Raw genomic sequence first — 57,365 nt, 5'->3', positions numbered from 1 at the left:
TCCAGTCCTTCGCCGACCTGATCAAGTTCGTGATCAAGGAGCCGGTGATCCCGGCGGGCGCCAATAAGGCGATCTACCTGCTGGCGCCGCTGGTCTTCGCGATGCTCGCCCTGTCGAGCTGGGCGGTGATCCCGCTCGCGGACGGCTGGGCGATCGCCGACATCAACGTCGGCATCACCTACATCTTCGCGATCTCGTCGCTCGGCGTGTACGGCGTCATCATGGGCGGCTGGGCGTCGAACTCGAAATACGCCTTCCTCGGCGCCCTGCGCTCGGCGGCCCAGATGATCTCGTACGAGGTCTCGCTCGGCTTCGTGATCATCTGCGTGCTGCTCTGCGCCGGCTCGCTCAACCTCTCGCGCATCGTGATGGCGCAGGACACCAGCCTCGGCCTGTTCGGCTGGTACTGGCTGTGGCTGTTCCCGATGTTCGTGGTGTTCTTCGTCTCGGCGCTGGCCGAGACCAACCGCCCGCCCTTCGACCTTCCGGAGGCGGAGTCGGAGCTCGTGGCCGGCTACATGGTCGAGTACTCCTCGACGCCGTACCTGCTGTTCATGCTCGGCGAGTACGTCGCCATCATGAGCATGTGCGCGCTCGGGACCATCCTGTTCATGGGCGGCTGGCTCTCGCCGATCCCGTTCGCGCCCTTCACCTGGGTGCCGGGCGTGATCTGGTTCACCCTGAAGGCGAGCTTCCTGTTCTTCCTGTTCGCGATGGTGAAGTCCATCGTGCCCCGCTACCGCTACGATCAGCTCATGCGCCTCGGCTGGAAGGTCTTCCTGCCGATCTCCCTGATCTCGGTCGTCGTCGTCGCCTTCGTGCTCAAGCTGACCGGCCTCGCGCCGGGCGCCTGAGCCCACCCTTCGCATCGGAGATCCGGGCATGAAGCTCGATCAGGTCGCCAAGAGCCTTCTCCTGAAGGAGTTCGTGTCCGGGATGATCCTCGGCATGCGCTACTTCTTCAAGCCGAAGGCCACGATCAACTACCCCTTCGAGATGGGCCATCGCGGTCCGCGCTTCCGGGGCGAGCACGCGCTGCGCCGCTACCCGAACGGCGAGGAGCGCTGCATCGCCTGCAAGCTCTGCGAGGCGATCTGCCCGGCCCAGGCGATCACCATCGAGGCGGGCCCCCGCCGCAACGACGGCACCCGCCGCACGACGCGCTACGACATCGACATGGTGAAGTGCATCTACTGCGGCATGTGCCAGGAGGCCTGCCCAGTGGACGCCATCGTCGAGGGACCGAATTTCGAGTTCTCGGTGGAGACCCGCGAGGAGCTTCTCTACGACAAGCAGAAGCTCCTGCTGAACGGTGACCGCTGGGAGCGCGAGATCGCCCGCAACATCGCGATGGACGCGCCGTATCGCTGAGGCACCGTCCCGGAGGCCGGTCGCCGGCTTCCGGAAGACGATGACACGACACCAAGGCTCTGGAGCATCGCACCGGTTCCCGGTTCCGGTGCGATGCTCTAGAGCCATGCCGGGGGCGCTGTTGTGCCCCCGTCGACCGGGTTCTATAGACGGGCCGCCCGCTGCGGACCGTCTCCACGCACGGCAGAAGGGGCCGCTCCGGCGGCCGATCCCGACCAGCGCATGACCGCAGCAGCCGCCTTCTTCTATCTGTTCGCGAGCATCACGGTCGCGTCGGGCTTCATGGTGATCGCCTCGCGCAATCCCGTCGCCTCGGTGCTGTTCCTGATCCTCGCCTTCGTGAACGCCGCCGGACTGTTCGTCCTGATGGGCGCCGAGTTCCTCGCGATGATCCTCGTGGTCGTCTACGTGGGCGCGGTCGCGGTGCTGTTCCTGTTCGTGGTGATGATGCTCGACGTCGATTTCGCCGAGCTGCGCCAGGGCTTTCAGCAGTATCTCCCGATCGGCGCCCTGATCGGCGCGATCTTCCTGGTCGAGATCCTGCTGGTCGTCGGCTCGTGGAGCATCGATCCCGGCCTCGTCCAGGCCCCGCTCGGCAACGTCGCCTCGGCCGAGAACCTGACCAACGCCCAGGCGCTCGGCCGTGTGATCTACACGGACTACGCCTACTTCTTCCAGCTCGCCGGCCTGATCCTGCTGGTCGCCATGATCGGCGCCATCGTGCTGACGCTGCGCGACCGGCCGGGCGTCAAGCGCCAGGACATCGCGGTCCAGAACGCCCGGACCCAGGCCATGGCGGTGGAGACCCGCAAGGTCCCGTCGCGCCAGGGTGTCGAGGTCTGATGTCTGCGCGGAGATTCGAACGATGATCGGCCTGAGCCACTACCTCACCGTCGCGGCGATCCTGTTCACGCTCGGCGTGCTCGGCATCTTCATCAACCGCAAGAACATCATCGTCATCCTGATGTCGATCGAGCTGATCCTGCTCTCGGTCAACATCAACCTCGTCGCCTTCTCGACGCAGCTGAACGACATCACCGGACAGGTCTTCGCCCTGTTCGTGCTGACCGTCGCGGCCGCCGAATCGGCGATCGGCCTCGCCATCCTGGTGGTGTTCTTCCGCAACCGCGGCTCGATCGCGGTGGAAGACGTCAGCATGATGAAGGGCTAGGGCCTTCCCCTTCGCGCGCCCCGAGTGACATCCGGACGCCGCCGCTTCGCGGCCGGCCCGGAGGACGGACTGCAAGAGAGCGATGTATCACGCGATCGTCTTCTTCCCGCTCATCGGCTTCCTGATCGCCGGCCTGTTCGGCCGGTACATCGGGGCGCGGGCCTGTGAGTACGTCACCACGTCCTTCCTCGCCTTCACGGCGCTGATCGCCTGGGGCGTGTTCCTCGACGGCGGCCCGGCCGAGCGGGTGCAGGTGGCGTCCTGGTTCGCGGCCGGCGACCTGCAGGTCGACTGGGCCTTCAAGGTCGACACCCTGACCCGGGTGATGCTGGTCGTCGTGACCACCGTCTCGACCCTCGTGCACCTCTACTCCGTGGGCTACATGGAGGAGGATCCGCACCGGCCGCGGTTCTTCGCCTACCTGTCGCTGTTCACCTTCGCCATGCTGATGCTGGTGACGGCCGACAACCTCGTGCAGATGTTCTTCGGCTGGGAGGGCGTGGGCCTCGCCTCCTACCTGCTGATCGGCTTCTGGTACGAGAAGCCCTCGGCCAACGCCGCCGCCATGAAGGCGTTCATCGTCAACCGCGTCGGCGATTTCGGCTTCTCGCTCGGCATCTTCCTGGTCTTCGTGCTGACCGGCTCGGTGGCGTTCGACGCGATCTTCGGCAAGGTCGACGCGATCAAGACGCTCAGCTTCCACTTCCTCGGCTACGACTGGAACGCGCTGACGCTCGCCTGCCTGCTGCTGTTCATGGGCGCCATGGGCAAGTCCGCGCAGTTCCTGCTGCACACGTGGCTGCCGGACGCCATGGAGGGCCCGACCCCGGTCTCGGCGCTGATCCACGCCGCCACCATGGTGACCGCCGGCGTGTTCATGGTCGCCCGCCTGTCGCCGCTCTTCGAGGAGGCGCCGAACGCGCTGATCGTCGTGACGGTGATCGGCGGCATCACGTCCCTCTTCGCGGCCACGATCGGCCTCGTGCAGAACGACATCAAGCGGGTCATCGCCTACTCGACCTGCTCGCAGCTCGGCTACATGTTCGTGGCGCTCGGCGTCGGCGCCTACGCGGCCGGCGTGTTCCACCTGTTCACCCACGCGTTCTTCAAGGCGCTGCTGTTCCTCGGGGCCGGCTCGGTCATCCACGCGATGCACCACGAGCAGGACATGCGGAACATGGGCGGCCTGCGCCGCTACATCCCCTACACCAGCGCCATGATGGCGATCGGCTCGCTCGCGCTGATCGGCTTCCCCTACACGGCCGGCTACTACTCGAAGGACGCGATCATCGAGGCCGCCTACGCCTCGACCCGGCCCGGCCACACGCTCGCCTTCCTGTGCACCGTCGTGGCGGCGTTCTTCACCTCGTTCTACTCCTGGCGCCTGTTCTTCATGACCTTCGAGGGTCCGGCCCGCTGGGGGGCGCACGCGGCGCACGACCACCACGACGCCCCCGTGGTCGCCCACGCGGCGATGGCCCACGAGGCCGACGGGGCGCCGGGCCACACCGAGGGCGTCGCCCACGACGATCACGGCCACGACGTCGAGCCGGCCCACAAGAGCGACCTCGTCGCTGACGACCATCACGGGCACGGCCACCACGGCGACCACACGCCCCACGAGAGCCCGCTGGTGATGACGGTCCCGCTGGCGGTGCTCGCCTTCGGCGCGCTGTTCGCCGGGATCATCTTCCACAACCGCTTCATCGGCGCCGGCATGGACGCGTTCTGGGGCCACGCCCTGGCGCACGGGCCGAACAACCACATCATGCACGAGATCCACGAGGTCCCGGCCCTGGTCTCGTACGCGCCGCTGATCATGCTGATCCTCGGCTTCGTCGTGGCCTACTGGATGTACATCCGCCGGCCGGAGCTGCCGGGTGCGCTCGCCGCGCAGCAGCCGTCGCTGTACCGGTTCCTGCTCAACAAGTGGTACTTCGACGAGATCTACGACCGGATCTTCGTCCGCCCGGCCAAGGATTTCGGCCTGTTCCTCTGGAAGCAGGGCGATGGCCGGATCATCGACGGCCTCGGGCCGAACGGGATCGCGGCGCGCGTCGTGGACGTGACCCGCGGGGTTGTGCGCCTCCAGACCGGCTACCTCTACCACTACGCCTTCGTCATGCTTATCGGCGTCGCCGGCCTGATCAGCTGGTACCTGATGTCCGGCCTGCCCAAGGGTGCTCACTGACATGCTCGGCCTCGGCATCCTCTCCGGCCTGCTGATCGTGCCGCTCTGCGGCGCGGCCTTCATCCTGACGCTGAACGGCGACGAGGAATCGGTCGCGCGCAACAGCCGCTGGGCCGCGCTCGCCACCACGGTGGTCACCTTCCTGCTCTCCCTGGTGGCCTGGAGCCGCTACGACACCGCCTCGTCGAGCTTCCAGCTGGTGGAGAGCCACGCGTGGCTCACCGAGACGATCCGGTTCAAGCTCGGCGTCGACGGCTTCTCGATGCCGCTGATCCTGCTGACCACGTTCCTGATGCCGTTCTGCATCGGCGCCTCGTGGCACTCGATCCACTTCCGGGTGAAGGAGTACTTCGTCGCCTTCCTCGTCCTCGAGACGACGATGATCGGCGTGTTCGCCTCCCTCGACCTGGTGCTGTTCTACCTGTTCTTCGAGGCCGGCCTGATCCCGATGTTCCTGATCATCGGCATCTGGGGCGGCGCGCGCCGGGTCTACGCGAGCTTCAAGTTCTTCCTCTACACCCTGCTCGGCTCGGTGCTGATGCTGCTCGCCGTCATGGCGATGTACTGGCAGGCCGGCACCACCGACATCCCGACCCTGCTGCAGTACCGGTTCCCGGTGCAGATGCAGACCTGGCTGTGGCTCGCCTTCTTCGCCTCCTTCGCGGTGAAGATGCCGATGTGGCCGGTCCATACCTGGCTGCCCGACGCCCACGTGGAGGCGCCCACGGCCGGCTCGGTGATCCTGGCGGGCATCCTCCTGAAGATGGGCGGCTACGGGTTCATCCGGATCTCGCTGCCGATGCTGCCGGTGGCGAGCCACGACTTCGCGCCCCTGGTCTTCGCGCTGTCGGTGATCGCGATCATCTTCACGTCGCTCACCGCGATGATGCAGACCGACATCAAGAAGCTGATCGCCTACTCGTCGGTGGCCCATATGGGCTTCGTGACGCTGGGCCTGTTCACCCTGAACGAGCAGGGCATCCAGGGCGCGCTGTTCCTGATGATCTCCCACGGCATCGTGTCGGGAGCGCTCTTCCTCTGCGTCGGCGTCGTCTACGACCGGATGCACACCCGCGAGATCTCGGCCTATGGCGGCCTCGTGAAGCGGATGCCGCTCTACGCCGTGGCCATGATGGTGTTCACGATGGCCAATGTCGGCCTGCCGGGCACCTCGGGCTTCGTCGGCGAGTTCCTGGCGATGCTCGGCGCCTTCAAGGCGAACCCGAACGTCGCGTTCTTCTCGACCTTCGGCATCATCCTGTCGGCGGCCTACGCCCTGTGGCTCTACGCCCGGGTGATCTACGGGAAGCTGGAGAAGCCGAACCTCCAGGGGATCCTCGACCTCGATCTGCGCGAGAAGATCATCCTGGCGCCGCTGGTCGTCCTGACGATCTACTACGGCGTGCACCCGGCCCCCGTGCTCGACGTGTTCGCCCCCTCGACCGACGCGCTGATGGCGAGCATCAAGACCGCGCTCTCGAACACCCAGACGGCCGCCGCGGCGCTGCCGATCCCGCGCTGAGGCGGACACCATGACCACCGTCCACTCCGTCCTGCCCTCGCTGGCGCCGCTCCTGCCCGAGCTGATCCTCGGCATCGGCGTCATGGTCCTGATCCTCTACGGCGCGTGGCGCGGCGACCGCTCCGCCGAGATCGTGAGCATCGGCGCCCTGGTCCTGCTCCTCGTCGCCCTGTCGGTGGTCATCTCCCAGCCGGTCCACGGCCGGGTCACGACCCTGTCGGGCGCGTTCGTCTCCGACTCCTTCGCCAAGGTGATGAAGTCGCTGGTGCTGCTCGGATCCTCGGCGACGATCCTGCTGGCGCACGACTTCTTCAAGCGCGAGCGCATCGACCGGTTCGAGTTCCCGGTGCTGATCGTGCTCTGCACCATCGGCATGATGGTCATGGTCTCGGCCAACGACCTGATCGCGCTCTACCTGGGCCTGGAGCTGCAGTCGCTCGCCGCCTACGTGATCGCGGCCTTCCACCGCGACGACGTGAAGTCCACCGAGGCCGGCCTCAAGTACTTCGTGCTCGGCGCGCTCTCCTCCGGCATGCTGCTGTACGGCGCCTCGCTGGTCTACGGCTTCACCGGCACGGTCTCGTTCCCCGGCATCGTCTCGGCGCTCAACGAGAATGCCGGCTTCGGCATCGTGCTCGGCATCGTGTTCCTGGCGGCCGGCGTGTGCTTCAAGCTGGCGGCCGTGCCGTTCCACATGTGGACGCCCGACGTCTACGAGGGCTCGCCGACCCCGGTGACGGCCTTCTTCGCCTCGGCGCCCAAGATGGCCGCCGTGGCGATGACCGTGCGGGTGTTCATCGGCGCGATGCCGGACGTGACGGCGATCTGGCAGCAGATCTTCATCTTCGTCTCGATCGCGTCGATGGCGCTCGGATCCTTCGCGGCGATCGGCCAGACCTCGATCAAGCGCCTGATGGCCTACTCGTCGATCGCCAACATCGGCTACGCGCTGATCGGCCTGGCCTGCGGCTCGGAGGAGGGGATCAGCGGGCTCGTCACCTACATGATCATCTACCTCGCGATGACGCTCGGCACCTTCGCGATCATCCTGTCGCTCCGGCGCCGGGACGTGATGTTCGAGAAGATCGAGGACCTGTCGGGCCTGTCGCGGACCCATCCGTGGCTCGCCTTCTGCCTCGCCGCGATGATGTTCTCGCTGGCCGGCATCCCGCCGCTCGCCGGGTTCTTCGCGAAGTTCTACGTCTTCGCCGCCGCCATCAAGGCGGGCCTCGTGACGCTCGCGGTGATCGGCGTGGTGACCAGCGTGGTCGGCGCCTACTACTACCTGCGCGTCGTGCGGATCATGTACTTCGACGAGCCGAAGGAGCCGTACGAGGCGATGGCCCCGGGCCTGCGCGTCGTGCTCGCCCTGTCGAGCGTCGTGGTCGTGCTGTTCTTCCTGCTGCCCGGGCCGCTGGTCGGCGCCGCCGGACGGGCCGCGAAGTCGCTGTTCTAGGACGGCCTTGAGCTACCGACTCGGGCCCTCGGCGCGCGCCGAGGGCCACCGCCTGCACGTCCACGACACCCTCGGCTCCACCAACACGGAGGCCATGGCGCGCGCGCGCGCGGGCGAGACCGGCCCGCTCTGGGTCGTGACTCACCGCCAGGAGGCGGGTCGCGGCCGCCGCGGCAACAGCTGGGCCTCGCACCCCGGGAACCTCGCGGCGAGCGTGCTCTGGCCGGTCGCCGGGGTCGCGCCCGACCACCTCGCCGAGTTGGGCTTCGTGGCCGGCCTCGCCCTGATCGAGGCGCTGGAGGCGGCCTGCGGCACCCTGCCGGATACCGGATCCGGCGCCGGGGCCCGATCTCTCCGTCTCAAATGGCCGAACGACGTGCTGCTCGGCGGGGCGAAGCTCGCCGGCCTGCTCCTGGAGGCGGAGACGCTGCCGGGCGGCCGGCGCGCCGCCGTCATCGGCTTCGGCGTGAACGTCGCGGCCGCCCCGGAGGGCCTCGGGGCCGCGAGCTTGGCTGCTGCGGGTTACGCGCGCGGCGCCGAGGCGCTACTGGAACACCTCTCGGACCGGATGGCCGCGCGGGCGCGCGCCTGGGACCGGGGACGGAATTTCGCTGACCTGCGCGCGGCCTGGCTCGCGCGGGCCGCGGGTCTCGGATCGGAGATCGCGGTGCACAGCGGCGGGCACACCCTGCGGGGCGTGTTCGAGACGATCGACGAGGGGGGGCGGCTCGTGATCCTCGCCCCCGACGGGAACCGGCATACCGTGACGGCGGGCGAGGTGCATTTCGGATCGGCCGCGACGGCGGCCTGAGTTTGGACGACGACAGATGGTTAAGGGACAGGAGGAGCTGGTCTTCCTGCCGCTCGGCGGCGTGGGCGAGATCGGGATGAATGCGGCGCTCTACGGGTTCGGCCCGGAGAAGGGCCGGAAGTGGATCATGGTCGATTGCGGCATGGGCTTCGCCGGCGAGGAGCAGATGCCGGGCGTCGACCTGATGTTCCCCGACCTCTCCTTCATCGAGGAGCGGCGCAAGGACCTGCTGGGGATCTTCATCACCCACGCGCACGAGGACCATATCGGGGCGATCTCGGAACTGTGGCCCCGGCTCAAGGTGCCGGTCTACGCGACCCGCTTCGCCAAGAACCTGCTGGAGACCCGGCGCCTCTCCGAGCCCGGCGCCCCGAAGGTCGAGCTGCGGGAGGTGAAGCCCGGCCGGCGGGTGACCGTCGGGCCGTTCGAGCTCGAGTACGTGCCGGTCTCGCACTCCATCCCGGAGTCGAACGCGATCGCCATCCGCACGGCGGCGGGCCTCGTCCTGCACACCGGCGACTGGAAGATCGATCCGACCCCGGTGGCCGGCTCGGTGACGTCCCCGGAGGCGTTCACGGCGCTCGGGGACGAGGGCGTCCTCGCCATCGTCTGCGACTCGACCAACGTCGTGCGCGAGGGCTTCTCGCCGAGCGAGAAGACCGTCGCCGAGACGCTGAAGACGCTGATCGCGGACGCGCCGCACCGGGTCGCGGTGACGACCTTCGCGTCGAACGTGGCGCGCATCCGCGCGGTCGCCGAGGCGGCGGCCGCCTGCGGTCGCGAGGTCATCGCGGTCGGCCGGGCCATGGACCGGGTGATCGATGTCGCCCGCGAGTGCGGCTACCTCGACGGGCTGCCCGAGTTCCGCCGCGCGGATTCGTGGAAGAGCCTGCCGCGGGAGCGCGTCGTGGCCCTGCTCACCGGGTCCCAGGGCGAGCCGCGGGCGGCGCTCGCCCGCGTCTCCCGCCGCGACCACCCGGATATCAGCCTCACCGCCGGTGACCAGGTGATCTTCTCCTCGCGGGCCATTCCCGGCAACGAGCGCGATGTCGGGTCGATCATCAACGACCTGATCGAGCAGGGCGTCGAGGTGATCACCGACCGCACCGACCTCGTCCACGTCTCCGGCCACCCGCGCCGGGACGAGATGGTCGAGATGTACCGGTGGACCCGCCCGGGCACCGCGATCCCGGTCCACGGCGAGGCCCTGCACCTCGACGAGCACGCCCGCTTCGCCCGGGCACAGGGCGTGCAGAACGTGGTCAAGGCCCGCAACGGCAGCCTGATCCGCCTGAGCCCCGGCAAGCCCGAGGTGATCGACCACGTGAAGGCCGGCCGCCTGTTCAAGGACGGCGACGTCCTGATCGACGAGAAGGACCGGGCGATCCCGGAGCGGCGCAAGCTGATGCAGGCCGGCCTGGTCTCGGTGGCCATCGCCATCGACGAGGACGGCGTCGTGCTCGGCGAGCCGGCAGTGGACATCATCGGCCTGCCGAACCGCGGCCGGTCCGGCGAGCCGCTGATCGAGACCGTGGTGGACGCGGTCTCCCGCACCCTGTCGGGGATGTCGCGGGGCAAGCTCAAGGACTCGGAGAGCGTCGAGAAGACGGTTGACCGGGCGGTGCGCACCGCGGTCAACGAGGTGTGGGGCAAGAAGCCGGCCTGCCACGTGCAGGTGGTGGAGGTCTGAGGCTGGCTGCCGATAGCGAGGCGCTGTAATCTACAGCGCCTCGAGACAGCTGAAGTCTTTGATCGTCGGCCGGGGAAGACACAGGTTCCCTCTCGCGCGCGGGAGGGGGCCAGGGTGAGGGGACAGGTTCTGCCGGAGAGGGCGCATCCCTCACCCCGACCCTCTCCCGCACGGGAGCGGGGGCGGGTCGCGTCCGGGTGCACGGGCGGAGCCTGCCCCGCGAACGAACGAAGCTCCCGGACAGGGAGCCAGCACGCTGGGGAGGAATCAACATGATCGGTCGTCTCAACCACGTGGCCATCGCCGTGCAGGATCTCGAAGCCGCCTGCGCGGTCTACCGCGACACGCTGGGTGCGACGATCACCGCGCCCCTGCCGCAGCCCGAGCACGGCGTCACCGTCGTGTTCGTCGAGCTGCCGAACAGCAAGATCGAGCTGATGTCCCCCCTGGGCGAGGGCTCGCCGATCGAGGCCTTCGTGGCCCGCAACCCGGGCGGCGGCATCCACCACGTCTGCTACGAGGTCGACGACATCCTGGCCGCCCGCGACAAGCTCAAGGCGCAGGGCGCCCGGGTGCTCGGCACCGGCGAGCCGCGGATCGGCGCCCACGGCAAGCCGGTCCTGTTCCTCCACCCCAAGGATTTCCTGGGCACCCTGGTCGAGCTGGAGCAGGTGTGAGCCGGATGATGAACGCGCTGGCCCGCTCGACGCCGGTGACGCTGGCGGCGATCACCGTCCTGATCGCCGCCTTCGTGGCGGCGGCGGTGAGCCTGTTCAAGCTGACGGTGGGCGGCGCGATCGCCCTCTACTTCGTGGTCTGGTGGACGCTGCTCTTCGCCGTGCTGCCCCTGCGCAACCAGCCGGAGACGCGGCCCAGCCACGTGGTGCCGGGCCAGGATCCCGGCGCGCCGGCGGCACCGCGACTGCGCGAGAAGGCCATCTGGACGACGCTGGTCGCGGGCGCCGCCTTCCTGATCGCCCTCGCGGTGTTCCCGCTGACCGGGCTGTAGGGCGGCCCGGAGCGGCGATCCGGAAGGCGGCACCGTCGGCGAGTCCCCGCCCCGGGAAACCGGATGGGCGAAGCCCCGACGGGTGGGCCGGGAGGGCTGCGCCGACCGGACCCAAGAATAAAAAAAGCAAGGCCCGAGGCCTTGCTTTCAAGCTTCAGTGGCTCGACCTTGAAATATCCCTCGCATTGGCTGCGGGGTGGTCGCTTTTCCTCCCGAGACTCGGACCTTGCGCCACCTCTTCCGGGCGTCGCAAACATCGCCGGACGCTTATAGGAACAACAATTCGTGTTGTCACCGGGTCTGCGAGAAAAATCTGCGCTTTCTTGCCGGCAAATGGGCATACCGCTTTCCGCCTAGGCAGCGGCCTCACCGCGGCCGGACCGCCGCCTCCGGTTCGCCGCGATTACGCCCCGCCGTGGTCGCGCAGTGCTTGTAATTTGCGTCTCCGGCGTGTTGTGTGCCGGCGCGCCGCGGCTCCTCCCGGCCGCTCCTCTTCCAAGACTCTGAAGACATGCGTCTCTCCCGCTACTTCATGCCGACCTTGCGCGAGACGCCCAAGGAAGCCGAGATCGTCTCGCACCGGCTGATGCTGCGCGCCGGCCTGGTCCGCCAGGAAGCCGCCGGCATCTACGCCTGGCTGCCGCTGGGCCTGCGGGTGCTGGAGCGCGTCTGCGCGGTGATCCGGCGGGAACAGGACCGGTCCGGCGCCGTCGAGATCCTGATGCCGACGGTTCAGTCCGCCGAGCTGTGGCGGGAATCCGGCCGCTACGACGCCTACGGCAAGGAGATGCTGCGCCTGAAGGACCGGCACGACCGCGAGATGCTCTACGGCCCCACCGCCGAGGAGATGGTCACCGAGATCTTCCGGGCGAGCGTGCGCTCCTACAAGGACCTGCCCAAGAACCTCTACCAGATCTCGTGGAAGTTCCGCGACGAGGTGCGGCCGCGCTTCGGCACGATGCGCTCCCGCGAGTTCCTGATGAAGGACGCCTACTCGTTCGACTTCGACCAGGCCGGCGCGCGCCACGCCTACAACCGGATGTTCGTGGCGTACCTGCGGACCTTCGCGGGCCTCGGCCTGAAGGCGATCCCGATGCGCGCCGATACCGGCCCGATCGGCGGCGACCTCTCCCACGAGTTCATCATCCTGGCCAAGACCGGCGAGAGCGAGGTCTTCTGCGACAGGGCCTATCTCGACTTCGACATCCCGCCGGCGACCGTCGATTTCGACGACGTCGCCGCTCTCCAGGGCATCGTCGATGCCTGGACCTCGCACTACGCGGCCACCGAGGAGATGCACGAGCCCGCGGCCTTCGCGGAGGTCCCGGAGGACAACCGCATGGCCGCCCGCGGCATCGAGGTCGGGCACATCTTCTACTTCGGCACCAAGTATTCCGAGCCGATGGGCGCCAAGGTCGCCGGCCCGGACGGGATCGAGCGGCCGGTCCACATGGGCTCCTACGGCATCGGGCCGAGCCGCCTGGTCGCCGCCATCGTCGAGGCCAGCCACGACGAGGCCGGGATCATCTGGCCGGACGCGGTCGCGCCGTTCGACGTCGCGCTGATCAACCTCAAGGTCGGGGACTCCGCCACGGACGCCGCCTGCGCGCAGATCCAGTCCGATCTCGAGGCCGCCGGCCTGTCGGTGCTCTACGACGACCGCGACGAGCGCCCCGGCGCGAAGTTCGCCACCGCCGACCTGATCGGCCTGCCCTGGCAGGTGATCGTCGGGCCCAAGGGTCTGGCGGAGGGCAAGGTCGAGCTGAAGCGGCGTGCCGGTGGCGAGCGCGAGAGCCTCGCGACCGTCGATCTGCTGGCACGCATCCGGCGCGTCTGAGGCGTGCCGATGGCGGCCTCAGCGGCGCTGGACCGGGCCCGGACCTTCGCGGCCTCGTTCACGGCCTCGTTCCGCCAGGGCACCGCGCCCTTCGCGCCGTTCGAGTGGATCCTCGCCGGCCGCTACCTGCGCGCCCGGCGCCGGGGCGGCGGCGTCTCGGTGGTGGCGTTCTTCTCGGTGCTGGGCATCGCGCTCGGCGTCGCCACGCTGATCATCGTCCTGTCGGTGATGAACGGCTTCCGGGCGGAGCTGCTGTCGAAGATCGTCGGCATCAACGGCCACCTGTTCGCCACGCCCATCGACCGGCCGTTCAACGACTGGACCGACCTGTCGGAGCGCCTGTCGAAGGTGGCGGGCGTGCGCGCGGCGGTGCCGCTGGTCGAGGGCCAGGCCTTCGCCTCGTCGCAGTACGGCGGCTCGGGGGTGATCATCCGCGGCGTGCGGGCGGCCGACCTCGACGCACTGGCGGCCGTGTCCTCGGCGATCCGCGGCGGCACCCTCGAGGGCTTCGACGACGGCACCGGCGTGCTGATCGGCCGGCGGCTCGCCGACACGCTGGGCCTGCAGGCCGGCGACACGATCACGCTGGTCACGCCCAAGGGCTCGTCGACGCCGTTCGGGACGGCGCCGCGCACCAAGAGCTACACCGTCAAGGCGGTGTTCGAGGTCGGCATGACCGAGTTCGACCAGACCTTCGTGTTCATGCCGCTGACCGAGGCCCAGGCGTTCTTCAACAAGGACGGCGACGTCAGCATGATCGAGATCTACGTCGACGATCCCGACCACGTCGGCGACATGCGCGAGCCCCTGGAGATGGCGGCCGAGCGCCCGATCCTGCTCACCGACTGGCGCCAGCGCAACCGGACCTTCTTCGGGGCCCTGGAGGTCGAGCGGAACGTCATGTTCCTGATCCTCAGCCTGATCGTGGTGGTGGCGACGCTCAACATCGTCTCCGGCCTGATCCTGCTGGTGCGCGACAAGTCGAGCGACATCGCGATCCTGCGCACCATGGGGGCGACGCCCGGCACGATCATGCGGGTGTTCCTGATCAACGGCGCGCTGATCGGCGTCGTCGGGACGCTCAGCGGGCTCGGGCTCGGCGTCCTGATCACGCTGAACATCAAGCCGATCCAGCGCGTGCTGTTTCCGGGCGCCTGGGATCCCACGGTGCGGTTCCTCGCCGAGATCCCGGCCCAGATGAACCCGAAGGAGATCACCGCCGTGGTGATCACCTCGCTGCTGCTGTCGCTCGCGGCGACGCTGTATCCCTCCTGGCGCGCCGCCCGGCTCGATCCGGTGCAGGCCCTCCGCTACGGCTGACGGGCCCATCCGATGAGCGATCCGAGCCAGACCGCCGGCGACCAGCCGGTCCCGGCCCTGTTCTTCTCCCGCGTCGAGCGGCGCTACGCCCAGGCCGAGGGCGCCCTGGAGATCCTGCGCGGGGCCGACCTCGCGATCTGGCCGGGGGAGCTGGTGGCGCTCGTGGCGCCGTCGGGCGCCGGCAAGTCGACGCTGCTGCATCTCGCCGGCCTGCTGGAGCGGCCCGACGGGGGCGAGATCTACATCGGCGGCCACCCGACCGCCGCGATGGCGGATGCCGAGCGCACCCGCCTGCGGCGCGAGGAGATGGGTTTCGTCTACCAGTTCCACCATCTCCTGCCGGAATTCTCCGCGCTGGAGAACGTGGTGATGCCCCAGCTCATCCGCGGCCTGAAGCGCCCGGAGGCGAAGGCCCGCGCCACGGAGCTCCTGAGCTTCCTGGGCCTCAAGGAGCGGCTGCCGCACCGCCCCGCGGAACTGTCGGGGGGCGAGCAGCAGCGCGTCGCCATCGCCCGGGCAGTGGCCAACGGCCCGCGCCTCCTCCTCGCCGACGAGCCGACCGGCAACCTCGATCCCGGGACGGCGGGCCACGTCTTCTCGGTCCTGATGGCGCTGGTCCGCGCCTCGGGCCTCGCCGCCCTGGTCGCGACCCACAACCTGGAGCTGGCCGCCCGCATGGATCGGCGGGTCACCATCCGGGACGGGTTGATCACGCAGCTCGACTGAGCCGACCGCTTACTTCTGCGGATTGACCCGCGCGCCGGCGCACCGACGGTCCGCGCGGCGCGGTCGTGCCAGCCGCACGACGCATCGCGTGGCCGCGCGACCGTGGGTCGATCCCTGCACGGGACATCGGACACCCCGCGCCCGACGCGCCCCGACATCCTTCATCAACCGCAAGGCGCATCGCTCCGGATCGGCGACGCAACCCGGTCCGCGGACCTGCGACTCCCGTAAGTGCACGCGATCTTTAATCCGTCGCGCCGCGTGCGGCGCGTCACGTCGCGGAGGACACCGGCCCCCTATCTTACGATTACGCAAGACAAAACAGAGCCGAACAACCGGCCTGTACTGCGTAATCTCTGGAGCTTTGCCATGAGGACCCGTATCGCCGCCGCCGTCACCGCAGTTGTCCTTGGCGTCGCTCCGATCTCGTCCGCCATGGCGGCGAACGGGGCCCGCTGGACAGGCCTCGCTCCCTACGAGGTCGAGACCACGGGCTCGCTGGGTCTCGGGGTCCACGACAATCCCAACTACGTGGGCTGCCCGCTGAGCTCGGCCTCCGAAGGCAACGCCGACCAGCAAACCCGGCCGGTGAAGCAGTACGGCCAGACTTCCGGCGGCTACCGCTGCTGAGCCGGCGCGAGGACGGATGAAGCTCAAAGCCCTCTCCTACGTCATGATCGGCGCCTTCGTGAGCGGCCTGCTCATGACCTTCGTCGGCTCCGCCACCGCGCTGCTCGGGCAGTGATCAGAGGGCGCCGCCTCCATCCGGGGCGGCGCCGCTCGCGTCCGGACGGCCGGCGCGGTCAGGACGGGCCGGAACCGGTCTCGGCGGTCATCAGCCGCTCGACGTAGTCGCAGGCGTCGCGGATGGCATCGGGGCCTTCCGCCATCCGCGCCCGCGCCGCCGCGCAGGCCCGCGCCACCGCGGGGTCGGCGAGCAGCCGGCCGAGCACCCGCGCGGCCCGCGCGGGCCGGAAGGCACGCCGGCTCAGGGTGGCGCCCAGATCCCGATCCTTCAGCCGCCGCCCCTCGTCGAAATGGTCGAAGGCCACCGGCACCACGAGCTGCGGGACGCCCGCCGCCAGGGCCTGCGCCACCGTGCCGACGCCGCCGTGATGGACCAGCGCCGCGCTGCGCGGCAGCAGGGCGCTCAGGGGAGCGTAGGGCAGGTGGATGATCTCGGCCGGCAGCGGCCTCGGGATCTGCCCGCCCTGCGGGGCGAGCAGGACGCCGCGCCGGCCCATGCGCCGGCACAGCCGCACCGCGGTGTCGAAGAAGCCGGCGCCCTGGCGCATGGCCGAGCCGTAGGTGAACACGATCGGCGGCTCACCCGCGTCGAGGAACGCTTCCAGCTCCGGCGGCATGGCCGCCACGTCGCCGAACCGGTCGACCAGCGGGAAGCCGAGCTGCACCGCCTGGCCCGGCCAGTCGGCCTGGGGCTCGGCGTACCAGTCGGGGAACATGAGGAGCATGCCGGTCGGGCTGTTCCACCAGTGCCGCAGCCGATAGACCGGATCGAGGCCGAGACGCGCCCGCAGGGCGTTCAGCGGCGGGAGGGTGAACGGCCCGACCGCCACCTTGTCGACGCCGAGGTTCACGTAGGCCCGCAGGGCGGCCGGCAGGACGCGCGGCAGCGGCAGGCCCGGCAGACGCGGCGGATCGTACCGGCTCTCGATCAGGAACGGCATGACGTGCAGCGTCGCGGTCGGCAGATCGTAGAGGTCCTGCGCGAGCCGCGCCCCCCAGCCCAGCGGCGAGGCGACCACCCGCAGGTCGATCCCCCGGGCGCGGGTCGCGCCGAGCCACAGGCAGGCCGGCTCGGCCACCTGCAGGGCGTAGTCGAACATCGGGCGGAAGCCCTGCTGCGGGTGCCACAGATCCGGCTGGCGGATCACCGCCTCGTAATCCGCCACCGTGCCCAGGGGCTGGAAGGCGAGGCCGGCCCGGCGGGCCATCGCCTCGAACGGGGCCGGGGCCGCCAGCGAGACGCCGTGCCCGCGCCTCAGGAGCTCGTGCCCCAGCGCGATGAACGGCAGCACATCGCCATGTGTGCCGACGGCCACGAGGGCGACGTCGAACCGTTCGACCGTCCGGTGCGCGGGAATGGCTTGCTCCTTCGAACCCCCCAGCCGGTGACGAGCTCGTCTCGAAGGCGGGGGCATGCCAGCCCGCCCGATCCGCATCAAGACACTTTTTACCCTGTCGAAGAAACGGGGCCGCCTGTGACCCGCAGACCCTTCCAAAAGAACAAAACATGAACATACTAGGACCGGAACACAGGAGGCAGGTCGATGCTGAAGCGGATGGTCCTGACCGGAATGGTCGAGTTCATGGCGTTCGGGATGCTGTTCGCGGCGATCGGTGCCTGGGCGATAGCCTTGGCACCGGTTCGTTAGCCGGATTTTTCCGAACGCCGCCAGGTTCCCGCCGCGGGCGGGTTATGCACAGGCGATCGCCCCGCGGACGTCGATTGTCCACAGGGCCGGGCCGAACTGGTGCTTCCGGGGCACGACCGGTGGATATCGTCCTCCGGCGGCCCGGCGCACGTCGACTTGAGGCCGGCGAGCGGGGATGCTGCCCGACCCCGGAACAAGGTCGGCCATGCCACGCCAGCTCAAGGAGGTCGGATTCGTCCACCTCCACGTCCACTCGTCCTATTCCCTGCTCGAAGGGGCGCTGAAGGTCGGCTCCCTGATCAAGGCGGCGGTCGCCGACAGGCAGCCGGCCCTGGCCCTGACCGACACCAACAACCTGTTCGGCGCGCTGGAATTCTCCGAGAAGGCGGCAGGGGAGGGCGTCCAGCCGATCGCCGGCGTGCAGCTCTCCGTGGCGTTCGAGGCCGCGGACCCGCACCAGCGCCAGGCGCCGACCAGCCACGGCATCGTGCTCCTCGCCCAGGACGAGACCGGCTACGCCAACCTGCTGCGGCTGGCGAGCCGCGCCTATTTCGACACGGCCCTCGGCGAGGCGCCGCGCCTCGATGCCGGAGCGCTCGCGGGCGCCTCCGAGGGGCTGATCGCGCTCACCGGCGGGATGGCGGGCCCCCTCGACGCGGCCTTCCGGGCAGGCCGGCCGGAGCTCGCCCTCAACCGCCTGAAGCGCCTGAAGGAGACCTTCGGCGAGGACCGGCTCTACGTCGAGATCCAGCGCCACGGCCAGTCCGAGGAGGGACGGATCGAGACCGCGCTCCTCGACCTGGCTGGCCGCCACGGCCTCGGGATCGTGGCGACGAACGAGCCCTACTTCGCCAAGCCCGACGATTACGACGCCCACGACGCGCTGCTCGCGATCGCGGAGGGCCGCCTCGTCTCGGACGAGCGCCGCCGCCGCCTGACGCCGAGCCACGCCTTCAAGACCCGGGCCGAGATGGCCGAGCTGTTCCGCGACCTGCCGGACGCGCTCCAGGCCACGGTCGAGATCGCCATGCGCTGCGCCGTCCGGGCGCGGACCCGCAAGCCGATCCTGCCGAACTTCGGCGCCGTGGCGGCGGGCGAGACGCCCCCCATGGCGGAGGCCCTGGCGGAGGCGTCCGACGCGGGCGCGCGGGCGGTCTCGGCCGACGAGCCGACCGAGCTGCGCCGGCAGGCCGAGGCCGGGCTGGAGCTGCGCCTGAAGCAGCACGGCACGGCGCCGGGCTTCTCCGAGGAGGATTACCGCAAGCGCCTCGAGTTCGAGCTCGACGTCATCGTCAAGATGAAGTTCCCGGGCTACTTCCTGATCGTCTCCGACTTCATCAAGTGGGCCAAGGACCACGACATCCCGGTGGGGCCGGGCCGCGGCTCCGGCGCCGGCTCGCTGGTGGCGTGGTCGCTGCTCATCACCGACCTCGACCCGCTCCGGTTCGGCCTGCTGTTCGAGCGCTTCCTCAACCCCGAGCGCGTCTCGATGCCGGATTTCGACATCGACTTCTGCGTCGAGGGCCGCGAGCGGGTGATCAAGTACGTGCAGCAGCGCTACGGCGAGGGGCAGGTCGGCCAGATCATCACCTTCGGCACGCTGCTCGCCCGCGGCGTGCTGCGCGACGTCGGCCGCGTCCTCGAGATGCCCTACGGGCAGGTCGACAAGCTGACCAAGCTGGTGCCGCAGAACCCGGCCAACCCGGTGACGCTCGCGCAGGCGATCGAGGGCGAGCCTAAGCTCCAGCAGGCCATGGAGGAGGAGCCGATCGTCGGCCGCCTCATCGACATCTCCAAGAAGCTGGAGGGCCTGCACCGCCACGCCTCGACCCACGCCGCCGGCGTCGTGATCGGCGACCGGCCCCTGGAGGAGCTGGTGCCGCTCTACCGCGACCCGAAGACCGGCATGCGGGTCACCCAGTTCAACATGAAGTGGGTCGAGCAGGCGGGGCTGGTGAAGTTCGACTTCCTGGGCCTCAAGACCCTCACCATGCTGCGGTGCTGCACCGACCTGCTGAAGCAGCGCGACATCCACATCGACCTCGCGTCGCTGCCGCTCGACGATCCGAACACCTACGGGCCCATGGGCCGGGGCGAGACGGTCGGCGTGTTCCAGGTGGAATCGGCCGGCATGCGCAAGGCGCTCTGCGAGATGCAGGCCGACCGGCTGGAGGACATCATCGCCCTGGTGGCGCTCTACCGGCCGGGCCCGATGGCCAACATCCCGGTCTACTGCGAGCGCAAGCTCGGTCGCGACGCCGGCAACGAGGCGTCCTGGTACCCGGACCCGAAGCTGGAGCCGATGCTGAAGGAGACCTTCGGCATCATCGTCTACCAGGAACAGGTGATGGAGATCGCCAAGGTGCTCGCCGGCTACTCGCTCGGCGAGGCCGACATGCTCCGGCGCGCCATGGGCAAGAAGATCCGCGCCGAGATGGACGCGCAGCGCGACCGGTTCGTCAAAGGTTGCACCGAGCGCGGCCTGACCAAGGCCAAGGCGAACGAGATCTTCGACCTGCTCGCCAAGTTCGCCGATTACGGCTTCAACAAGAGCCACGCGGCGGCCTACGCGCTGCTGACCTACCAGACCGCCTACCTGAAGGCGAACTTCCCGGTCGAGTTCCTGGCCGCCGCCATGACCCTCGACATCGACAACACCGACAAGCTCGCCGAATTCCGCCAGGACGCCCAGCGCCTGAAGATCGTCGTCGAGCCGCCCTCGATCAACACTTCCGGCGAGGTGTTCGAGGTGCGCGACGGCAAGATCTTCTACGCGCTGGCCGCCATCAAGGGCGTCGGCCGCGAGGCGGTGCGGGCGCTGGTGGAGGCGCGCGGGGACCGGCCGTTCAAGGACCTCGCCTGCCTCGCCCGCCGGCTGAACCCGCGGATGATCAACAAGCGGACCCTGGAGAGCCTCGTCCAGGCCGGGGCGCTCGACTGCATCGAGCCCGACCGGGCCCGGGCCTTCGCGGCGGTGGAGCCGATGATGAAGCTCGCGGCCAGCGCGGCGGAGGCCGAGACCGCCGGCGTCACCGACATGTTCGGCGGCGTGGTGGCGGACGACGTGTCCCTGCGCATCCCGCCCCACGAGATCTGGCCGATGGCCGACACGCTCAAGCGCGAGTACGCGGCGATCGGCTTCTTCATCTCGGGCCACCCGCTCGACGAGTACGGCGACCTGCTCGACAAGCTGCGGGTGCAGAGCTGGACGGATTTCTGCCGCGCGGTCCGGGCCGGGACCTCGAGCGTCGGCCGGGTGGCGGCCTCGGTGCTCGACCGGGCGGAGCGGCGGACCAAGACCGGCAACAAGATGGGCATCGTCACCCTGTCGGACCGGACCGCGCATTTCGAGGCGATCATCTTCTCCGAGGGGCTCGGCCAGTACCGCGACATCCTGGAACCGGGCCGCCCGCTGGTTCTGCAGCTCCAGGCGAACCTGGAGGGCGAGGACGTGCGCGCCCGCATCCTCACCGCGGAGCCCCTCGACCAGGCGGTCGCCCGCCACCAGAAAGGCATCCGCATCCATCTGAGCGACCCGCGCGGCGTCGCCCCCGTGCAGCAGCGCCTGTCGATGCGGGGCGAGAGCGAGGTCTCGCTGATCCTCAAGCTCGACGGCGGCGAGCGCGAGGTGGAGATCCGGCTGCCCGGCAAGTTCCAGGCGAGCCCGGCGCTCGCCGGCCAGCTCCGGACCGTGCCGGGGGTGGTGCAGGTGGAGGTGAGCTAGCGGATCGCCGCGGAAGCCGCGCCGTCTCTGCGAGCGTGGCGGCCGAGGAGGTCCGCCACTATCCGACAGGGCAGGCCGGGACCGCGGGAGGCGCGCCGGCCGTCACTTCTCGCGCCGACGGCGAGCCCGGGATCGCCGCCGCGCGCGAGCCGGCTGAGAACACTCCCGAACCCGACCGGTTGGACCTCTGCGCACCCTGCGACGAGGATCCATGGACCAGCCCCGGCCGAAGCCCGCGACCGAGGATCCGGACGAGCGGCACACGGGTAGGGGCGTCCTCGGCGCCCTGGGTACGGGGGTGATTACCGGCGCCGCCGACGACGATCCTTCCGCCATCGGCACCTACGCCAGCGCCGGCGCCAAGTTCGGCCTCGCGATCCTGTGGATCGCGCCCGTCGTCCTGCCGATGATGGTCGTGGTCGTCTACGTCTCGGCCAAGCTCGGGCAGGTCTACGGCAAAGGCCTGTTCGCGGCGGTGCGCGACCGGTACCCGCGCTGGGTTCTCTACCCGCTCGTGCTCGGCGCCTTCACGGGCAACGTCATCGAGGCGGCGGCCAATCTCGGCGGGGTCGGCGCGGCCCTGAACCTGCTGGTGCCGGTGCCGATCCCCGCCATCGTGGTCGGCGCGGCCGCGGCGATCCTGGCCTTCCAGATCTTCGGTTCCTACGCGCTCCTGCGCGACGTCTTCCGCTGGCTGGCGCTGGCCCTGTTCGCCTACGTGGCGGCCGCGATCCTGGCCAAGCCCGATCCCGCCGCGATCCTGCGCGGCACCTTCGTGCCGCATGTCCGGTTCGATGCCGACTTCCTGGCGATGATCGTCGCCTGCATCGGCACCTCGCTCTCGGCCTACATCTACACGTGGCAGTCGAACCAGGAGGTCGAGGAGGAGATCGCGCAGGGGCGCCGCACCCTGCGTCAGCGCAGGGGCGCGACCGACGCCGAGCTGCGCAGGACCCGCCGGGACGTGGTGATCGGGATGCTGTTCTCGAACGTGATCCTCTACTTCATCATCCTGTCCACGGGCGCGACGCTGCATCAGACCGGGCAGACCGAGATCGAGAGCGCCGCCCAGGCGGCGGCCGCGCTGGAGCCGCTGGCGGGGGCGGGCGCGAAGTATCTGTTCGCGCTGGGCGTCGTCGGGGTCGGCTTCCTGGCGGTGCCGGTGATGACCACCGGCGCGGCCTACGACCTCGTGCAGGGGATCGGCCGGGAGGGCAGCCTCCACGCCCGCCCGCGCGAGGCCAAGCTGTTCTACGGCACCATCGCGGCCGTGACCGTGGTGGCGGTCGGGCTGAACTTCCTCGGCTTCAACCCGATGCGGGCGCTGGTCTGGTCCGGCATCGTGCAGGGATTCTCGGTGCCGCCGCTCCTGCTGCTGATGATGCTGATGACCAACGACCGGGCCGTCATGGGCGGGCGCGTCAACGGCCGCGTGACGAACGCGCTCGGGTGGCTGACCACCGCGGCGACGTTCCTCGCCACGGCCTGCCTCGTCGTGACGTGGGTCCTGTGAGGCAGAGCCGACGCGGGGCGGGCCCGGCGCAATCGCGTCCCTAGAAGGGCGCCGCGAGGCAGCCGGTCAGGGCGCCCTTCAGCGCGGCGGCCTCGGTCTCCGCCACCGTGAACGTGGCCGTCAGGGTCGGATCCTGGCTGCGCGGGCTCGCCTGCGTCCAGGTCAGCCTGGTCCCGGGCTGGACGAGGGCCAGGGCGACCCCGCGCAGCGGATCCTCGCCGCGGCGCGCGCCCGTCACCGTCAGCGTGAAGCCCGCCTCCGGCCCGGTCGCGGCGCCCCGGACCGGCATGCGCACGGAGCGCACGCTGCCGTCACTGGAGACCAGGATGCCGGTGGTGGGCTTCTCGCTGTCGGTCCCTTCGAGGCCCGCGAAGTCGAAGCGCGGCGCCAGTTCGGCGAAGCGCGGCACGGTCAGCGCCGCCGACAGGCCGGTGCCGCCCGGATCGCAGGCGACGTGCAGGGTCGCCGGCCTCTGGTCCGCCTGGAGGGTCGCGGTGCCGGTCAGATCCGCGCTGCCGGCGGGCGCCCGGGCGCTGCCGGCGAGCAGGGGGGTCCGGCCGGTCAGGATGTCGGACAGCCTGTCCCCGCGGCTCAGCGGCCCGGCCAGGAGCGCGAAGGCGGCGATGACGACCACCGCCAGGGCCACGCCGATCCGGAGCCGCATCCTATCCTCCGCCTGTGGACATCCCGGGCCGGCGGCATAGACGATCGCCGCCGCATCGCAACCCTTCGTTCACTACGTCCGCAGGAACCCGGCGGCCCGCGCGCCCGCGTGCACCGCAGCAACTCGGTAAAAACCGATCGTTCCTATGCACCGATGCTCAAGCCTGAGCGTCGCCATGCGCACGAAGATCCTGCTCGTCCTCACCCTCCTCGTCTACGTCACCACCGGCCGGGCTCCCGGCATCCGGGAGCCGCGCAACCCGGACGCGGAGCACGGCGGCGGGCGCGTCGTGGTCGCGACCAAGCGGGCCTGGATCTGAGCCGCCGGCATCCGGTCGCGGACCTGAGTCGACGCGTTCGCCTCCGTCCGGACGCGACGCGTGGGCGACGGGATCACGCCACCGGCGCGCAGGCCCTGAGCCGCGCGGCCACCAGGGCCTGGAGGCTCCAGAGGTGGCGGTCGCGGATGCCGAGGCGCTCGCAGGCCTCCACGGTCCGGAACAGGTACTCGGCGCTCGGCCCCTTGTGCCCGCAGGCCGCGGCGATCTTCTCGGCGATCTCGGCATCCGAGAGGCGGCCGGCGTAGCGGTCGCTGGCGCGGTTGGCCAGGAAGGTCAGGGCCGAGACGGTTCCGGCCTCCGTGGCCACCGGCAGCCAGCGGGCCACGTAGCCGCGGCCGCGCATCTCGCGGCGCCAGACCGGCATCAGCGCCTCGCGGATCCCCATGCCGGGCAGGCGGAAGGCCACGCCCCGGCACAGGCCGCCGCGGTCCAGCGCCAGGACGAAGCCCGGCCGCTCCGGCGTGCCGCGGAACCGCCGCTGGAGCAGGCAGAAGCGGCGATGGAAGCCGCGCACCGTCCCGATCCGGCGCTCGGCGACCGCGAATTCCGGATTCCACATCAGCGAGCCGTAGGCGAAAACCCAGAGGTCGCTGCCCTCGCGCCCGGCGACGATCGCGTCGAGCCCCGGGCGCAACTCCGCGTCCGAGAGAACCTCGAGCGCGCTCGGGTCGTCGGGGATCGGGACGGAATGGGCGCGGGCGATCAGGTCGAGGCTGAGATCGAGGCTGCGGACGGGTGCGGCGGGCATGGACCCTCAACGCCCGGGCCTCACGGCTTGTTGCCCAGCGCGTCGAGCTCGGGGAAGGGCCGGGTGCGGTGACCGGTGCAGACCTCGTCGTCGTCCAGCACCGAGAGACGGTCGTTCTCGTCGAGCAGCGCCACCCTCGGGCGCTCGGGCTTGCCGAAGGTCCGGCCGTACATCCGGCCCGACACGCAGTAGATCACCCGGCCGCCATCCGCGATCGGCCCGGCGATCCGGCTGCCCGCGAACCGCACCGGCAGCAGCGAGACCGCGCCGAAATCGACCTGCTTCAGCGCCAGGGCGGCGATCCGCCGGAGGAGGGCCGGGGAGGGGATCGCCTCGGCCGAGGGCTTCGGTGCCCGCGGTGCGGCCTGCGCACTCGCGGCGAGGAGGGCCAGAAGGGCGGCGAGGGCGGCGCGGAGCGGCATCGGTCATCGCTACCCGGCCAAGGTTGCCCGAGGCTGGGACCGCGCGGGGCAGCGCCGGCGGCCGCGGCCCCCTATATGAGAGACAGGCGCGGAGCGCGCCTCTCACCCGATCTCTCACACGAAGACGCGACGTTCGATGCAGTGGACCGACGACGCCCTGGTGCTCGGCCTGCGCCGGCACGGGGAGACCGGCGTCATCCTCGAGGCCATGACCGAGGCCCACGGGCGCCATCTCGGCCTCGTGCACGGCGGGCGCTCGCGCCGGATGCAGCCCGTGCTGCAGGCCGGGAACCGGGTCCGCCTGACGTGGCGGGCGCGCCTCGACGAGGGGCTCGGCGCCTACGCGGTGGAGCCCCTGGACTCGCAGGTCTCGCGGCTGATCGGGTCGAGCCTCGCCCTCTACGGCATGAACCACATGGCGGCCCTGCTGCGGCTCCTCCCCGAGCGCGACCCGCATCCGGCGCTCTACGAGGCGGCGGGGATCCTGATCGAGCACCTCGACGATCCCGCCATCGCGCCGCCCCTGATGGTGCGGTTCGAGCTGGCGATCCTGTCCGAGCTCGGCTTCGGTCTCGACCTCACCGCCTGCGCGGCCACCGGCGGCAACGATGGCCTGGCCTACGTGTCGCCGAAGAGCGGCCGGGCGGTCAGCGCCTCGGCCGGCGAGCCCTACCGGGACCGCCTGCTGGCGCTCCCGACCTTCCTGCACGCGGGCGGGTCCCCGGGTCCGGACGGCGTTGCCCAAGGGTTTACCTTGACGGGGTACTTCCTCGACCGGCACGTCTGGGGCCCGCGCGGCCTCGGGCCGCCCGAGGAGCGGGCGCGATTCGTTGCGCTCGGCCGCGAGGCCGGGTAATGTTCGCGTTCTGTTCCAAACACGCCCGGGCTTGAGCGCCGCTCGACCCGGGACGAACAAACCCGTCATTCCGGGGCCGCGGAGCGGAGCCCGGAATCCAGACGCGCACGCGGTCCGGCAGGATCGTCCGTCTCCTCCGGCGGGGCAGGCGGGTCTGGATTCCGGGCTCGCCCCCCGCGCCCCGGACTGACGGACCGCTGCATGAGGTGGCGCCGCCGTTCGGCGGCCCCGCCCTGAGACAGGAGCCGTCATGGGCCAGCCCTTCGAGCCGCCGTCCGGCGACGGGATCGAGAGCGTCGAGCTGAAATCCGCGCTGGAGGAGCGCTACCTCGCCTACGCGCTCTCCACGATCATGCACCGGGCCCTGCCGGATGCCCGCGACGGGCTGAAGCCCGTTCACCGGCGCATCCTGTACGGCATGCGGCTGCTCCGCCTCGACCCGACCACCGCGCACAAGAAGTGCGCCAAGATCGTCGGCGACGTGATGGGCGACTTCCACCCGCACGGCGACCAGGCGATCTACGACGCGCTGGTGCGGCTCTCCCAGGATTTCGCCCAGCGCTACCCGCTGGTCGACGGCCAGGGCAATTTCGGCAACATCGACGGCGACGGCCCCGCGGCATACCGCTACACCGAGGCGCGGCTCACCGAGGTCGCGCGCCTCCTGCTCGACGGGATCGACGAGGACACGGTCGACTTCCGCCCGTCCTACAACGGCGAGAAGGAGGAGCCGATCGTTCTGCCGGCGGCCTTCCCGAACCTGCTCGCCAACGGCAGCCAGGGCATCGCGGTCGGCATGGCGACCTCGATCCCGCCGCACAACGCCGCCGAGCTGTGCGACGCGGCGCTCTACCTGATCAACCATCCCGAGGCGACCTCGGGGCAGCTCGCCAAGTTCGTCCAGGGGCCGGATTTCCCGACCGGCGGCATCCTGGTCGACTCGGCCGAGTCGATCGCCGAGGCCTACCGGACCGGCCGCGGCGCCTTCCGGGTCCGCGCCCGCTGGGCCAAGGAGGATCTCGGCCGCGGCACTTGGAACATCGTCGTCACCGAGATTCCGTACGGCATCCCGAAGGGCCGGCTGATCGAGAAGATGGCCGAGCTCCTCCAGGAGAAGAAGCTGCCGCTGCTCGCCGACGTGCGCGACGAGTCGGCCGAGGACGTGCGCGTGGTGCTGGAGCCGCGCTCGCGCACGGTCGATCCGGTGATCCTGATGGAATCGCTGTTCCGGCTCACGGAGCTCGAGACCCGCATCCCGCTCAACCTCAACGTCCTGGTCGGCGGCCTCGTGCCGAAGGTGATCGGGCTCGCCGAGTGCCTGCGCGAGTGGGTCGACCACCGCCGCGTGGTGCTGCAGCGCCGCTCGCGCTACCGCCTCGGCCAGATCGATCGCCGCCTGGAGATCCTCGGCGGCCTGCTCATCGTCTATCTCGACCTCGACGAGGTCATCCGCATCATCCGCGAGGAGGACGAGCCGAAGGCCGCCCTCATGGCCCGGTTCGAGCTGACCGAACTCCAGGCCAACGCCATCCTCGACACCCGCCTGCGGTCCCTGCGCAAGCTGGAGGAGATGGAACTGAAGCGCGAGTTCGAGGCGCTCACCGCCGAGAAGGCCGAGATCGACGCGCTGCTCGCCTCCGAGCCGGCGCAGTGGAAGGCGATCCAGGCGCAGATCCGCGCGGTGAAGAAGACCTTCGGGCCCGAGACCAAGCTGGGCCGGCGCCGCACGACGCTGGCGAGCCCGCCGGATGTCGGCGGCATCGACTTCACGGCGGCCCTGGTCGAGCGCGAGCCGATCACCGTGATCGTCTCCACCAAGGGCTGGATCCGGGCGCTCAAGGGCCACGTCGCCGATCTGTCGGGCGTGGCCTTCAAGGGCGACGACACCCTGAAGATCGCCTTCCCGACCGAGACGACCCAGAAGATCCTGCTGCTCGCCACCAACGGCAAGGTGTTCACGCTGGAGGCCTCGAAGCTGCCGGGCGGCCGCGGCTTCGGCGACCCGGTGCGGCTGATGGCCGACCTCGACGACGGCACCGAGATCGTGGCGGCGCTGCCCTACCGGCCGGAGACCAAGCTGCTGATCGCGGGCTCCGACGGGCGCGGCTTCGTGGCGCCCGCCGACGCGCTCGTGGCCAACACCCGCAAGGGCAAGAGCGTGCTCGGCCTCGACGGCGACGTGACCGCGGCCGTGCTGGTGCCGGCCGACGGCGACCACGTGGCGGTGGTGAACACCGAGAAGCTGCTGCTGATCTTCCCGGTCTCCGAGGTGGCCGAGCTCGCCCGCGGCAAGGGCGTCCGGCTCCAGCGCTGCCGCAGCGGGAAGCTGCTCGACGCGCACGTCTTCAAGCTGGCGGACGGCCTGCCCTGGCAGGACGGCTCGGCCGAGGGCCGGCTCGCCAACGCGTCGGTGCTGGAGAAGTGGCTGGGCCACCGCGCCGAGGTCGGGCTGATGATGGCGCGCAGCTTCCCGAAATTCGAGCGGTTCGGACGCTGAGGGAGACCAGCTGAGAGAGGACGGTGACGCGCACGTCCGTTCAGGCAGGCGCGACAGGCTCCCTCTCCCGCACGGGAGAGGGGGCCCGTGCCGCGTTCGGAGACGGTCTCGGGCGAACGCTGATCGAGCCCGAGCGCGCCGAGGGCCGGCACGCTGCCGCCACTCGGGACCCCTTCCGTCGGGCGCCATCCACGACCCGACGAACCACCCTCAGGGTACCGGGTCGACCTGCTCCTCCGTCATCACGAGCGCAGCGAAGTGACCCAGGGCAGCGCGCCATCAGGAGGCGTCGCGCCGACTGGATTGCTTCGCTCCGCTCGCAACGACGACGGCGCTGACGTCATGGGCGGGCGATCACCGCCCCCGCGCGGCCGCCTCATCCGCCGCCCAGAGGTGCTGCGCCGCGTAGGCGCGATACGGCCGCCACGCCTCGGCCCGGGCCAGGAGCGCCGCCGGGCTCGGACGGCCGGTGCCGCTCTCCAGCGCCCGCAGCAGCCCGACATCGCCCACCGGCAGGGCGTCCGGGAGCTTGAGGGCCCGCATGGCGATATACTGCGCCGTCCAGGGACCGATCCCGCGGATCGCCGTGAAGCGGAGCACCGCGGCCTCCAGCGACTCCGCCGGGGCGAACAGGTCCGGATCGGCCAGCGCCGCCGCGGCCAGCGCCCGGATCGCCGCGCCGCGGGCCCGCGGCATGTTGAGCGCCAGGGCGACGTCCGCCTCGACCAGATCCGCCGGCGCGGGGAAGACGTGGGTCAGACCGCCCATCGGCTCGGCCAGCGGCGTCCCGAACGCCGCCACCAACTTGCCGGCGAGCCCGATCGCGGCCGCCACCGAGACCTGCTGGCCGAGGATCGCCCGGCAGCCGGTCTCGAACGGGTCCCACGCCCCCGGCAGGCGCAATCCCGGCCGCGCGGCGACGAGCGGGGCCAGGACCGGATCCCCGGCGAGGCAGGTCGCGATGGCGCCGGGGTCGGCGTCGCAGTCGAACAGGCGGCGCAGGCGCCCGGTGACGGCCTCGGCGTGCCCGGCCTCGACGCCGCGGAGCGTGACGCGCAGGCAATCCGCGCCGGGCGCGACCGTCAGGAGCCCGTGCCGCCCCGCGACGCTGATCGTGCGCGCGTAGGCCGCCGCGGGATCCGTCGTCTCGACGCCCGGGATCGCCCGCTTGGCCAGGAAGGTGCGGATCGCCGCCCAGTCGTAGGGCGGCCGATAAGGCAAACGGAGCGCGTTCGCCTCCGCAAACGCGAAGGGCGGCCTCTCGGCCGCCCCGCTGGTCGCGTCCCGGGACAGGTCCCGCCTCAGCCGCGCTGGTCCACCGCCACGTAGTCGCGCTGGGCCGGGCCCACGTAGAGCTGGCGCGGACGGCCGATCTTCTGCGACGGGTCCTCGATCATCTCGGCCCACTGGGCGATCCAGCCGACCGTGCGGGCCACCGCGAACAGCACCGTGAACATGTCGGTCGGGAAGCCCATCGCCTTGAGGGTGATGCCCGAGTAGAAATCGATGTTCGGGTAGAGCTTCTTCTCGATGAAGTACTCGTCCTTGAGGGCGATCTGCTCCAGCTCCATGGCGACGTGGAGCAGCGGGTCGTCGGTCTTGCCGAGCTCCTTCAGCACCTGGTGGGTGGTGCTCTGCATGATCCGGGCGCGCGGGTCGTAGTTCTTGTAGACCCGGTGGCCGAAGCCCATCAGGCGGAACGGGTCGTTCTTGTCCTTGGCCTTGGCGACGTACTTGCCGACGTTCTCCGGGGTGCCGATCTCCATCAGCATCTTGAGCGCCGCCTCGTTGGCGCCGCCATGGGCCGGGCCCCACAGGCAGGCGATGCCGGCCGCGATGCAGGCGAAGGGGTTGGCGCCCGAGGAGCCGGCGAGCCGCACCGTCGAGGTCGACGCGTTCTGCTCGTGGTCGGCGTGCAGGATGAAGATCTTGTCGAGCGCCCGGGCGAAGACCGGGTTCACCTCGTACTCCTCGCACGGCACTGCGTAGCACATGCGCAGGAAGTTTGACGTGTAGTCGAGGTCGTTCTTCGGGTACACGAAGGGCTGGCCGATCGAGTACTTGTAGGCCATCGCGGCGAGCGTCGGCATCTTGGCGATCATGCGGATCGACGCGATCAGCCGCTGGCTCTCGTCCGTGATGTCGGTGGAATCGTGGTAGAAGGCCGAGAGGGCGCCCACCGAGGCGACCATGACGGCCATCGGGTGCGCGTCGCGGCGGAAGCCGGTGAAGAACCGGTTCATCTGGTCGTGCACCATGGTGTGGCGCGTGACCCGGTACTCGAAATCGGCCCGCTGGGCGGCGGTCGGCAGCGCGCCGAACAGCATCAGGTAGCAGGTCTCGAGGAAGTCGCCCTTCTCGGCGAGCTGCTCGATCGGGTAGCCGCGGTAGAGCAGCACGCCCTCGTCGCCGTCGATGTAGGTGATCTTCGACTCGCACGAAGCCGTCGAGGTGAAACCCGGGTCGAAGGTGAAGGCGCCGGTCTGGGCGTAGAGCTTGCCGATATCGATCACGTCCGGCCCGATCGTGCCGGATTTCACCGGCAGCTCGATCGACTTGCCGTCCACGGTGATGGTGCTGGGTGCGCTCATGGATCGTGGACCCTTCTCTGGCGACGTGGCGGATGCCGGCCTCGGGCTGCCCGAGTCGGTCCCGGGGGCCTGAGCACACGCATTATGCTGCGGGTGCTCACAGCCATGGGTTACCCAAACGGCAGTGCAGCAGCAACGGGGTCGGTGACAACCCGCCCCCGACGCCAAGCGAATTCCACCAAGCGCAATCCGGTCCGGAGCCGGCAGTTCCCGGTCCGCGCGCGGCAGTCTCAGCCCTGCGGCGCGTGGTCCCCGAGGCGCGCCAGGGTTTCCTCCCGGCCGAGCACCGCCATCACGTCGAACAGGGGCGGGGAGGTGGTGCGGCCGGTCAGCGCCGCGCGCAGGGGCTGGGCAACCTGTCCGAGCTTGCAGCCGGCCGATTCCGCGTACTGGCGCACCGCACCCTCGGTGGAGGCCGCGCTCCAGTCGGGCAGCGCCTCGAGCGTCGGCCGCACCCCGGCGAGGCGGCCGCGCCCCTCGTCGGAGAGGAGGGCGCGGGCCTTGTCGTCCAGCGCCAGGGGACGCTGGGCGTAGAGGTAGTAGGCGCTGTCGAGGAGCTCGATCAGCGTCTTGGCCCGCTCCTTCAGGCCCGGCATGGCCTGGACGAGCTTGTCCTTGAGATCGGGCTGCAGCGGCGCCGACAGGCCGCGCTCCGGCCCGACGCTGGGGAGAATGGTCTCGATCGCCGCGACGAGGTCGGAATCGGCGCTGGTGCGGATGTAGAGGCCGTTGAGGTTGGCGAGCTTGGCGAAGTCGAACCGCGCCGCGGAGCGACCGACCGCGCCGAGGTCGAAGGCCGCGACCATCTCGTCGGTGGAGAAGACCTCCTGGTCGCCGTGGCTCCAGCCGAGCCGCACGAGGTAGTTGCGCAGGGCCGCCGGCAGGTAGCCGAGATCGCGATAGGCCTCGACGCCGAGCGCCCCGTGGCGCTTCGAGAGCTTGGCCCCGTCGGCCCCGTGGATCAGCGGGATATGGGCCATCTTCGGGATCTCCCAGCCGAGGGCCGAGAAGATCTGGCTCTGCCGCGCCGCGTTGGTGAGGTGGTCGTCACCGCGGATGACCTGCGTGACGCCCATGTCGTGGTCGTCGACCACCACGGCGAGCATGTAGGTCGGCGTCCCGTCCGAGCGCAGCAGGACGAGGTCGTCGAGGTCCTTGTTGGCCCAGGTCACGCGGCCCTGGACGGCGTCCTCGACCACGGTCTCGCCCTCGGTCGGCGCGCGCAGGCGGATCACCGGCTTGACCCCGGCGGGGGCCTCGGACGGGTCACGGTCGCGCCAGCGGCCGTCGTAGCGCGGGGCGCGCCCCTCCGCGCGGGCGGACTCGCGCATCTGCGTGAGCTCCTCGGCGGTGGCGTAGCAGTGATAGGCGCGGCCCGCGGCGAGCAGCTCCTCGGCCACCGCGCGGTGGCGCTCGGCGCGGGCGAACTGGAAGATCACGTCGCCGTCCCAGTCGAGGCCGAGCCAGGAGAGGCCGTCGAGGATCGCGTCGATCGCCCCCTTGGTGGAGCGCTCGCGGTCGGTGTCCTCGATGCGCAGCAGCATCTTGCCGCCGGTGTGGCGGGCGTAGAGCCAGTTGAACAAAGCCGTGCGGGCCCCGCCGATATGCAGGTAGCCGGTGGGCGAGGGGGCGAAGCGCGTGACGACGGCTGAGGACATCGGTCCGGTATGTTCCGGGGCTGGTCGCGGACGGAGCGCGACGGACGGCGAAGGGGCGGCGGAGCGGCGAGGGGCTCGACAGGGCGCCCGTAGCACGAAGAACCCGCTGTAGCACGGGCCGGCGGATGCGTTAAGAATCGCCCGCAGAATCGCTCGGCCACGACGACAGGTCGCGCGGAGCGGGGCGGCGGCGATGCGGCGGATCGGCGCGAGGCGGGCGGACGGCGTGGTGGCGCTGGTCGGCCCGCGCGTCCCCGCCCTTCCGGCACTCCGTCACTGGGTTGCCGTCGGTCTCGCCCGCGAGGCCGAGCAGCGCCGGCTGTTCCCGTGGCTGGCGGTGGCCTTCGGCGTCGGGATCCTGGTCTATTTCGCGGCGGCCGACGGGGCGCCGAGCCCGGCCGCGCCCCTGATCGCGGCCGCCCTCGCGCTGGCGCCGGTCCCGGTCCTCGGCGCGCGGCCGGCAGCCCTGGCGACGGCGCTCGCGGTGGCGGCCGCGTTCCTCGGCTTCGCGGCGGCGACCTGGCGGGTCTCGCAGGTCGCCGCCCCGATCCTGACGCGTACCACGATCGGTCCGCTCGTCGGAATGGTCGAGGCCCTGGACGAGCGCGAGGTCGGCGCCCGGCTGGTGATCCGGGTGGAGAGCTTCGCCGGCCTCGCGCCGGAGGCGCGGCCCGCCCGGGTGCGGGTCTCGTTCCGGAAGGCGCCGATCCCGCGGCCCGGGGACGTCGTCGCCGCCACGGCCCGGCTGCTGCCGCCCCCGGAGGCGGCCCGGCCCGGCGGCTACGACTTCGCCCGGGACGCCTACTTCCAGGGGATCGGGGCGGTGGGCTCGCTGGTCGGCGCGGTCACCGTCCGGCCGCCGTCCGAGCCGCCGCCCCTCGGCCTGCGGCTCGCCGCGGCGCTGGACGCGGCCCGCAACGGGCTCACGCGCCGGATCGCGGAGGCCGCCGGCGGCCAGGCGGGCGCGGTGGCGGCGGCCCTGGTGACGGGCAAGCGCGGCCTCATCGGGCCGGCGACCAACGACGCGCTCCGCGCCGCCGGCATCTACCACGTTGTGTCGATCTCGGGCCTCCACATGGTGCTGGCCGCCGGCGTGGTGTTCTGGCTGGTGCGGGCGGTCCTCGCCGCGGTGCCGCTCTGCGCGCTCCTCTGGCCGATCAAGAAGATCGCGGCGGGCTTCGCCATGGTCGGCGTCACCGCCTACTGCGCCTTCTCGGGCTGGGACATCGCGGCCGAGCGCTCGCTGATCATGACCCTGATCATGCTGGGCGCGATCTTGGTCGACCGGCCGGCCCTGTCGATGCGCAACCTCGCCCTCGCGGCGCTGATCGCCCTGGCCCGGGAGCCGGAGGGCCTGCTCGGCCCGAGCTTCCAGATGTCCTTCGGCGCCGTGGCCGGGCTGATCGCCTGCGCCCGGCTGATCGACGGGCGGCTGTTCGTGCGCCCGGGTGCCGGGCGGATCGGCCGCCTCGTCGGGACCGGACTGTCGGCGATCACCGGGACCCTGGCCACGACCCTGGTGGCGCAGGTCGCGACCGCGCCCTTCGCCACCTACCACTTCCAGACGGTCCAGCCCTTCGGCCTCGTCGGCAACGCCCTGACCCTGCCGCGCGTCTCCCTGGTGGTGATGCCCTCCGCGGTGATCGGCTGCCTCGCCTATCCCTTCGCCCTCGACCGGCCGGTCTGGTGGCTGATGGGGCAGGCGGTGGCCGGCATGCTGGCGATCTCGGACTGGATCGCCGGGTTCGAGCGGGCGATCCTGGTGCTACCGGCCTTCGGCACCGCGGCGCTGGCCCTGCTGGCCGCCGGCCTGCTGCTGGCGACACTGCCGGCCTCGCGCCTGCGCTGGCTCGCCGTGCCGCCGGTCCTGCTCGGGCTCGCCCTCGCGGCCCGGCCCGACCGCTACGACCTCTACGTCGACCGGCAGGGCGCGGGAGCCGCGGTGCGGGGTCCGGACGGTCGGCTCGCGCCCCTCGGAAGCCCCTCCGGCTTCGTCCTCGAACAGTGGCTGAAGGCGGACGGCGACGGGCGGCGGCCCGCGGGGCTGATCGTCCGGTCGGGCAGCGGGCGCTGCGACAGGCTCGGCTGCACCGCCCGGCTGCCGGACGGGCGGGCGGTCGCCCTGGTCCGGGACCGGCGCGCCTTCCCGGAGGATTGCGCCCGCGCCGCGGTGCTGATCACCTTCCTGGCGGCGCCTCCGACCTGCACGGGCCCCCTGGTGATCGACCGGCGGGCCCTCGCCGCCCGCGGGGCCGTGGCCCTCCGGACCGACGGCGACGGCTTCGCCGCGCGCTACGCCCGCGACGACGGGCGCGCGGTGCCCTGGCGGTCGGTCCCAGGACGCGGACCGGGACCATCGCGGCCGGTCTCCGCCGAGCCGGGCGGCCGCGCCGCGGAGGACGGGGCAGCCGCGCCGTCGGAGGCCGACGCCGCGCCGGGCGGAGAGCTCGCCCCCGGCGACGCGCCGGCCGAGCCGCTTCAGTAGCGGCGGACGAGGCTGACGAGGCGACCCTGGATCCGGACCCGGTCGGGCCCGAGCACGCGGGTCTCGTAGGCCGGGTTGGCGGCCTCAAGGGCGATCGAGGAGCCGCGGCGGCGCAGGCGCTTGAGCGTCGCCTCCTCGTCGTCGATCAGCGCCACGATGATGTCGCCGGTATTGGCGGTGTCCTGCTTGCGGATGACCACGAGGTCGCCGTCCAGGATCCCGGCCTCGACCATCGAGTCGCCGCGCACCTCGAGGGCGTAGTGCTCGCCGCCGGCCACGAAGTCCGGCGACAGGGTGATGGCGTGGCTCTGGTTCTGGATCGCCGAGACGGGCGTGCCGGCCGCGATCCGGCCCATGACGGGGATCGAGATGGCGCGGCCGGACTCGTCGATCATCCGCGTGCTCGCCGGGGCCGGCGGCTGCTTGGACTTGCCGCCCTCGACCACGCTCGGCGTGAAGCGGCGCGGCTCGACGGGGGCCGGAGCCGCCTGCGTCAGGCTCTCGGGGATCCGGATCACCTCGATGGCGCGCGCCCGATTCGGGAGGCGCCTGAGGAAGCCGCGCTCCTCGAGCGCCGTGATCAGCCGGTGAATGCCGGATTTCGACTTGAGATCGAGGGCATCCTTCATCTCGTCGAACGACGGCGGGACACCGCATTCCTGCATCCGGCTCTGGATGAATCGCAGGAGGTCCAGCTGCTTGCGCGTGAGCATCGACGGGGGACTCGCGGCTTGGCGGACCGCCACGTGACGGTCTCCGAAACAAATCACGAACAGGTTAAACGTTCCGCAAGTGTTCTGCAAGAGCGGTACCGCCACGCTCGGCGCGCCGCGGCGCGCCCGCGGGAGAAGGTCGAGAAACGCATTGACGGCGCAAGCGGAGCCGTTTCAATGCAACGCGGTGCCCCGCCGGGAAGGCGGCGGATCCGGGGCGCGGGCTGGGACCCTCTTGGAATGACGCGGATGCGACGACCCGCTGCTCTGCTGCCCCTCGGCCTCGCCGCCCTCGGCCTCGGCCTCGCCGGCTGCACCACCGGGTTCTCCTACATCTCGCGGAACTACGTGGCGCTCACCCCTCAGGTCGTGACGATCGGCTGCAAGGAGCCCTACGAGGTCTACGACAACCGGCAGCTGCGCCGGATGCTGATCGTGTCCAACGCTCTGCGCGAGTATACCGGCTGCAATCTGAGCGAGGTCCGGATCGATCCGGAGCCGGACGCCACCCGGGTGAAGCGCTTCCGCACCGCCGCCCGGGCCTATCTCGACGAGACCGTGCGCGAGGATTGCCGGATCACCGGCGAGACCGTGTTCGATCCGCTGAAGACCGAGTTCGCCTACGCCTGCGACGCGCCGGTCGAGAAGCGCGGCACGGTGGTCCCCCGCCTGCCGGGCCGCAATCCAGGCCTCGGGGTGCGCTGACCGGCCGGCGGCGCGTCAGGCGCCGGGCTTCGGGAAGGTCCGTTCCGCCGCGTCGCCGGCGGCGGCCAGCAGGGCGCGGGCGAAGGCCCGGGCCTCCGCCCGGTCGAGCACGATCGCGGCGGTGACCGGCGCGCCGCCGAGGTCGGCGAGGGCGAGCTCCAGGCGCACCCCGTCGGGCACGGCGCTCGCCTGCAGGCTCCAGCCGGAGCCCCGATCCGTGCTCTCCGCCATCTCACACTCCTCCCCGCCTGCCCCGGGAAAACGCCTCAGGCGCCCGCCGAAACCGCCCGTGCTCGGGACTGTTCCCGAGCCGTGCCCAGCGCTTCCCTGCCTCGCCTGTCCGCTTACCTCAAGGCCGCGGACCTCGGGCTCGTGGTTCGTGCTGGCCGAGACGGGGGCCCTGCGCCCCCGTCGGGTGCCCCGATCGCCCCGCTCGATGATCGGCGTCCTGGACGGGGTCGGCCGGCGCGGAACCGATTGACGCAAGCCCGCCGATGATGTCTCCCCCGGGCTCCGATCAGGTGGAGTTCGAACATGCAAGAGATCTGGTTCCGCACGGGCGAGGCCACGGTGCTGGCGGCCGAGGGCCAGTACACCGACGCCATGCCGGAGGTGCTGATCGGCTCGGTGCGGGGTCCGGTCGGCCAGGCCTTCGCGTCGATGATGGGGCAGGTCCAGGGCCACACGCGGATGTTCGTGGTCCGCGACCTCAACCAGCTCGTGCGCCCCGCCACGATGATGACCACCAAGGTCACGATCCACACGGCCGAGTATGCCGAGCTCCTCGGCGGCGTGGTCCAGGCCGCCACCGGCGACGCGATCGTGGACTGCATCATCGAGGGCATCCTGCCGAAGGACGGGCTCGACGAGCTGTGCATGATCATCATGATCTGGCTCGATCAGCGCTGCGCCGAGGACGACAACCTCGACCAGAAGGACCTCTACCGGACCAACTACGAGGCCACGAAACTCGCCATCGCCCGCGCCCTCAAGGGCGAGCCGACAGTGGACGAGCTGATCGCCAACCGGAAGACCGTGAAGCACTACGCGCTCGACGGCGTGATCGAGTACTGATCAGGCCCGCGCCACGCATCCTGCCGGCTCAGGTCCGCCTCATCCCGGCGGGATGCGCCCCACCGAGCAGAGGGTCCGCATCGTGCTGCTGCCCGGGTCGGTGTAGCAGGAGGCCGACCAGCCGCTCTGCTGGATGAACGACTTGCGCCGCTCCGCCAGTGCGGTCCGGTAGGCGTTGGCGATGATCGGCTCGACGGTCGCGGCCGGCTCGCCGACGAGGATCTCGGAGGCCACCGACAGGTCGCGGAAGAAGGACGCCGACGGGGTCGGCTCGGCGGAGGTCGCCTGCACGATCGGCTCGGCCCGGCAGGTGACGTCGAACTTGATCGGGCCGGCCATGCGGATGTCGATGCTGGGGCCGGCGCGCTTGCCGACCTTGCCGCCGATGGCGCCGGCGATCTGGCGGGTGAGGTCGTCGCAGCTGTCGGCCCGGGCGGCCTCCGCCAGGAGGGGCAGGGCCGCGCAGGCGGCGAGGAGGAGGCGCGGAACGGCGAAGCTCGACATCGCCGCACTCTACGCGCGGCGCGGGGCCTGTCGAGAGGCCCGTCGAGGGGCGCGCCTCAGTGGAAATCCCGGCTGCGATACACGCGCCGGTCCGGGGGCACGCCGAAATCCGTGTTCTCGGGCGGCAGCTTCATGCCGGCCTCCCGCAGGTCGCGCAGGGCGGCGGTGAGGTCGCGAAACCCCTCCGCCACGAGGTGTACCACCCCGTCCGCCCGCTGGATCCGGCCGCGCACCGCGAGGAACCTTGCCTGCATGGCGGTCCGGCGGTTCGCTTCGAACACGGTCTTCCAGACGATCACGTTGGCGATACCGGTCTCGTCCTCCAGGGTCAGGAAGACCACGCCTTTGGCGGTGCCGGGCCGCTGGCGGATCAGCACGAGCCCCGCCACCGTGACCCGCGCCCCCTGGGGCAGGGCCGGGTCGAGATGGGCCCGGGCCGGGATCGCGCCGATCCGGGCGAGCCGCCCCCGGAAGAAGGCGACCGGGTGCCCCTGCAGCGACAGGCCGGTGGCGGCGTAATCCTCGGCCACCGCCTCGGACGGGGCCAGGGCCGGCAGGTCCACCGCCGGCTCGTGCCGGAACAGGCCGTCATCGGCGTGCCACGCGAAGAGCGGCAGGGGCGCTTCGAGGAGATGGGCGCGGCGCTCCGAGCCGTCGGCCCTGGCGGCCTTGCGCGCCGAGGTCCCCTCCAGGGTGCGGACCATCCACAGGGCGGCGCGCCGGTCGAGGCCGAGCGACCGGAACGCGTCCGCCTCGGCCAGGCGCTCCAGGGTGTTGCGGGGCAGGGCGAGGGACGCCTGCAGGCCCTCGATGCTGGCGTAGCCGTTGGCGCGCAGCCGCACGAGCCGGCGCATGGCGGCCTCGGGGAGGCCGCGGACCACCCGCAGGCCGATCCGCACGGCGTGCAGCGCGGGATCCCCGGCCGGCTCCAGGGTGCAGTCCCAGTCGCTGGCGTTGACGCAGACGCCCCGCACCTCGACCCCGTGGGCCCGGGCGTCGCGCACCAGCTGGGCCGGCTGGTAGAAGCCCATCGGCTGGGCGTTGAGGATCGCGGCCAGGAAGACGTCGGGGTGCCGGCACTTCATCCAGGCCGAGGCGTAGACGAGCAGCGCGAAGCTCGCCGCATGGCTCTCCGGGAAGCCGTAGGTCGAGAAACCGCGGATCTGCGCGAAGCAGCGCTCGGCGAAATCCGTCGGGTAGCCCCGGCGGGTCATGCCGCCCACGAACTTCTCCGCGAACCCGCCGATCGAGCCGACGTGGCGGAAGGTCGCCATCGCCCGGCGCAGGCCGTCGGCCTCGGCCGGGGTGAAGCCCGCCGCCGTGATGGCGATCTGCATGGCGTGCTCCTGGAATAGCGGCACCCCGTAGGTCTTCTGCAGGACCTCCTTCAACTCGTCCGCCGGGCCGTGATCCGGGTGCGGGGCCGGGTACTCCACCGGGTCGATCCCCGAGCGGCGGCGCAGGTAGGGATGGACCATGTCGCCCTGGATCGGGCCGGGGCGCACGATCGCGACCTGGACCACGAGGTCGTAGAACTCCTTGGGCTTGAGGCGCGGCAGCATCGACATCTGCGCCCGGCTCTCGACCTGGAACACGCCGACGGAATCGGCCTTCGCCAGCATCGCGTAGGTCTCGGGATCGTCCTGCGGCAGGTCGGCCAGCGTCTCGTAGAACGTGCCGTGGTCGCGCTCCAGGAAGTCGAGGCCGCGCTTGAGGCAGGTCAGCATCCCGAGCGCCAGCACGTCGACCTTCATCAGCTTGATCGCGTCGATGTCGTCCTTGTCCCACTCGATGAAGGTGCGGTCCGCCATGGCGCCGTTGCCCACCGGCACGGTCTCGTCGAGGCGGCCGCGGGTCAGCACGAAGCCGCCGACATGCTGCGACAGGTGGCGGGGGAAGCCGATCAGCTGGTGAGCGAGGTCGAGCGCCTGCCGGATCGCGGGGTTCTCCGGGTCGAGGCCGGCCTCGCGGACGTGCTGGTCCGGCATGCCGGTGCCCCAGGAACCCCAGACCGTGTCGGCGATCGCCGCGGTCACGTCCTCGGTCAGGCCTAAGACCTTGCCGACCTCGCGGATCGCCATGCGCGGGCGGTAGTGGATCACCGTGGCGCAGAGGGCGGCGCGCTCGCGGCCGTAGCGCGCGTAGAGGTGCTGGATCACCTCCTCGCGGCGCTCGTGCTCGAAATCGACGTCGATGTCGGGGGGCTCGCCGCGGTTCTCCGAGATGAAGCGGGCGAAGAGCAGGCGGTGCTTCGACGGGTCCACCGCGGTGATGCCGAGGCAGAAGCACACGGCGGAATTGGCCGCCGAGCCGCGGCCCTGGCAGAGGATGCCCTGGCCGCGGGCGAACTCGACCACGTCGAACAGGGTCAGGAAATAGCGGGCGTAGTCCATCTTGGCGATGAGCCGCAGCTCGTCGCGGAGCGTCGCCGCGACGGCGTCCGGGACGTCGCCGGCGTAGCGCCAGCGTGCCCGCTCCCAGGTCTTCTCCTCCAGGTATTCCTGCGGCGTGCGCCCGGGGGGCACGGGCTCGTCCGGGTACTCGTAATGCAGCTGCGACAGGTTGAAATCGCAGGCCTCGGCGATCTCGACGGTGCGGGCCAGCGCCTCCGGGTGGTCGGCGAACAGCCGCGCCATCTCGGCGGCGGGCTTCAGGTGGCGCTCGGCGTTGGCCTCCAGGCGGTAGCCGGCGTCCTCGATCCGGCAGCCTTCGCGGATGCAGGTGACCACGTCCTGGAGCGGGCGTCGGTCGGGATGGTGGTAGAGCGCGTCCGAGACCGCGACCATCGGGGCGCCGGAGGCCGCGCCCAGCTCGGCGAGCAGCCCGAGGCGCCGCCGCTCGTCGCCGCGGCGCGTGTGGCTCGCGCCGAGGAAGGTCCGGCCCGGGGCCGCGGCGGCGAGCGCCTCCAGCCGCGCCCGGAAGCCCTCCGGCAGGCGCCGGGCCGGGGGCATGGCGATCAGCATCTGCCCCTCCGCGGCCTCCAGCATCTCGGCGAAGGAGAAGCGGCACGCGCCCTTGCGGACGCGCCGGTTGCCCAGGGTGAGCAGCCGGCACAGGCGCCCCCAGGCCTCCCGGTCCATCGGGTAGGTGACGGCCTCGAACCCCTCCTCGGTGACGAGGCGCACCCCCGGCAGGAACCGGATCGCGGTGCCCTGCGGTTCGAGGGCGCGCGCCGCCGCGTGCGCCCGCACCACGCCGGCCACGGTGTTGCGGTCGGCGATGCCGATCGCCCTGAGGCCGTAGGCCGCCGCCTGCACGACGAATTCCTGCGGGTGCGCGGCGCCGTGCAGGAAGGAGAAGTTCGTGGTGACGGCGAGCTCGGCGTACGGGACCTGAGGCGCGCTCACGCGAACAGCCCGTGGACGTACCACGCGGCCGGGCGGTCGGGGGCGTGCGGGCCGTCGCGGTAGAGCCAGAGCCGGTGCCCGGCCTCGCACTCGATGCGGTAGTAATCGCGATCCGCGCCGGGCTCGCGCCACCATTCGGCGGCGATCCGCTCCGGCCCCTCGGCATGGGCGACCCGGTGGATCCGGGCGCGCCAGCGGAAGCGCCGGGGCGGCCCCTCCGGGACGGTCGAGAGCACGTCGAGGGCGGCCTCGCCGCGCGGGAAGATCACCAGGGGGCGGGGCGGGAGGTATTCGGGCCAGGGGGAGGCGATGGCACGCGCCTTCCCTTCCTCCTCTGTGCGGGAAGGCTCACCCATCTCGGCCGGGCGGCGACCTTGGTGAAGGAGCGCGACCGGCCCCCTCTCCCGTGCGGGAGAGGGTTGGGGTGAGGGACAGGAAGACACAGAACTGCGCACACCATCAACGCACGGATCGGACGTGCCTTTTCCGAACAGCCCTCGCCCCTCACCCTGTCCCTCTCCCACACGGGAGAGGGGACCTGTGAGCGATCCTGACGCCGTCCTGCCGGCCCTGATGAAGGTATCCCCCAGTCCCGCAGCGGCAGAGGGGGGAAGGAGACGCACCCGTCGCCGACCGACGCCTTGATCGGCTGACGATCCGTGCCCCTCTCCGGCAACCCAGACGCGGCCCCGGTCGGCCCGCTCCGGCAGATGGCTCGCCCGGGGCTCGAGCCGGAGCAGCGCCCGCCCGAGGCGCTGGGCCAGGGCGTCGGCCAGGAAGCCGACCCCGTCGCCCGCGGCCGCCGCGCCGAGATCCGTCTGGCGGGCCGGCATGGGACCGGTCACCGTCACGGCGAGCGCCACCGTCTCGAAGCCGAAGCCGGCGTCGAGGGCGGAGCCCAGCCGGTCGAGGCGCAGGGAGACGAGGGCCGCGACCCGCTCCGGGCAGCGCTCGGGGCGGGACAGGCCGAGATCGAGGATGCGCAGGGCGCCGTCGACCCGGTGCAGGCCGAGGCGCAGGGCGCAGGCGCCGAGCCCGTCCCGCTCCAGCCGGGGCGCGGTCTCCGCCATCAGGTCCCGGGCGGTCCGGACGATGTCCGACTGCCGCCCGATCGGGTCGAGGAAGCCCCGGGCGGCGGCGTAGTCGGCCGCCTCCGTCAGGGGCGCCAGCGGCTCGGGCCGGCGGGCCAGGGCCTGATCGAGGCGCAGCAGCAGCGCCGCGCCGAAGCGGCGGGCGAGGGGGCCGCGGGGGAGAGCGTCGAGCGCGCCGATCCTGCGCAGGCCGAGCCGCTTCAGGCCCGCCACCGTGCCGGGATCGAGGCGCAGGGCCTCCACGGGCAGGTCCCGCAGGGCCTCGGCAGCGCCGCCCGGCGGCACCACGATCGGGTCGGCCCCACCGTGACGGGCCAGCGCGAAGGCCGCGCCGGGCGTGTCGGCCAGCGCGATCCCCGCCGGGATGCGGCTCCGCGCGAGCCGGGCGGCCAAGTCCGCGACGAGGTTCGCCTCGCCGCCGCGCAGGTGGCTCGCGCCGGCGACGTCGATGTAGAGCCCGTCCGCCGCCTCGCCCGGCCCGAACGGCGCCACGAGGGGCGCGTACCCGCTCGCCCAGCGGCACAGCCGCAGCAGGGCGTCCCGGTCGGCCTCCGGGTCGGCGGGGTAGACCTGGAGCGGCACGCCGATCCGCGCCCTGACCCGGCCGAGGGGCTCGCCGATCTGGAGGCCCAGGGCGCGGGCCTCCGGATCGAGGGCCACGAGCCGCAGCCCGCCGGACCCCTCGGCCGCCACCGCGAGGGGGCCGCGCTCAGGCGCGAGACCGGCCCGCCGCAGCCGCGTCACCGGCCAGTGGCTCAGGCAGATGCAGACGATGCGCGGCATGGTCCCACTCCAGAAGCCAGTCGCCGCCGCGCCCGTTGCGGCAGCGCTCGAGCCGTGCCCGCCAGCGCGGCCTGTCCAGGGTCCCGAACCGGTCCCGCGCCGCCGGCGCGGCGGCGATCCGCCAGCGCGTGGCGGCCCCGTTGGGCAGACCGGCCGGCGCCGGCCGCAGGATCAGCAGCAGCGGCGGCGCCGGACCTTCCGCGGCGAGCTGCAGGCGCCGGCCCGGCTTCAGCGGCAGCCCGTCCCGCAGGAGGCCGATCAGGGCCGTGAGCGCCCGCGCGTGCAGGGCCGCTTCCAGGGCGCGGAACACCTCCGCGTCGCTGCCGGCTTCCAGCAGCAGCAGGCGGCCGGGGTCGAGGCCGAGGCCGCCGAGGCCGTGTCCGTAGGGCACGGGCTGGCCGGGCGCGGCGGCGATCAGCGCTTCCCCGGGCTCCCGGGCGAGCTGGCGGGCGCAGAGCGCCAGCGCGAAGCCCAGGGCCGCGATCGCGTCCGCGGGCTCGGCCGGCGCGATCTCGTGGGGTGGCCCGAGGGCGAGGCCGCCGCCGGGCAGGTGCGCGTCGAGATCCGGAACACCGAGCGGCAGGACCGGGGACGGATCCCGGCCGCGATCCGGCGGCGCGAGGCGCACCCGCAGGGCCGCCAGCCGGGCCCGGAGATCGCCCGACGGGCGCGCCGCCTCGGTCTCGTCCGCAGGGTCCAGCCCCATCTCCATCGGCTCCGGTCATGCTGGACGATAGGAACATAACAGGAACATGCACAAACGGTTTCCGCGGGGTCCCGGAATCGCGCGTGGCGGCAGCGGCTTGGCCTGTGGACGGCTGTGGACGCCTGTGGAATCGGCCTTCCCCACGGGGTCCGAGGTCGCGGTTGACCGCAATCGCGGGGCGAGACCAATGTCCGGACGCCGCGCGCGTGACGCGGCCGAACCGGACCGCGCATGCGCTCAGCCCTCAGCTCAGCCCTCACCCTGACGCTCCTGCTCGCCCTGTCGGGGGCGGCGCTCGGCCAGCAGGCGGATCCGCCGGGTGCCGCCGCCCCGGATCCGGCCGCGGCCGCCCCCGCGGCGGGGCGGTCGCGCCCCGCCCGGCCGCGGGTCCGGCACGCGCAGGCCCCGAGCCAGCCGATCATGGTCTACGACGCGCGGATCGAGGCCGGCGACCTGCGGATCTCGGGCTCCGTGCGCAAGCCCGGGGCGATCGTGGTGCTGGACGACGACATCTCGATCCAGGCCGACCGGCGCGGCCGGTTCACCTTCCGGCTGCCCTACCGGCCCTCGACCTGCGTGGTGACGCTGAAGGCGGAGCCGGACGAGCGCGAGGCGGTCGTGGCGAACTGCGCGCCCGAGGGTCCGCCCGGACCGACCGGTCCCCAGGGCGCGGCGGGACCGCCCGGCGAGACGGGGGCCAAGGGTGAGACCGGTCCCAAGGGTGAGACCGGTCCCAAGGGTGAGCCGGGGCTCAAGGGAGATCAGGGCCTCAAGGGCGATACGGGTTCCCAGGGCGAGCCCGGCCCGAAAGGGGAGCCCGGTCCCACGGGCGCGGCCGGACCGCAGGGCGCACCGGGCCCGAAGGGCGACACGGGAGCCTCGGGCCTACAGGGCCCTCCCGGGCCGCGGGGTCCGGTCGGGCCGCAGGGCGGCCCGGGCCCGAAGGGCGAGGCCACCGCCGCCAGCCTGCGGCCCGTGCGCAAATCCGACTGTCCGGGGGGCTGCGCGATCACCTGCGGGACCGGGGAGATGCTGGTCACGGCCCACTGCCTCAAGGGCGGCGCGCCGACCTACGACGGGGAGGGCGCCAGCTGCCCGGCCGAGGCGACCGGCATCGTCGGGTTCTGCACGCGGCCGTGAGGCGAGCGGCCCTGAGACCGGCGGGTCAGCCGCCGGTCTCGCGCAGCCAGTCGAGCATCCCGGCGGCGGCCGCCCGGCCGCCCGCGAAGGCGCCCTGGAGCAGGTAGCCGCCGGTCGGCGCCTCCCAGTCGAGCATCTCGCCGGCCAGGAACAGGCCGGGATGGGCGCGCAGCATGGAGCGCCCGTCGAGGGCGTCGAGCCGGACGCCGCCCGCCGTCGAGATCGCCCGCTCGATCGTCGCGGAGGCGGTGAGGGTGATGGGCGCGGCCTTGATCAGCCCGGCGAGGGCCCCGGGCTCCGCCGGGAGTGCGGCGCCGGCCGCCTCGCGCAGCAGCCCCGCCGCCACGGGCGCAAGGCCCGCGGCCTTGCGCAGCCGGGTGGCGGCCGAGTCGCCCGGCCGGGCGCCGGACAGGCGGCGGGCGAGGGCCTCCCGGGTCAGGTCCGGGCGGAGATCCACGTCGAGCCGCGCGCTGCCCCCGGCCGCGATCGCCTCGCGCAGGGGGCGCGAGAGGGCGTAGATCGCCCCGCCCTCGATGCCGGCCTCGGTGATCACGGCCTCGCCCCGCACCGTGGTGCCCGCGCAGGTGAGCGCCACCCGCTTCAGCGGCGCGCCGGAGAAGCGCTCCCGGAACAGGTCGGACCACGCCGTCGCGAAACCGGCATTGGCCGGACGCAGGGGTGACACCGCCACGCCGAGCCCCTCGAGGAGCGGCACCCAGCGCCCGTCCGAGCCGAGGCGCGGCCAGCTCGCTCCGCCCAGGGCCAGCAGGGTGGCGCGGGGCCGGAGGTCCAGGGGACCGTCCGGGGTCTCGAAGCGCAGGCCCTCTGCGATCCCCGTGAGCCGGTGGCGGGTGCGGATCCGGACGCCCAGGCGGTCGAGCCGCGCCAGCCACGCCCGCAGCAGGGGCGAGGCCTTGAAGCTCCGCGGGAAGACGCGGCCGCTCGAGCCGACGAAGGTCGGCTCGCCGAGATCCGCGCACCACGCCCTGAGCGCGTCGGGCGGGAAGGCCGCGATGGCCGCGTCGAGGGCGCCGCCCGGATGGTAGCGGGCGAGGAACGCCGCCCGCGCCTCGCTGTGGGTAATGTTGAGGCCGCCGCGCCCGGCGATCAGCAGCTTGCGGGCGACCGACGGCATGCGCTCGTAGACCGTGACCGCGCGGCCGGCCGCCCCCAGCAGCTCGGCCGCGGCGAGCCCGGCCGGCCCGCCGCCCACGATGGCGATTGCATCCCTGTCATCCGGCATGGGCCGGGAGAGCGACAGCCCGGCGCCCTCTGTCAAGGGCGAAGACCGGATCGGCGCCGGGCGCCATGGGCCGGCCCCCGGCGTTGCGCTAGGAAACGGACACGCCCGAACGCACGTTCTTCCCGATCCCGGGCGCCGCGGATACCGGCACACCGGCCCGCGACCGCGGTCCGCCCGCGCCCCCCTCATGCCGCCCCAGGCCCCGTCCGCCCCGGACGGTCGGCCGGCACGGTCCGGATCAGAGGCTCTCAGACACGTGGCCAGTCCCGTCGCCGTCACCGAGATTCAGCCGCAGGCCCAGGCGCGGCCCGCCCCGCAGGCCGCGCTCAGCCCCGGCGAGATCCGCGCCATCGTCTACGGGCTGATGACCGCGATGCTGCTCGCGGCCCTCGACCAGACCATCGTGGCGACCGCCATGCCGACCATCGGCCTCGACCTCGGCGACGCCGCGAACCTGCCCTGGATCGTCACCGCCTACCTGCTGGCCTCCACGGCGGTGACCCCGCTCTACGGCAAGCTCAGCGACATCCACGGCCGGCGGATCATGCTGCTGATCGCCATCGCGACCTTCGTGGTCGGCTCGCTCGCCTGCGCGCTCGCGCCCACGATGGTGGCGCTGGCGCTCGCCCGGGGTCTCCAGGGTGTCGGCGGCGGCGGGCTGATCGCCCTGGCGCAGACCATCCTGGCCGACATCATGTCGCCCAAGGAGCGGGCGCGCTATCAGGTGGTGATCGCGGGCGTGTTCGTGACGGCCTCGGTGGCGGGGCCGCTGCTCGGCGGCCTCTTCGCCCAGCACCTGCACTGGTCGCTGATCTTCTGGATCAACCTGCCGATCGGCGTCCTCGCCTTCGCGCTGACCAACGCCAACCTGAAGCGCCTGCCGCGCCACGAGCGCCGCCACCGGCTGGACTATCCCGGCGCCGCCCTGATGGTGGCGGGCTCCGTCACCCTCCTGCTGGCCCTGAGCTGGGGCGGGGTGCGCTATCCCTGGGACTCGGCGCCGGTCCTCACCCTCCTCGCCGGGGCGGCCGTGCTGGGCGGCGGCTTCGCGGCGCGGCTCGCCACGGCGCCGGAGCCGCTGATCCCCACGGAGGTGCTCAAGGACCGGGTGGTCTACAGCGCGACGCTGGCGGCGTGCTTCGCCATGGGCACCTTCATCGGGCTCACCATCTACGTGCCGATCTTCCTCGAAGGGGTGATCGGGCTCTCGGCGAGCGAGTCCGGCGTGGCCCTGGTGCCGCTGATGATCGGCACCGTCACGGGCGCGACCCTGTCGGGCCGGTCGATGCTGCATTTCCGGCACTACAAGCGCCTGCCCCTGGCGATGATGTGCGTCAGCCTCGCCTGCTGCGCCACCATCGCCTGGCAGGGCCGGGCGCTGCCCTTCTGGCTCATGGAGGTGCTGTTCGCGCTGCTCTCCATGGGGATCGGGACGATCCTGCCGCTCTCGACCATCTCGATCCAGAACGCGGTGGAGACGCACCAGCTCGGCATCGCCACCGCCGCGATGAACTTCTTCCGCTCCCTCGGCGGGGCGCTGATCGTGGCGGCCTTCGGCACGATCGTGCTCGGCGGCGCCGCGGGCGGGGCGGGGGGCGGGGCCCACGACGTGGAGAGCCTGATCCGCGGCGCGGACCCGGCACAGCTCGCCCTGACCTTCCGCCACGTCTTCCTGGCCGCCTGCCTCGGCCTGCTCGGCGCCTTCACGTTCCTGGCGCTGATGGAGGAGCGGCCCCTGCGCGAGCGTACGTCGCCGAAGATGGCGGCCGAGACGCCGGAGCCCTCCGCCTGACGGCCTCCCGGGATCGTCTCCGTCCGATCCCGTGACGCCGCCGGGCCGCGACGCGCGCCCGTCACCTCGCGCGCGTCCCACCTCGAGACGGGAGATCGCTCCGGAGCCGGTCGCGGCCGCGTGCAGGTGCTCGCGCCTCCCGGAAGCGGGCGCGCGCCTTCGTCGCGTCGGGGCCACGGGGGCCGGATATCGTCACCGGCCCGCGCCCCACCCGGGCGCCCTGCCCTTGATTCGCCTGGATCACCCCTTACGTCGGCCTCATCGGCTGCGGGCCCCTCTGGCGGGCGCTCCTCAGCGCCCGTGATGTCGGAGCCGATGCTTTCCATTTGGAATCAGCATCAGGTCCCGCACATGATGGACGTCCTCACCGTCGTATGGCTCGGCAAGCCGTTGTGGATGTGGCTCGGGTTCCACGTCCTGATCGCCTGCCTGCTCGCCTTCGACCTCGGGCTCCTCCACCGCGACAAGGAGCACGAGATCGACGTCCGGGAGAGCCTGCTGCTCACCGGCTTCTACCTCGCCCTCGGCCTCGCCTTCGGCGGCTGGATCTGGTGGTATCTCGGGCCGTCCTCCGCCGAGGAGTACGTCACCGGCCTCGTGGTCGAGAAGTCGCTGTCGATGGACAACGTCTTCGTCATCGCCATGATCCTGACGGCGCTCGGCATCCCCCGAGCCGCCCAGCACCGCGTCCTGCTCTGGGGCATCCTGGCGGCGGTCGTGCTGCGCGGCCTGATGATCGGGCTCGGCGCCGCCCTGGTGCACGAGGTGCACTGGGTGCTCTCCCTGTTCGCCGCCTTCCTGATCTACGCCGGCCTGAAGATCCTGCTCTCGGGCGACGAGGAGGAGGGCGACTTCCAGAACAGCGCCGTCGTGCGCTGGTTCAAGACGACCTTCCGGGTCACGCCAGACCTGCACGGCCAGCGCTTCACGGTGCGCAAGACCGACCCCAGGACCGGCAAGGTCGCCCTGTACTTCACCCCGCTGGCGCTCGCCCTGGTGCTGGTGAACGGCGCCGACGTGATCTTCGCGGTCGACAGCGTGCCGGCGATCTTCGCGATCACCACCGACACGTTCGTGGTCTACACCTCCAACATCTTCGCCATCCTGGGCCTGCGCGCCCTCTACTTCGCGCTCGCCGCGATGGTCGACCGGTTCGCCTACCTGAAGACGGCCCTCGCGTTCATCCTGATCTTCATCGGCGCCAAGATCGTCGTTGCCGACACGTTCGGGCTCATCCACGTGCAGCCCTGGGTCTCCCTGGTGGTGACCCTGACGCTGCTGGCGGCCGGCGTCTTCTACAGCCTCTGGCGGACCCGGACCGACGCGCCGGCCGCGCCGGCCCCGGAGGCCGGGCACCCCCACGAGGCCCGGGCCCACCGCGCCTGAGGGCCGGGCGGGCGCCCACCGCTCAGGCGGCCGGCAGCGCCGCGATCAGGTCGCGCAGGGTGGTGATGGTGGAGGCGTCGGCCACGCCGTCCACCCGCGCCGGGCGGAAATGGCGCTGGAATGCGGTGACCACCGCCTGGGTGCGCGCGTCGAACATCCCGGTCACCGGCAGGTCGTAGCCGTAGAGCGCGAACATCGCCTGCAGCGCCTCGACGGGCTGGCCGGCATCGCCCCGCGCGAGGAAGCGGCCGTCCTGGAGGCGGGCGGGCGGCACGCGATGGCCCACCCCCGCCGCCGCCAGACGGTCCCACGGGAAGATCTCCCCCGGATCCTCCTTGCGCTCGGGCGCGACGTCGGAATGGGCGAGCACCCGCTCCGGCGGGATCGGCCAGCGGCCGAGGATGTCCCGGGCCAGCGCGATCACCGCCTCGACCTGCGCTTCCGGGTAGGGCGGCAGGCCGCCGGCATGGCCCGGGTTCACGATCTCGATCCCGATCGACCGGGAATTGACGTCGGTCTCGCCCTTCCAGGCGCCGGCGCCGGCGTGCCAGGCCCGGCGGGCCTCCGGCACCATCTGGACGATGCCGCCATCCTCGAACACGAGGTAGTGCGCCGAGACCTCGCTCAGCGGGTCGCGCAGGCGCGCGAGGGCGGCGGCCCCGCTGTCCATCCCGGTGTAGTGCAGGATCAGCATGTCGAGCGGCCCCGCGCGGCGGGCGCCGTGGTTCGGCGAGGGCGCGACGCGGCGGGCGAGGGGGCTGTCGGGCGCGAGACTCACCGCAGCCCGCGCTCCTGCGCGATCCGGTCATAGGCCGCGTTGATCGCGGCGAGCCGCCGCGTGGCGATGGCGACCGCCTCCGTCGGCAGGCCGCGGGCGAGCGCCCGATCCGGGTGGTGCTCGACCACCAGTGCCCGGTGGCGGACCCTCACGGCGGCGTCGTCCGCCTCGCGGTCGAGCCCGAGGACGCCGTAGGGGTCGTCCGGCAGTCGCACGTGGCGCGCGGCGATGCGCCGGAACGCCGCCTCGTCGAAGCCGAAGATGCCCGAGACCGCGCGCAGGTAGCGCTCCTCGGCCTCGTGCAGCGCCCCGTCGGCGCCGGCGATCTGGAACAGCCCGTCGAGCACGTCCTCGAGGAGCGCCGGCTCGTCGCCGAAGGTCGTCGCCAGCTGGTGGGCGTAGGCCTCGAAGCCGTTCGTGGTCTTCTTGGCGAGGTCGAACAGGCGCTCGACGCCCGCCCGCGCGGACGGCTCCACCTGCACGACCCGGCCGAACGCCTCGACCTCCGAGGGCAGCACGACGCCGTCGGACTTGGCCATCTTGGCGGCGAGCGCCACGAGTCCGGTGGTGAACACGACGTCGCGCGGCGTCCGCCCGAAGGGCGCGCCGACGCGGTCGAGCAGGAAATGGCCCGCGACCCCGCCGATCAGCGCCCCGAGCGGACCGCCGATCGCGAGGCCGAATCCGGCGCCGCCGAGCTTGCCCCAGACACCCTGAGACTTGGTCGCCTGATTCATGGGACCACCGGTCCCGGCGCTGATCCTCGGCTCGGCTCTGTCATCGGGGGCGGCGGGGTTCCGGCGCCGGGACGGGCCCGGCCGAGCGACGGGATAGCCGCTCCGCACGCCGCGAGGAAGGGCCGGGACGCGCCCGGCCCGCCCCCTTCAGCTCAGCGGCAGTAGACGTTGCCGTAGGCGTCGCGATAGGTGCCGTAGGGGCAGCGCGGCGCGGTCGAGGCGCCCACGATGGCGCCGCCGGCGCCGCCGATCGCGGCACCCGCCAGGGCACCGCCCGCGCGGCCGGTGGCCGCCGCGCCGATCGCCGCACCGGTCAGAGCGCCGAGGCCGGCACCGCCCAGAGCCCGGTCCTCCGGGGTGTTGCAGCCGGCGAGCGAGAGGGCGGCGATGGTGGCGATGGCGGCGGCCGTCAGCTTCTTCATGGTCCCCAGAACTCCCTTGTGTATCCGGTCCGGCCGGTGGCCGTGATCGTTGCGGATCGGGTCGAGCTTAGCAGGAAAGGAATGTCGGCCATACGGCTAAGGTTCCATCGGCCGCGAGACGAGTTGCCAGACGAGTTGCGCCCGGTTCCCGTCTCGCCCTATGCCACGGGTCGGAGGCGCTCCGGCCGCGGTGCCGCGACGCCCTATCCGGCACCACGCCCGGCACCAGTCCGGCTCATGTCCGAGGGTCCCATGCCGACAGCCACCACGATCGTCCGCCGGGCCGCGGTCCGCGCCGACCGCGTCGCCGACACGGTGACCCTCGACCGCGCGGCCCGGGATGCCGTCGCGGGCTCGCTGGTCGCCGAGGGCGGCCTCGGCTTCGACGTCGCGCTCACCAAGGCCGCGGCGCTCGAGGACGGCGACGCCCTGCGCCTCGACGACGGCCGGCTCGTCGCGGTGCGGGCGGCCGCCGAGGACCTCCTTGAGGTGCGGGCCGAGAATCCGGCCCGCCTGCTGCGCCTGGCTTGGCAGCTCGGCGGCAGCCACGTGGACGCCGAGATCGGCGCGGACGTGCTCTACGTGCCGGCGACACCCGCCGCGGCCGAGCTGGTGCGCGGGCAGGGCTGCGTCGCGACCCCGGTCTCCCGCGCCTTCCGGCCCGAGCAGGCCGCCCACGATCACAGCACCTGCGGGCACGATCACGGGCACGATCATCATGCCCACCACGACCACGCGCACGATCACGCGCACGACCATGGTCACAGCCACGATCACGGCCACGATCACGGGCATCATCACGAGCACGGGCACCAGAAGCACGGGCACCAGAAGCACGGCCATGATCACGCCCACGATCACGGACACGTGCACGGTCCCGGCTGCGGCTGCGGCCACGATCACTAGCGCCTGAGCCGGGCGCGGTCCGGAGCGGCGCCCGGGGACCGGGCCAGTCGGGCGGGACCGATCGGGGATCCCACGCCGGTCCCCGACCGCGGACGGTCCACCCCCGTCACGCGGCCGTCACGCGGCCGTCACTCTGCGGGGACGAAGCGCAGCGTGCCGGCGCGCCGCGTGGGCTGGCCGGTATCGTTCGTGTGATTGACGCCGTCCATCACCGGGACCTCCGGGAAATCGAAGGGGCTGACCCCGTCCAGGCAGGCCACGTTGACGGCGTGGACGTTCGGGTCCGACCGCCGCTGATGATGCGTGTAGACGCCGCAGCGGGAACAGAAGAAGTGCTGCGCCGCCCCGGTATGGAACCGGTAGGTCGTCAGCGCCTCCGCGCCCTGCAGGATCCTGACCCCGCCCGGCCGCGCCATGACGACGACGGCGCCGCGCATGCGGCAGTAGGAGCAGGTGCAACGGCGGATCGACGCGAGATCCTCGCTGAGGGCCGCCTCGAAGCGCACGGCCCCGCAATGGCAGCGGCCGGACCGGATCGTCGCGTCGTCCGCCATGGTGCCGGGCCTTCCGTGCGCTTTCCTGCGAACCGGCTCGGCGACAGACCCGGCCGGTGCTCCGACGTCTAGGTCCCGGGCGCCGCGCGGACAATCACCATGTCGTCACGCGGTATGTCAGGAAAAATCACGCGCGGCCTTCGGGAGAGCGGCAGACCTCCCGGTCACAGGCGCTTCGGCACGGGCCTGCGGCAGTAGAGGCGCGCCTCCGCGTCGGACAGGCTGTCCTGGGCGGCCACGCACTGGTCGAGGGTGAGGCCGATGCTGGCCGCGTAGGGCTCGTTGGGTGACAGCGCCGCGCGGGCGAGGGCCGCCAGGTACAGCAGGAACGCCGCGACCGCGGCGATCAGCGCGGCGACGACGGCGCGATTCAGCAGCATCGCCGGCGACCGCTCACGGGATACCGACCACCAGCAGCGCAAGCGCGAGCACCGTCAGCCCCGCTCCGATCAACGCCACGGCGGTGTAGTCGCGTCCGGACCGCCGCGCGGACGCGCGGCCGGACCGGATCATGATCCGCGTCCCCGATCCCCGTGCAGGGTCCGAGTCCCGGGGCCGGCTCACTGCAGCAGACCCCACAGGCCCGTGGCCAGTCCGAAGGTGAGTGAGAGCATCGCCGCGCAGAGCAGGACGCGGTCGATCACGCGGGCGGCCCGGTCCTCCGGCTGTACGTCGATCATGGCGGGACCTCCTCGCGGCCAGAGTGGCGAACGGCTGTTGCTGACCTGTGTCGGCCCGTCGTCGGCACACGGGTTCGTGTTGCCCGCGACGGAAGCCGCCTCGAACGGGACTGTGCCGGGCGGGGCGCGGCGCCGGGGCATCGGAACACCCGGGATGCCGTGCGGTTGGACCGGCATCCCCATCGGAGACGACGCGTGACCACGGATCCGCTGCACAAATATCCCCGCCCGCCCTTCGCGGCGCAGCCCCAGAGCTTCCCCGGCAAGACCGGCCGCATGGAGCCGGAACCCGACCACGGCGAGGCGAGCTACAAGGGTTCGGGCAAGCTGACCGGCCAGGCGGCGCTGATCACCGGCGGCGATTCCGGCATCGGCCGCGCGGTCGCCATCGCCTTCGCCCGCGAAGGGGCCGACATCGCCATCTCCTACCTGCCCGACGAGCAGGCCGACGCGGAGGCGGTCGCCCAGTGGGTCGAGAAGGCCGGACGGCGGGCGCTGCTCCTGCCGGGCGACCTCAAGGACGCGGCCTACGGCCGCCAGATCGTCGCCCGCACGGTGGAGACGTTCGGGCGCCTCGACGTGCTGGTCAACAACGGCGCGTTCCAGCAGCCGAACGAGGACCTCGCCAAGATCGACGACACGGTGTTCGAGGACCATTTCCGCACCAACGTGTTCGGCGCGTTCTACGTGACCAAGGCGGCGCTCGCCCATCTGAAGCCCGGCGCCTCGGTGATCTTCACCTCCTCGGTGAACTCCAAGCACCCGATGCCGTCGCTCCTCGCCTACAGCGCCACCAAGGGCGCCCTGAGCAACATGGTGCTCAGCCTCGCCCAGCTGCTCGCCGACAAGGGCGTGCGCGTGAACGGCGTGCTGCCCGGGCCGATCTGGACGCCGTTCATCCCCTCCGGGATGAGCCAGGATTCGGTGAAATCCTTCGGCAGCCAGGTGCCGTTCGGCCGGCCCGGACAACCGGCCGAACTCGCCTCGGCCTACGTGATGCTGGCCTCCGAGGAGAGCAGCTACACGTCGGGCGCGCTCGTCACGGTGGCCGGGGCCATGCCGGTGTTCTGACGCGCCTCTCCGACGCGCCGCGCTGACGGGCGCCCGCCAGGGCTGCGCTCGCCAGGGCTGCGCCCGTCCGCGCGACGGCGCGCTCAGGCGGCGCGCATCTCGACCAGGAAGCGCATCACCTCGGCGCGCAGGGCCTCGGCGCTGCGGCAGACGTCGCCCGCGGCCGCGCCGACCTCCCCGGCCACGCGGTGCGTCGCCTCCGCGGCCGACGAGGCCGAGACCACGTTCTGGCTCACCGCGTCGGTCCCCCGGGCGGCCGCGTCGATGTTCTGCGAGATGTGCCCGGTGGCGAACCGCTGCTGCTCGACGGCCGCCGCGATCGCGCTGGCGATCGCGTTCATCGTGTCGACGGTCCGGCCGATCGAGTGGACCGCCCCGACCGCCTCCGTCGTCTCGCCCTGGATCGCCGCGACCTGCGCGGTGATCTCCTCGGTGGCCTTCGCGGTCTGCCCGGCCAAGCCCTTCACCTCGGCGGCGACCACGGCGAAGCCGCGTCCCGACTCGCCCGCCCGCGCCGCCTCGATCGTGGCGTTCAGGGCCAGCAGGTTGGTCTGCTCGGCGATCGCCGAGATGATCCGCACGACCTCCCCGATCCTCTCCGCCGCTCCGGCGAGGCCGCGGATCTGCCGGTCGGTCCGCTCGGCCTCGGTCACCGCCTGACCGGCGATCGCGGCCGACTTGGTGACCTGCCCACCGATCTCGCCGATCGAGGCGGACAGCTCCTCGGTGGCCGCCGCCACCGTCTGCACGTTGGCCGCCGCCTGCTGCGCCGCCCCGGCCGCCGAGCCCGCCTGCCGCGAGGCCTGCGCGGCGGTGTCGGCCATCGCCCGGCAGGCCTCCCGCATGCCGGCCGCGGCGGTATCGACCCGCGCCAGGAGCTGGCTCGCCTCGGCGTCGAAGCTGCGGGTCACCGTCTCCATCCACTGGGCGCGCTCCTGCCGGCGCTCCTGCTCGGCGCGCTGCTCGGTCGACAAGGTCCGGGCCTGGATCATGCTGTCCCGGAACACGCCGGCGGCCTCGGCCATGTGGCCGATCTCGTCGCGCCGACCGAGTCCCGGAATGTCGGCGTCCGTCGCGCCGTCGGCGAGACGGCGCAGGGCCGCCGTGAAGGCGCTCAGGGGTCGCGTGATGCTGCGCGCCAGCAGGAACCCGACCAGCCCGATCCCGATCGCGAGGGGTGTCAGCCAGAGCAGGGTGGTGACCATCCGCGCCCGGTCCATGGCGTGGATGTCGTCCACGTACAGGGCCGAGTTGATGACCCATTGCCAGGGCTCGTAGGCGAGCGAGTAGGCGACCTTCGGGGCGGGCTCGGTCTCGCCGAGGCGGGCCCAGCGGTACTCGGTGAAGCCGCCGCCCTCCTGGCCGTGCCGGATCATCGTCCAGACGAAGGTCTTCTTCATCGTCGCGTCGTCGCGGGACCGCGTGCCCTCGATCTTGGGATCGGGATGGACGACGTTGCGACCGATATTGCCCGGGGCCGAGCTGTAGACGAAGACGTAGTCGCCGCCGTTGTAGCGCATCGCCCGCAGCGCCTCCGCGGCGCGCCGCCGCGCCTCGTCGGCCGTGATGGCGCCGGCCTCCGCCTGCTGGGCGAACGCCGCCACGATGCCGTGCGCCGACTCGACCTGGGCGCGGATGGCGGCCTTGCGGCCATCCATCATCACCGCGCCGACGGACGAGATCTGAACGCCCACGATCGATACGAAAGCCAGCAAGATACCGCTGATGAGATAAAATATCCTCTTACCGATCGTCATTTCAAATATCTCCACACATGAAATAAATCATCCGCCTCAGACCGCGGATAGAATCAACTGTCCTTCGGCGCCGCACCGGACCATCATCTGCCGTACATTGGAATTATTCCATGCCGGCCGAACATATGAGATATGCTTCATCCTGATCGCGGCGGAGAAGACCTGTCGCGGCGGACGGACATCCTGCCGGGTCAGGCGCCCCTCCGGGCCGGCGCACGGCCCGCCATCGCCGCGCGGCCCTGTCGACGGCCGGGTCCTCGCCGTCGATCAGTGGACCATCACCGGCGCGGCGATCCGCCCGCGCGAGGACGGCTGCCCGGCGGCGATGTTCGGCGCGTGAGACCCGACCGATCCGGTGGCCTGCGCGCACCGGCTGTGCCGGGTCGACGGCGCCGAGGCCCGGGAGGCGGCCGGGGTCTCGCTGGCCGGGCTCCAGGCGCTGGGGTCGAGAGCGCGGAACCTGCGCGGCATCGCTCCCGGCCGATGCGCGAGGGTCTGACGGCCGCGGGCGAGCGGATCATCCACGAGCCGCGCGGGATGGCTCGCGGACGCGCGCTCTCGCGAATCCGCGCGCGCAGGCTCGACCGGCGCGTTCGCCCGCGGTCAATCTTGCTGAAGGGCCATGTCACCGCGGCCGCGATCAGCGAGGCCGCGCCTGTCCGACCGCGTGCCCGGACGGGGCGCTCTGCATCATCGTGCTGGCGAGATCCCTGACCCGGCAGGCCGCAGGTCCGGCACGCGTGACCTATTCCTCAAGCCGCGAGGCGAAACGATGCCCGGGGTTCGACCAGGTCACGTCGGGACGGCTCGTCTCGAAGGCTCCGGGTCCGGCGGGCTCGATCCTCGCGGTGCCGCTCGCGGGCGCCGCGAGCTTGCCGCGCCGCGTCGTGAGCCGGCCGCCTCAGCGCGGCGCGGGCACGCTCGGCCTGCGCGCAGGCCGCCCGCTCCGCCTCGACCACGCGCGACAGGAGCGACGGG

General features: G+C 71.9%; 48 protein-coding genes (1 of these 48 running past the window's edge). 28 read left to right on the top strand and 20 right to left on the bottom strand.

Going from position 1 to position 57,365, the window contains the following annotated elements; all coding sequences use genetic code 11:
• The 15 genes from nuoH to LOK46_RS11045 all read left to right on the top strand — a co-directional run.
• Window positions 1-854: the 3' portion of an NADH-quinone oxidoreductase subunit NuoH gene (nuoH, locus tag LOK46_RS11115; RefSeq protein WP_273563824.1), read on the top strand. It extends 169 nt beyond the left edge of the window; the window shows 854 of its 1,023 coding nt (coding positions 170-1,023); the start codon falls outside the window, past its left edge; its stop codon occupies window positions 852-854.
• 28 nt (window positions 855-882) lie between these two features.
• A complete protein-coding gene (nuoI, locus tag LOK46_RS11110; protein ID WP_007560744.1) occupies window positions 883-1,371 on the top strand; it encodes an NADH-quinone oxidoreductase subunit NuoI in 489 nt (162 codons plus the stop codon).
• A 222-nt stretch (window positions 1,372-1,593) separates the two neighbouring features.
• On the top strand, window positions 1,594-2,214 hold the full coding sequence (locus tag LOK46_RS11105) for an NADH-quinone oxidoreductase subunit J (RefSeq protein WP_273563823.1): 621 nt from the start codon (window positions 1,594-1,596) through the stop codon (window positions 2,212-2,214).
• Between the two features lie 22 nt (window positions 2,215-2,236).
• Window positions 2,237-2,542, top strand: a complete 306-nt coding sequence (gene nuoK / locus LOK46_RS11100) for an NADH-quinone oxidoreductase subunit NuoK (RefSeq protein WP_043351891.1) — start codon at window positions 2,237-2,239, stop codon at window positions 2,540-2,542.
• 82 nt (window positions 2,543-2,624) lie between these two features.
• Window positions 2,625-4,733 (top strand): NADH-quinone oxidoreductase subunit L, encoded by a 2,109-nt coding sequence (gene nuoL / locus LOK46_RS11095; RefSeq protein ID WP_273563822.1) that lies wholly within the window; start codon window positions 2,625-2,627, stop codon window positions 4,731-4,733.
• Window position 4,734: 1 nt separating this feature from the next.
• Window positions 4,735-6,255 (top strand): NADH-quinone oxidoreductase subunit M, encoded by a 1,521-nt coding sequence (locus LOK46_RS11090; protein WP_273563821.1) that lies wholly within the window; start codon window positions 4,735-4,737, stop codon window positions 6,253-6,255.
• Between the two features lie 10 nt (window positions 6,256-6,265).
• Window positions 6,266-7,711: an NADH-quinone oxidoreductase subunit NuoN gene (nuoN, locus tag LOK46_RS11085; RefSeq protein ID WP_273563820.1), complete on the top strand. Its 1,446-nt coding sequence runs from the start codon at window positions 6,266-6,268 to the stop codon at window positions 7,709-7,711.
• Window positions 7,712-7,718: 7 nt separating this feature from the next.
• Window positions 7,719-8,522, top strand: coding sequence for a biotin--[acetyl-CoA-carboxylase] ligase (locus LOK46_RS11080; protein ID WP_273563819.1), 804 nt, complete (start codon window positions 7,719-7,721; stop codon window positions 8,520-8,522).
• Between the two features lie 16 nt (window positions 8,523-8,538).
• A complete protein-coding gene (locus LOK46_RS11075) occupies window positions 8,539-10,212 on the top strand; it encodes a ribonuclease J (RefSeq protein ID WP_273563818.1) in 1,674 nt (557 codons plus the stop codon).
• Between the two features lie 272 nt (window positions 10,213-10,484).
• On the top strand, window positions 10,485-10,889 hold the full coding sequence (gene mce / locus LOK46_RS11070; RefSeq protein WP_273563817.1) for a methylmalonyl-CoA epimerase: 405 nt from the start codon (window positions 10,485-10,487) through the stop codon (window positions 10,887-10,889).
• Window positions 10,890-10,894: 5 nt separating this feature from the next.
• On the top strand, window positions 10,895-11,221 hold the full coding sequence (locus tag LOK46_RS11065) for a DUF1467 family protein (protein ID WP_020092247.1): 327 nt from the start codon (window positions 10,895-10,897) through the stop codon (window positions 11,219-11,221).
• A 511-nt stretch (window positions 11,222-11,732) separates the two neighbouring features.
• Complete coding sequence (gene proS / locus LOK46_RS11060; protein WP_273563816.1) at window positions 11,733-13,058, top strand: proline--tRNA ligase; 1,326 nt, start codon at window positions 11,733-11,735, stop codon at window positions 13,056-13,058.
• A gap of 9 nt (window positions 13,059-13,067) precedes the next feature.
• Window positions 13,068-14,378 carry a lipoprotein-releasing ABC transporter permease subunit gene (locus tag LOK46_RS11055; protein ID WP_273563815.1) on the top strand — a complete coding sequence of 437 codons (1,311 nt, stop codon included), beginning with the start codon at window positions 13,068-13,070 and terminating at the stop codon, window positions 14,376-14,378.
• A gap of 12 nt (window positions 14,379-14,390) precedes the next feature.
• Window positions 14,391-15,104, top strand: coding sequence for an ABC transporter ATP-binding protein (locus LOK46_RS11050; protein ID WP_273563814.1), 714 nt, complete (start codon window positions 14,391-14,393; stop codon window positions 15,102-15,104).
• Window positions 15,105-15,473: 369 nt separating this feature from the next.
• Complete coding sequence (locus LOK46_RS11045) at window positions 15,474-15,734, top strand: hypothetical protein (RefSeq protein ID WP_273563813.1); 261 nt, start codon at window positions 15,474-15,476, stop codon at window positions 15,732-15,734.
• Between the two features lie 173 nt (window positions 15,735-15,907).
• On the opposite strand, the gene LOK46_RS11040 is transcribed toward LOK46_RS11045, so the two are convergent.
• On the bottom strand, window positions 15,908-17,167 hold the full coding sequence (locus LOK46_RS11040) for a glycosyltransferase (protein WP_273563812.1): 1,260 nt from the start codon (window positions 17,165-17,167) through the stop codon (window positions 15,908-15,910).
• A gap of 538 nt (window positions 17,168-17,705) precedes the next feature.
• Between LOK46_RS11040 and dnaE the strand changes: the two genes are divergently transcribed.
• Complete coding sequence (dnaE, locus tag LOK46_RS11035; RefSeq protein WP_273563811.1) at window positions 17,706-21,224, top strand: DNA polymerase III subunit alpha; 3,519 nt, start codon at window positions 17,706-17,708, stop codon at window positions 21,222-21,224.
• 211 nt (window positions 21,225-21,435) lie between these two features.
• The gene (locus LOK46_RS11030) at window positions 21,436-22,737 is read left to right on the top strand and encodes an Nramp family divalent metal transporter (RefSeq protein ID WP_273563810.1); all 1,302 of its coding nucleotides are present in this window, start codon (window positions 21,436-21,438) and stop codon (window positions 22,735-22,737) included.
• 40 nt (window positions 22,738-22,777) lie between these two features.
• Here LOK46_RS11030 and LOK46_RS11025 read toward each other — a convergent pair whose 3' ends face one another.
• Entirely contained in the window at window positions 22,778-23,401 is a 624-nt protein-coding gene (locus tag LOK46_RS11025) for a hypothetical protein (RefSeq protein WP_273563809.1), read from the bottom strand.
• Window positions 23,402-23,576: 175 nt separating this feature from the next.
• Between LOK46_RS11025 and LOK46_RS11020 the strand changes: the two genes are divergently transcribed.
• Window positions 23,577-23,720, top strand: a complete 144-nt coding sequence (locus LOK46_RS11020; RefSeq protein ID WP_012319010.1) for a hypothetical protein — start codon at window positions 23,577-23,579, stop codon at window positions 23,718-23,720.
• Between the two features lie 73 nt (window positions 23,721-23,793).
• On the opposite strand, the gene LOK46_RS11015 is transcribed toward LOK46_RS11020, so the two are convergent.
• Window positions 23,794-24,489, bottom strand: a complete 696-nt coding sequence (locus LOK46_RS11015; protein WP_273563808.1) for a gamma-glutamylcyclotransferase — start codon at window positions 24,487-24,489, stop codon at window positions 23,794-23,796.
• A gap of 20 nt (window positions 24,490-24,509) precedes the next feature.
• On the bottom strand, window positions 24,510-24,911 hold the full coding sequence (locus LOK46_RS11010; protein WP_273563807.1) for a hypothetical protein: 402 nt from the start codon (window positions 24,909-24,911) through the stop codon (window positions 24,510-24,512).
• A 136-nt stretch (window positions 24,912-25,047) separates the two neighbouring features.
• Between LOK46_RS11010 and recO the strand changes: the two genes are divergently transcribed.
• Window positions 25,048-25,767: a DNA repair protein RecO gene (recO, locus tag LOK46_RS11005; protein ID WP_273563806.1), complete on the top strand. Its 720-nt coding sequence runs from the start codon at window positions 25,048-25,050 to the stop codon at window positions 25,765-25,767.
• A gap of 250 nt (window positions 25,768-26,017) precedes the next feature.
• On the top strand, window positions 26,018-28,264 hold the full coding sequence (gene parC / locus LOK46_RS11000; protein WP_273563805.1) for a DNA topoisomerase IV subunit A: 2,247 nt from the start codon (window positions 26,018-26,020) through the stop codon (window positions 28,262-28,264).
• A 354-nt stretch (window positions 28,265-28,618) separates the two neighbouring features.
• Here the strand turns inward: parC and LOK46_RS10995 are convergent, their stop codons facing one another.
• The 3 genes from LOK46_RS10995 to gltX form a co-directional block, all read right to left on the bottom strand.
• On the bottom strand, window positions 28,619-29,485 hold the full coding sequence (locus LOK46_RS10995; protein WP_273563804.1) for a DNA-3-methyladenine glycosylase family protein: 867 nt from the start codon (window positions 29,483-29,485) through the stop codon (window positions 28,619-28,621).
• Window positions 29,486-29,565: 80 nt separating this feature from the next.
• The gene (gene gltA, locus LOK46_RS10990; RefSeq protein ID WP_273563803.1) at window positions 29,566-30,855 is read right to left on the bottom strand and encodes a citrate synthase; all 1,290 of its coding nucleotides are present in this window, start codon (window positions 30,853-30,855) and stop codon (window positions 29,566-29,568) included.
• Between the two features lie 230 nt (window positions 30,856-31,085).
• Complete coding sequence (gltX, locus tag LOK46_RS10985; protein WP_273563802.1) at window positions 31,086-32,513, bottom strand: glutamate--tRNA ligase; 1,428 nt, start codon at window positions 32,511-32,513, stop codon at window positions 31,086-31,088.
• A gap of 193 nt (window positions 32,514-32,706) precedes the next feature.
• Here gltX and LOK46_RS10980 point away from each other — a divergent pair, with 193 nt between their 5' ends.
• Window positions 32,707-34,998: a ComEC/Rec2 family competence protein gene (locus tag LOK46_RS10980; RefSeq protein WP_273563801.1), complete on the top strand. Its 2,292-nt coding sequence runs from the start codon at window positions 32,707-32,709 to the stop codon at window positions 34,996-34,998.
• Here the strand turns inward: LOK46_RS10980 and lexA are convergent.
• Complete coding sequence (gene lexA, locus LOK46_RS10975; RefSeq protein WP_273563800.1) at window positions 34,992-35,711, bottom strand: transcriptional repressor LexA; 720 nt, start codon at window positions 35,709-35,711, stop codon at window positions 34,992-34,994. The genes LOK46_RS10980 and lexA overlap by 7 nt on opposite strands.
• A 249-nt stretch (window positions 35,712-35,960) precedes the next feature.
• Between lexA and LOK46_RS10970 the strand changes: the two genes are divergently transcribed.
• The gene (locus LOK46_RS10970) at window positions 35,961-36,416 is read left to right on the top strand and encodes a hypothetical protein (protein WP_273563799.1); all 456 of its coding nucleotides are present in this window, start codon (window positions 35,961-35,963) and stop codon (window positions 36,414-36,416) included.
• Window positions 36,417-36,431: 15 nt separating this feature from the next.
• Here the strand turns inward: LOK46_RS10970 and LOK46_RS10965 are convergent, their stop codons facing one another.
• Window positions 36,432-36,647: a hypothetical protein gene (locus LOK46_RS10965; RefSeq protein ID WP_012318997.1), complete on the bottom strand. Its 216-nt coding sequence runs from the start codon at window positions 36,645-36,647 to the stop codon at window positions 36,432-36,434.
• Between the two features lie 303 nt (window positions 36,648-36,950).
• On the opposite strand from LOK46_RS10965, the gene fae reads away from it, so the two are divergent.
• Window positions 36,951-37,490 carry a formaldehyde-activating enzyme gene (gene fae / locus LOK46_RS10960; protein WP_020092273.1) on the top strand — a complete coding sequence of 180 codons (540 nt, stop codon included), beginning with the start codon at window positions 36,951-36,953 and terminating at the stop codon, window positions 37,488-37,490.
• Window positions 37,491-37,529: 39 nt separating this feature from the next.
• On the opposite strand, the gene LOK46_RS10955 is transcribed toward fae, so the two are convergent.
• Genes LOK46_RS10955 through LOK46_RS10940 form a run of 4 tightly spaced genes read right to left on the bottom strand, consistent with a single transcriptional unit; the run spans window position 37,530 to window position 43,927 of the window.
• Entirely contained in the window at window positions 37,530-37,994 is a 465-nt protein-coding gene (locus LOK46_RS10955; RefSeq protein ID WP_273563798.1) for a hypothetical protein, read from the bottom strand.
• A gap of 56 nt (window positions 37,995-38,050) precedes the next feature.
• Window positions 38,051-41,341 carry an error-prone DNA polymerase gene (locus LOK46_RS10950; RefSeq protein ID WP_273563797.1) on the bottom strand — a complete coding sequence of 1,097 codons (3,291 nt, stop codon included), beginning with the start codon at window positions 41,339-41,341 and terminating at the stop codon, window positions 38,051-38,053.
• Window positions 41,338-43,215, bottom strand: a complete 1,878-nt coding sequence (locus tag LOK46_RS10945; protein ID WP_273563796.1) for a DUF6504 family protein — start codon at window positions 43,213-43,215, stop codon at window positions 41,338-41,340. The genes LOK46_RS10950 and LOK46_RS10945 overlap by 4 nt, the downstream gene beginning before the upstream one ends.
• Window positions 43,142-43,927, bottom strand: a complete 786-nt coding sequence (locus LOK46_RS10940) for an ImuA family protein (protein ID WP_273563795.1) — start codon at window positions 43,925-43,927, stop codon at window positions 43,142-43,144. Before LOK46_RS10940 ends, LOK46_RS10945 begins: the two co-directional genes overlap by 74 nt.
• 225 nt (window positions 43,928-44,152) lie before the next feature.
• Between LOK46_RS10940 and LOK46_RS10935 the strand changes: the two genes are divergently transcribed.
• A complete protein-coding gene (locus LOK46_RS10935) occupies window positions 44,153-45,061 on the top strand; it encodes a collagen-like protein (protein ID WP_273563794.1) in 909 nt (302 codons plus the stop codon).
• Window positions 45,062-45,086: 25 nt separating this feature from the next.
• Here LOK46_RS10935 and LOK46_RS10930 read toward each other — a convergent pair whose 3' ends face one another.
• Window positions 45,087-46,304, bottom strand: coding sequence for a TIGR03862 family flavoprotein (locus LOK46_RS10930; protein ID WP_273564579.1), 1,218 nt, complete (start codon window positions 46,302-46,304; stop codon window positions 45,087-45,089).
• A 256-nt stretch (window positions 46,305-46,560) separates the two neighbouring features.
• Here LOK46_RS10930 and LOK46_RS10925 point away from each other — a divergent pair, with 256 nt between their 5' ends.
• Both LOK46_RS10925 and LOK46_RS10920 read left to right on the top strand, forming a co-directional pair.
• Window positions 46,561-48,096 (top strand): MDR family MFS transporter, encoded by a 1,536-nt coding sequence (locus LOK46_RS10925; protein ID WP_273563793.1) that lies wholly within the window; start codon window positions 46,561-46,563, stop codon window positions 48,094-48,096.
• A gap of 351 nt (window positions 48,097-48,447) precedes the next feature.
• The gene (locus LOK46_RS10920) at window positions 48,448-49,482 is read left to right on the top strand and encodes a TerC family protein (RefSeq protein ID WP_273563792.1); all 1,035 of its coding nucleotides are present in this window, start codon (window positions 48,448-48,450) and stop codon (window positions 49,480-49,482) included.
• A gap of 22 nt (window positions 49,483-49,504) precedes the next feature.
• Here the strand turns inward: LOK46_RS10920 and LOK46_RS10915 are convergent, their stop codons facing one another.
• The 3 genes from LOK46_RS10915 to LOK46_RS10905 form a co-directional block, all read right to left on the bottom strand.
• Window positions 49,505-50,260 carry an N-acetylmuramoyl-L-alanine amidase gene (locus LOK46_RS10915; protein WP_273563791.1) on the bottom strand — a complete coding sequence of 252 codons (756 nt, stop codon included), beginning with the start codon at window positions 50,258-50,260 and terminating at the stop codon, window positions 49,505-49,507.
• On the bottom strand, window positions 50,257-50,997 hold the full coding sequence (locus tag LOK46_RS10910; protein ID WP_273563790.1) for a TerB family tellurite resistance protein: 741 nt from the start codon (window positions 50,995-50,997) through the stop codon (window positions 50,257-50,259). Before LOK46_RS10910 ends, LOK46_RS10915 begins: the two co-directional genes overlap by 4 nt.
• Window positions 50,998-51,149: 152 nt before the next feature.
• A complete protein-coding gene (locus LOK46_RS10905; protein WP_012318984.1) occupies window positions 51,150-51,419 on the bottom strand; it encodes a hypothetical protein in 270 nt (89 codons plus the stop codon).
• Window positions 51,420-51,671: 252 nt separating this feature from the next.
• Here LOK46_RS10905 and LOK46_RS10900 point away from each other — a divergent pair, with 252 nt between their 5' ends.
• Window positions 51,672-52,325: an urease accessory protein UreE gene (locus LOK46_RS10900; protein WP_273563789.1), complete on the top strand. Its 654-nt coding sequence runs from the start codon at window positions 51,672-51,674 to the stop codon at window positions 52,323-52,325.
• Window positions 52,326-52,453: 128 nt separating this feature from the next.
• Here LOK46_RS10900 and LOK46_RS10895 read toward each other — a convergent pair whose 3' ends face one another.
• Complete coding sequence (locus LOK46_RS10895; RefSeq protein WP_273563788.1) at window positions 52,454-52,879, bottom strand: GFA family protein; 426 nt, start codon at window positions 52,877-52,879, stop codon at window positions 52,454-52,456.
• Window positions 52,880-53,043: 164 nt separating this feature from the next.
• Window positions 53,044-53,259, bottom strand: coding sequence for a hypothetical protein (locus LOK46_RS10890; RefSeq protein ID WP_273563787.1), 216 nt, complete (start codon window positions 53,257-53,259; stop codon window positions 53,044-53,046).
• Window positions 53,260-53,754: 495 nt separating this feature from the next.
• Here LOK46_RS10890 and LOK46_RS10885 point away from each other — a divergent pair, with 495 nt between their 5' ends.
• Complete coding sequence (locus tag LOK46_RS10885) at window positions 53,755-54,630, top strand: SDR family oxidoreductase (RefSeq protein WP_273563786.1); 876 nt, start codon at window positions 53,755-53,757, stop codon at window positions 54,628-54,630.
• An 83-nt stretch (window positions 54,631-54,713) separates the two neighbouring features.
• Here LOK46_RS10885 and LOK46_RS10880 read toward each other — a convergent pair whose 3' ends face one another.
• The gene (locus tag LOK46_RS10880) at window positions 54,714-56,345 is read right to left on the bottom strand and encodes a methyl-accepting chemotaxis protein (RefSeq protein WP_273563785.1); all 1,632 of its coding nucleotides are present in this window, start codon (window positions 56,343-56,345) and stop codon (window positions 54,714-54,716) included.
• Window positions 56,346-57,365: the final 1,020 nt, after the last annotated feature.

The organism is Methylobacterium sp. NMS14P, from assembly GCF_028583545.1.
Classification (GTDB): domain Bacteria; phylum Pseudomonadota; class Alphaproteobacteria; order Rhizobiales; family Beijerinckiaceae; genus Methylobacterium.
This window is presented reverse-complemented; position numbering and strand designations above follow the sequence as displayed.

Coding starts and splice junctions, on each gene's coding strand:
- LOK46_RS11010 (WP_273563807.1), bottom strand. CDS start 24,911: ATGCCGCTCCGCGCCGCCCTCGCCGCCCTTCTGGCCCTCCTCGCCGCG.
- dnaE (WP_273563811.1), top strand. CDS start 17,706: ATGCCACGCCAGCTCAAGGAGGTCGGATTCGTCCACCTCCACGTCCAC.
- LOK46_RS10980 (WP_273563801.1), top strand. CDS start 32,707: ATGCGGCGGATCGGCGCGAGGCGGGCGGACGGCGTGGTGGCGCTGGTC.
- LOK46_RS11030 (WP_273563810.1), top strand. CDS start 21,436: ATGGACCAGCCCCGGCCGAAGCCCGCGACCGAGGATCCGGACGAGCGG.
- LOK46_RS11015 (WP_273563808.1), bottom strand. CDS start 24,489: ATGCCCGCCGCACCCGTCCGCAGCCTCGATCTCAGCCTCGACCTGATC.
- LOK46_RS10965 (WP_012318997.1), bottom strand. CDS start 36,647: ATGGCGGAGAGCACGGATCGGGGCTCCGGCTGGAGCCTGCAGGCGAGC.
- LOK46_RS11090 (WP_273563821.1), top strand. CDS start 4,735: ATGCTCGGCCTCGGCATCCTCTCCGGCCTGCTGATCGTGCCGCTCTGC.
- nuoL (WP_273563822.1), top strand. CDS start 2,625: ATGTATCACGCGATCGTCTTCTTCCCGCTCATCGGCTTCCTGATCGCC.
- LOK46_RS11075 (WP_273563818.1), top strand. CDS start 8,539: ATGGTTAAGGGACAGGAGGAGCTGGTCTTCCTGCCGCTCGGCGGCGTG.
- LOK46_RS10890 (WP_273563787.1), bottom strand. CDS start 53,259: ATGCTGCTGAATCGCGCCGTCGTCGCCGCGCTGATCGCCGCGGTCGCG.
- LOK46_RS11055 (WP_273563815.1), top strand. CDS start 13,068: ATGGCGGCCTCAGCGGCGCTGGACCGGGCCCGGACCTTCGCGGCCTCG.
- mce (WP_273563817.1), top strand. CDS start 10,485: ATGATCGGTCGTCTCAACCACGTGGCCATCGCCGTGCAGGATCTCGAA.
- LOK46_RS10920 (WP_273563792.1), top strand. CDS start 48,448: ATGATGGACGTCCTCACCGTCGTATGGCTCGGCAAGCCGTTGTGGATG.
- gltA (WP_273563803.1), bottom strand. CDS start 30,855: ATGAGCGCACCCAGCACCATCACCGTGGACGGCAAGTCGATCGAGCTG.
- gltX (WP_273563802.1), bottom strand. CDS start 32,513: ATGTCCTCAGCCGTCGTCACGCGCTTCGCCCCCTCGCCCACCGGCTAC.
- LOK46_RS10945 (WP_273563796.1), bottom strand. CDS start 43,215: ATGCCGCGCATCGTCTGCATCTGCCTGAGCCACTGGCCGGTGACGCGG.
- parC (WP_273563805.1), top strand. CDS start 26,018: ATGGGCCAGCCCTTCGAGCCGCCGTCCGGCGACGGGATCGAGAGCGTC.
- proS (WP_273563816.1), top strand. CDS start 11,733: ATGCGTCTCTCCCGCTACTTCATGCCGACCTTGCGCGAGACGCCCAAG.
- LOK46_RS10895 (WP_273563788.1), bottom strand. CDS start 52,879: ATGGCGGACGACGCGACGATCCGGTCCGGCCGCTGCCATTGCGGGGCC.
- fae (WP_020092273.1), top strand. CDS start 36,951: ATGCAAGAGATCTGGTTCCGCACGGGCGAGGCCACGGTGCTGGCGGCC.
- LOK46_RS10900 (WP_273563789.1), top strand. CDS start 51,672: ATGCCGACAGCCACCACGATCGTCCGCCGGGCCGCGGTCCGCGCCGAC.
- LOK46_RS10940 (WP_273563795.1), bottom strand. CDS start 43,927: ATGGAGATGGGGCTGGACCCTGCGGACGAGACCGAGGCGGCGCGCCCG.
- nuoK (WP_043351891.1), top strand. CDS start 2,237: ATGATCGGCCTGAGCCACTACCTCACCGTCGCGGCGATCCTGTTCACG.
- LOK46_RS11050 (WP_273563814.1), top strand. CDS start 14,391: ATGAGCGATCCGAGCCAGACCGCCGGCGACCAGCCGGTCCCGGCCCTG.
- LOK46_RS10910 (WP_273563790.1), bottom strand. CDS start 50,997: ATGAATCAGGCGACCAAGTCTCAGGGTGTCTGGGGCAAGCTCGGCGGC.
- LOK46_RS10905 (WP_012318984.1), bottom strand. CDS start 51,419: ATGAAGAAGCTGACGGCCGCCGCCATCGCCACCATCGCCGCCCTCTCG.
- recO (WP_273563806.1), top strand. CDS start 25,048: ATGCAGTGGACCGACGACGCCCTGGTGCTCGGCCTGCGCCGGCACGGG.
- LOK46_RS10930 (WP_273564579.1), bottom strand. CDS start 46,304: ATGCCGGATGACAGGGATGCAATCGCCATCGTGGGCGGCGGGCCGGCC.
- LOK46_RS11105 (WP_273563823.1), top strand. CDS start 1,594: ATGACCGCAGCAGCCGCCTTCTTCTATCTGTTCGCGAGCATCACGGTC.
- nuoN (WP_273563820.1), top strand. CDS start 6,266: ATGACCACCGTCCACTCCGTCCTGCCCTCGCTGGCGCCGCTCCTGCCC.
- LOK46_RS10955 (WP_273563798.1), bottom strand. CDS start 37,994: ATGTCGAGCTTCGCCGTTCCGCGCCTCCTCCTCGCCGCCTGCGCGGCC.
- nuoI (WP_007560744.1), top strand. CDS start 883: ATGAAGCTCGATCAGGTCGCCAAGAGCCTTCTCCTGAAGGAGTTCGTG.
- LOK46_RS11025 (WP_273563809.1), bottom strand. CDS start 23,401: ATGCGGCTCCGGATCGGCGTGGCCCTGGCGGTGGTCGTCATCGCCGCC.
- LOK46_RS10935 (WP_273563794.1), top strand. CDS start 44,153: ATGCGCTCAGCCCTCAGCTCAGCCCTCACCCTGACGCTCCTGCTCGCC.
- LOK46_RS11020 (WP_012319010.1), top strand. CDS start 23,577: ATGCGCACGAAGATCCTGCTCGTCCTCACCCTCCTCGTCTACGTCACC.
- LOK46_RS11065 (WP_020092247.1), top strand. CDS start 10,895: ATGATGAACGCGCTGGCCCGCTCGACGCCGGTGACGCTGGCGGCGATC.
- lexA (WP_273563800.1), bottom strand. CDS start 35,711: ATGCTCACGCGCAAGCAGCTGGACCTCCTGCGATTCATCCAGAGCCGG.
- LOK46_RS11045 (WP_273563813.1), top strand. CDS start 15,474: ATGAGGACCCGTATCGCCGCCGCCGTCACCGCAGTTGTCCTTGGCGTC.
- LOK46_RS10970 (WP_273563799.1), top strand. CDS start 35,961: ATGCGACGACCCGCTGCTCTGCTGCCCCTCGGCCTCGCCGCCCTCGGC.